This is a genomic window from Anaerostipes sp. 992a, from assembly GCF_001940245.1.
In the GTDB taxonomy this organism is placed as follows: domain Bacteria; phylum Bacillota; class Clostridia; order Lachnospirales; family Lachnospiraceae; genus Fimousia.
Window position 1 is genome coordinate 173,015 of record NZ_MJIG01000003.1, and the last position, 41,986, is coordinate 215,000.

The following is a 41,986-nucleotide window of genomic DNA, read 5'->3' on the forward strand; positions in this document are numbered from 1 at the left end:
ATCAGGATTTAGGATACTTGATTCAGCCGAAAGACAGAGGTTTTTCTCCAAATCCACATGAGGCAGGAAACGATCGGACGTATTCATTAGATGTATTACCTCAGGAATTTTCCAGCGATGGGTGTGGTGATTATAGAAAATCAAGTATTGAGATCAAAAATGGAGATGGAAGTACTTCTTTTTTGGGCAAAGTAGTGGGACATCGGATTTATTCAGGGAAATATGAATTGAATGGTCTGCCAGGAGTATTCCAGACAGAAAAGGATACTGTCGATACTTTAGAAATCTGTCTGCAGGACCAGGCCTCTAAAGTAATGGTGATTCTCTGTTACAGTGTTTTTGAAGAAAAGGACATGATCACAAGAACTGTAAGAGTAAAAAACAATGGCAGTAAGCCGATTTATATAAATAGAATCATGTCAATGATGATGGACTTTATGGATGCAGAGTTTGATTTTATTCATTTCAATGGAAGACATACCATGGAAAGAAATATGACCAGAACTCCAATTTCCTCTGGAGTACAGAGTATTGAAAGCAGCAGGGGAGCATCCAGCCATCAGCATAATCCATTTGTGATCATGTGCAGACCAACTGCAGATGAAGATCAGGGGGATTGTTATGGATTCTCTTTTGTATACAGTGGTAATTTCTTATGTGAGATTGAAAAGGATCAGTTTGATCAGACAAGGGTAGTATTTGGTATCAATCCTAGAGGATTTTCATACTATTTACAACCGGGAGAAAGCTTCGATGCACCTGAGGTTGTCTTATCTTATTCTGACCAGGGATTTTCTAAATTGTCTCACCAATATCATGATTTATATCGTGAGAACTTGTGCAGAAGTTCATATACCCATAAAGAAAGGCCGATTGTTATCAATAGTTGGGAAGCAACATATTTTGATTTTGATGACAAAAAGTTGTTAAATATTGCAAAAGAAGCAGTGGATATGGGTGTGGAATTGTTTGTTCTGGATGATGGATGGTTTGGAAAAAGGGATAGCGATGATTCAGGCTTAGGAGACTGGAGCGTGAATACTGATAAACTGAAAAATGGATTAGATGATTTTGTTCAAAAAATTAATAATCTTGGATTAAAGTTTGGACTTTGGATGGAACCGGAAATGGTATCCGAAGATAGTGATCTATATCGGAGTCATCCGGAATGGTGTCTGAAAATCAAAGATCGCAAGCCGACGAGAGGAAGATATCAGCTTGTATTGGATTTGTCCAGAAAAGATGTATGTGACTACTTGATCAACAGTATCAATAGCATTTTGGATGGCGCCAATATTGAGTATGTGAAGTGGGACATGAACCGAAATATGACAGACGTCTGGTCTTCCTATCATGGATATGAGCACCAGGGAGAGATCTTCCATAGATACATTTTGGGATTATACTATATTTTGGATCAGGTAATTCTCACACATCCAGATATCCTATTCTGTGGATGTGCCGGTGGTGGAGGAAGATTTGATCCGGGGATGCTTTACTATCATCCGGAAATCTGGTGTAGCGATAATACAGATGCCATAAATCGATTGAACATTCAATATGGAACTTCCTTTGGATATCCGATCAATACAATAGAATCACATGTATCTGTATGTCCAAATCATCAGACAGCCAGAACAACACCATTGAATACACGAGGAGTTGTGGCCATGGATGGGATTCTTGGATATGAACTTGATTCAACAAAATTATCCAAAGAACAAAAACAACAGTGTAGAGAACAGATTGATATTTATAAAAAGTATTATCACATTATTGCTTATGGTGATTATTACCGACTGACAAAACCTTATGATGCCTGCGGATATATGGCCTGGCAGCATGTATCCAAAGATCGGAAAGAGGCAGTGGCCAGTCTGGTGAAAACAGAGGTAGAATCTAATGAACCTCAAAAATATCTGAAATTAAAGGGATTAGAAGCAGATTGTTTTTATAAGATTCTGGGAAACGATGGAGTATATTCTGGAAAGGTGCTTATGAAAGCAGGAATCCCAGTTCCTGTCATGGAACAATATGAAGCTTGGCAATGTCATATCGTTGCTTTGGAGGTGTAATTTTGGGAGATGTCGTTTTAGAATGGACGGTACCGCATGTTTTGTCCAAACAACAACAGTTGATAAAAGCGATTGTGCTTTCAGCGGCCATCGTATTATTGTTTGATGCAATCTTTTTCATTGCATTGGCATTGATCTTTGTGGCAGCATTGGTGCTTGTTTATATTTTTGTAATTCGAAACTGGAAGTATGAGTATGAATTCGAATATGTAAATGGAGATATGGAGGTAGCCAAAATTATTCGCAAGGCAAAGCGTAAGACAGTTGATCGATTTCAACGAAAAGAAATTGATTATGTAAAAAAAGGAAGAATCCATGAGCAGGGGATTAATATTTTAGACTATACTTCTGGTCTTCCAAACAGAGATGTTTATAGTATGAAAGTGAAAAATCAGATGGTTTATTTTGAACCAATCGAGGAGTTTTTATTGGAAATGAAAAATTATCATAAGCTAAGATAATTTTTCAATCACAAGAATGGAGGGAAAAAGATGGCAAGGTTATCTTTAAAAAATATTTGTAAAGAATATCCCAATGGATATCAGGCAGTGAAAAATTTTAATTTAGAAATTGCGGATCAGGAATTTATTATTTTTGTAGGACCATCTGGTTGTGGAAAATCTACAACATTACGTATGATCGCAGGTTTAGAGGATATTTCATCAGGAGAGTTTAAAATTGATGATGTGTTGGTGAATGATATTGAATCAAAGGATCGTGATATTGCCATGGTATTCCAGAACTATGCATTATATCCACATATGACGGTATATGATAATATGGCATTTGGGTTAAAGCTTCGAAAAACCCCAAAGGCTGAAATCGATAAAATGGTTCGCGAAGCAGCAAGAATTTTAGATTTGGAACGTTTATTAGATCGTAAACCAGCAGCTTTATCCGGTGGACAGAGACAGAGGGTTGCTATGGGACGTGCGATTGTTCGTAATCCAAAGGTATTCTTAATGGATGAACCATTATCAAACCTGGATGCGAAGCTTCGTGTTCAGATGAGAACAGAAATCTCAAAGCTGCACAAACGTCTTGGTGCAACAATTATTTATGTAACCCATGACCAAACTGAAGCGATGACTCTAGGTACAAGAATTGTTGTTATGAAGGACGGAGTAATTCAGCAGGTCGATAGTCCACAGAATTTATATAATAAACCATGCAATGTATTCGTTGCTGGTTTTATCGGATCTCCTCAGATGAATTTTTTAGAGGCAGAATGTGTAGTGTCTGGAAAAAAAGCAGAATTAAAGATTGGTGATGTGATGATTACACTTCCGGAAGAAAAGGCAGAAAAACTGATCAGGGGCAAATACGATGGTAAGAAAGTCATTGCAGGAATTAGACCAGAGGATGTTACACTTGCAGCAAATAATGCGAAAGATAATGTGTTGCAGTGTACGGTAAATGTATATGAATTATTAGGTTCAGAAGCATATCTCTATACAGAATCTGGAACAAATCAGCTTACAGCAAGAGTAAGTTCAGCAACTGATATTAAAGCAGGAGATACCGTTACCTTTGAACTGGATACTACGAAGATACACGTATTTGATAAGGAAACGGAAGAAACAATTACAAATTAAACTTAGTATACCATGATATTCTCTCTGAAAGGGCCAGGTCATTTGAAATGGCCTAGCCCTTTTCATGCATTATAAATAGTTGGAGGAATATGTAGAATGAAAGAAATGGAATTATTTAGACAAAGATTTGAAAAAAGAAAAGAAGAGTTGGAATGGCTGTATATGGAGCTTTATGGAACGAAAGGATTGTTTCAGGAGTTATGTCAGCAGCTGGAAGATTTTTATAAGGACAGAAAAAAGGAATTAAAGACCATAGACAAATATCGGGAAGAACATCTAGATTGGTACAAAAGCAATGACATGCTTGGCATGATGTTTTACATAGATAATTTTGCAGGTGATATGAATGGCGTAAAAAAGAAGTTGGATTACATTGAAGAAAGCAACGTTAATTATATTCATCTTATGCCATTTTTAGATACGGTAGAGGGGCGTTCCGATGGAGGATATGCGGTAGCAGATTTTCGAAAGGTCAAGCCTGAGCTGGGCACCATGGAAGACCTTGAGAAATTGACAGAAGCCTGTCATAAAAAGCAGATCAATGTGTGTATGGATTTTGTTATGAACCACACTTCAGAGGATCATATATGGGCCCAAAAAGCAAGACAGGGTGAAAAAGAATACATGGATCGGTATTTTTTCTATCCAGATGATACAATTCCCCGACAGTTTGAACAAACAGTTCCACAGGTCTTTCCAACAACAGCTCCCGGTAATTTTACATGGCTTCCAGATGCTAAACAGTTTGTAATGACAACGTTTTATCCATATCAATGGGATTTAAATTATGGAAATCCAGTCGTTTTCAATGAAATGATGTATAACTTCCTGTTTCTGGCTAATAAGGGAATGGATATTATACGAATCGATGCAGTGCCCTATATCTGGAAAGAGTTAAATACAACCTGCCGCAATCTAAAGCAGGTGCATACTATTGTCCGTATGATGAGAATTATCAGTGAGATTGTCTGCCCAGGTGTTCTTTTGTTAGGAGAGGTTGTAATGGAACCGGAGAAGGTAGCACCTTATTTTGGAACGGTGGAAAAACCAGAATGCCACATGTTATATAATGTGACTACTATGGCAACAACGTGGCATACGGTAGCAACGAGAAATGTACGCTTATTAAAAAAACAATTAGACATTGTCAATGCTCTTCCAAAAGACTATGTATTCCTGAATTATCTTCGTTGTCATGATGATATTGGATGGGGATTAGATTATGCAACGCTTGGCGAAGAGGGAATTGGGGAGGTTTCTCATAAGTATTATTTAAATGATTATTTTCAGGGGTATCGTGGCGCAAGCAACAGTCGTGGTGAATTATATAATTTTGATCCGATCAGCGGAGATGGACGTTTCTGCGGAACGACTGCATCCATGTGCGGTATTGAAAAAGCAGGATTTGAAAAAGATCCGGAAGCTATGAAAAAAGCAATTCAATTGGATCTGACTTTACATGCCTATATGTTTATGCAGTCTGGAATTCCTATCATTTATAGTGGAGATGAAATTGGACAGGTAAATGACTGGACGTATAAAGAGGACCCTCATAAAGCAGAAGATTCCCGTTATATCCACCGAGGAAAGATGAATTGGGAAAAAGCAGAGTTAAAAGAGGAGATTACTACTGTTGAAGGACAGATTTTCCAAGGCTTAAAACAATTAGAAGAAATCAGGAAAACAGAAAAGGCTTTTGTATCGAATGCAGATGCATGGACCATAGAAACATGGGAACCTGCAGTATTATGTATCGGAAGATATTATGAAGGAGAGAAAATAATCGGAATTTTCAATTTCAGTGAATATGATAAGACTGCATGGATTAATGAAACAGATGGGGATTATATCGATCTGATGACAGGAAAGGTGAGAAAAGCATCCGGCGTAGATATTCCAGCATATAGTTTTTATTATCTTAAAAAAAAGAAAGCTTAGGGGAATTGTGACTACAAGGAAAGATGCACTCCGTATTATGCCAATGAAATAAGAGGTAGAAAGATGGTTGTAAAGGAATATGAGAAGGCCAGAAAGCTGGGATTAAAGGAAGTACGAAAGCATACAAATTGTGGGAAATATCCATATTTGCCTGTGCTGGATGATTTGTTGGAGCATGTAGATATTATAAAAGAACAGAATCTGGGATTAGTAGAGATTCCATTGAATCAGATTATGGGTACCAAAAGTCGTGGAAGGACTAATGCATTTTCCAGTAATTTTATGCCTGTTTTAGAAAACGATACAGAGTTTGCTATTAAATGGATGAATCTCTACCAGTCTCATCTAAATGAAGGAATTCGTGATCCAATACAGGCTTACGAATTTATGAACTGCTTTTATATTCGGGAAGGTAACAAACGAGTGAGTGTCATGAAATACTTTCATGCAGACAGCATACTTGGGAACGTGATCCGTCTGGTGCCGAAGAAGGATGGAACAAAGCAGTCAGAAATTTATTACGAATTTCTGGAGTTTTATCGGCTGACGAATATTAATTATGTTAATTTCTCAGAACTGGGCTGTTATCAGGTGCTGTTAAAGCATGTGGATTCCAGCATGGATATATGGACTCTGGAAAAGCGAAAAGATTTTAAAGCTTGCTTTGATCGTTTTTCCATTATTTTCGAGGAACAGAAGCTAAACCGCTATTCTCTTACAAATGCAGATGCTTTTTTGATTTACCTAGATTATTACGGATATGAGAATATATTGACAAAGACGCAAAAGGAGCTTAAGAATGAGATTTTAAAGCTTCAGGAAGATTTCGATTGTTTTCCAGATCATCGGAAGGTGAATCTGAAAATGAATGCAGATAGTTTTAAATCGGGTGGTGTTATACGAAATAATCTGAAATTATCTATAGCGAAGCTTAAAATTGCATTTCTTTATGAAAAAACACCACAGACATCCAAGTGGACATATAGCCATGATTTGGGAAGACAGGCGATTTCACAGGAATATGGAAGCAGGGTGGAAACCTATCCATATTACAATATACAGACATCGTTCGATGGCATTAATGCAATGGAAGAGGCAATTCATAAGGGGTGTACGTTGATTTTTACGACGACGCCACGAATGTTGAATGCATGCATGTCTATTTCTGTAAAATATCCCAATATAAAGATACTAAATTGTTCGCTGAATACTTGTTACGGACATATTAAGACTTATTATGGAAGGCTCTATGAGGCAAAATTTCTTCTGGGTATCATAGCAGGAATTATTGATCATTCTGGAAGAATTGGTTATTTGGCTGATTACCCTATTTATGGTTCGATTGCTAACATTAATGCATTTGCTTTAGGAGTTCAGATGGTAAATCCAGAAGCGAAGGTTTACCTTCACTGGTTTACAGAAAAAGAGAAGAATGCGGAAATGGAATTAAAGGCAGATCAGATTTCAGTGGTTTCAGGATATGACAGCATGATTCCCAACAGCGACCATATAAGATTTGGACTTTATGATTTCCATCATCAGGAAGAGAGTCCAGTTGCGCTGACCTTATGGAATTGGCAGATTTTCTACTCTAAAGTAATCCAGTCGATTCTGAATAATACATGGAAAAAAGAAAAATTGAAACCAGGTGAAGCAATTAATTATTGGTGGGGGATGAATGCAGGTGTTATTGATATTTTGTTATCCAGTAGATTACCATATGGAATCCGTCATTTGGTAGAAAGTCTGAAAGGATCAATACAAAATCGAATCTTGTATCCTTTTTCTGGAGAAATTTATGCACAGGATCATATTTTGAAAAACAGGGATGGAAATAAAATGACCGCTCAGGACATTATGACAATGGATTGGCTGGCAGACAATGTTGTAGGAAACATCCCATTGAAAAAGGAATTAACAGGGGAAGCAAAGATTCTTCTAGAGGTGCAGGGGATTCGAAAGGAAGACAGGAGTCGATTATGAAGATATTAGTAGTTGCAGATGTGGAATCGAAAGCTTTGTGGGAATTTTATGAGCAAAATCGACATACTTCTCCTGATCTGATCTTATCTTGTGGAGATTTGGACGCGGATTACCTATCGTTTCTGACGACCATGTATCATTGTGATGTGTTGTATGTTCATGGAAATCATGACAATGATTACGAAAAAAATCCACCAGAAGGATGCATCTGTATAGATGATGATCTGATCAATTATAATGGAATTCGGATTCTTGGACTGGGAGGATCTATGAAATATAATTTAGGTCGTTATCAATATTCAGAAAAACAAATGAGGAGAAGGTATTGGCGTCTTTGGACAAAGATTCAGAGATATCGTGGATTTGATATTCTCTTGACTCATGCACCAGCTAAGGGATTGCACGATGGAAAAGATATGCCTCATCGAGGATTTCAATGCTTTTTAGATATGATTGAGCGATATAAACCAAGATATTTTGTTCATGGTCATGTACATATGAATTATGGGTATGGCATGGTGAGAAAAGATCATTATCGGCAGACAATCGTAGTAAATGCATATGAGAAATATAGTATTGAATATGAGAAATCGCTAGATAAATCTTGAAAAAAGAAGTTTAATGGTATTGTTATAAAAACCAAAGGAAACAGTTGTTATGAAAACAGCAGCTGTTTCTTTTTGGTTGTTAGGCTTTAAGCCTGTTCCTCAAAGTTTCGTTTCTCAGGCAGAGAAACGAAACTTTGAGGAACAAAGAAACCATCGGCTCAGCCCAACATCATAAACTTAAGAGAAGAATTAGTGAGAATGAAAACGAATTTTCTCGTAAAAGGATTGATTTTTTCTTTAAAAGAATATATTATAATGTTATAACAATGAAAGAGATAAAAACGAGGTGAAAGATGAAAAAATTAGATGATTCTAAGGGTGCACCTCCATTGTATTTACAAATTAGTAATATTTTAAGAGAAAAGATTATTAAACAAGAATATGAATATGGGGATCATATTCCAAGCGAAAAGGAAATACAAGAGTTATATGGCGTTAGTCGTATTACTGCAAGGCAGGCTATTCAGGAACTTGAACAAGATGATATGGTGAAACGCGCCAGGGGGAAAGGAACGATTGTCACTTTTCAGCCATGCATTGACGAATATTTGAATACAATTCGAAGTTTTACAGATGAGATGAAAGAACGAAATCTGGAACCAGGATCAAAAGATGTAAAGATTTCTTTAAAAAAAGCAAATGCTTTTTTGGCAAAAATATTTTCGGTGGAAGAAGGAAGTTTCTTATATTTTCTTGAAAGAGTTCGAACAGGAGATGGTAAAGAAATCGTGTATTTTCAATCCTATTTCACATTAGACACAAATCTCCCGTTGAATGGAGAAGAAAAAATTGAAAGTGCATATGCAATTTTAAGAGAAAGAGGAATTGTTCCAGTTCATGTTGATGAACAATTTGATTGTTTAATGCCGTCATTAAATGTGCAAAAAAAATTAGGAATGACAAAAGGAATTCCTGTTTTAAGAAGACGGCGTGTATCATATAATGATATGGGAAAGGCGATAGAATATACAACAGGTTATTATCGAGGAGATCGTTATACGTACCATGTAGTGATGGAATTAAAAAAATAATAGCAAAGAGGAAAAGATTGTTGAAACAATCTTTTTCAATAATACTAAATGATATAACATTATAATGATAGGAGGTATGACACTATGGCAAAGTATGATAGATATCCTGAGACTAAAATTGAAAATTACCAAGGTGCATGGGCAGGATATGAGGCAATTGTCACAGAATTAAGAAAACATATTGGAAAAGGAAAGAAAACAGTTGTTATTGAAAGCTATATAGGAATTGATAATAATGAAATTTGCAAAAATCTGATTGAGTCGTTACAGCCAGAGAAGATTATTTTTGCAGATGATCTTGCATTTGATACAGAAAAAATCAATCAAATGGTAGAACGTGATCTGATTCCGGAAGATAGAGTTTTTGGACTTCTGACACATTATGAAATAAGAGATTTTTTTGATTCAAATGTACTGAAAAAGACAAAAGAGGAAATAGATCAGATTGAAGGATTAACAGTTATTTATGGTACAGGTGCATCTCTAATTACAAAAGGCGACATATTGATTTATGCAGATCTTGCAAGATGGGAAGCACAGATTCGCTACCGTACTGGTGGAACTAACTGGAAGATTGAAAATTCAGAAGAAGATATTCTGAAAAAATATAAAAGAGGATATTTCTTTGAATGGAGAATCAGTGATAAGTTAAAGCAACAATTACACTCATCCATTAATTATCTGCTAGATACTAATCGTAAAAATGATCCTGCAATGGTATCTGGAGAAGATTATCGCCATGGACTGGAGGTAGTTGTCTCCCAGCCATTTCGTGGGGTTCCATATTTTGATGCAAGTGTATGGGGCGGAACCTGGATGGAAGAAAAATTTGATTTAGAACATATCGATAAGAATTATGGATGGGCTTTTGATGGTGTGCCAGAAGAAAACAGTTTATATTTAAAATATGGAGATGTGAGGATTGAGGTACCTTCGATCAATGTGGTACATCAGTATCCAGATGAGTTATTAGGACCAAAAGTGCATAGTCGATTTGGAAAAGAATTTCCGATTCGATTTGATTATCTGGATACAATGAATGGAGGAAATTTAAGTCTTCAGGTACATCCTTTGACAGAATATATTCAGGAAAAATTCGGGATGCATTATACACAAGATGAAAGTTATTATATTTTAGATGCAGATGAGGGAGCAACTGTTTACCTTGGAGTGAAAGAAAATATCAAGTTAGATGATATGGTAAATGATTTAAAAAAGGCACAAGATGGAGAATATATTTTTCCAGATGAAAAATATATCAATTGCTTTCCAGCAAGAAAACATGATCATTTTCTGATTCCAGCAGGAACAGTACATTGTGGAGGGACTGGTGTCGTTGTATTAGAGATCAGCGCAACTCCATACATCTTTACATTTAAACTTTGGGATTGGGGAAGAATAGGATTAGATGGAAAACCAAGACCGGTACATATTGAACATGGAAAAGAAAATATTCAGACAAATAGAGATACTAAGTGGGTACAGGAAAATTTAATTAACAATGTACAAATAGTAGATGAGCAGGAAGGACATAAAGAAGAAAGAACTGGTCTTCATAAACTGGAATTTATTGAAACTAGGAGACATTGGTTTAATGAGCCCATTGTTTTATCTACTAAGGAAAGCGTGAACATGTTAAATTTGATTGATGGGGAAGAAGCTGTAGTAGAAAGTATAGATGGAAGTTTTACTCCATACGAAGTACACTATGGAGAAACCTTTATCATACCAGCACATATTGGTAGATATCGAATTGTACCAAAATCTCCTCAAGACAAGAAACTTGCAATTATGCAGGCTTATGTAAGAGCATAAAAATGAAAAGAAGGCAGTTGTTATGAAAATAGCAGCTGTCTTCTTTTTTCTGACGGAGTTTCGAAACGGCATTTTTACGCCAAAACAGGGAGAGTATATGCCAAAGAATATTTCTTGCTTCCAATTGAAGAATCTTATACAATATCAGTAAAAAGTAAAGATGATTAGAAATACGCCAGATTCAACATTCAATCCATGAAGATGACGGATCGTGGCTATCATGGAGGGCTTTTATGAAGAAATTGTATTATGGAGGGACTATTCTTACCATGGTCCATAAGGGTGACTGTCCAGAGGCACTCATAGAAGAAGAGGGAAAAATCTGTTACGTGGGAAGCTACGAAAAAGCAAAGAAGATATGTGGGGAGCAGGGTCAGGAGATTGATCTGAAAGGCAAAACATTAATGCCAGCATTTATTGATCCTCATAGTCATTTTTCCCAGGTGGCGCAAAGTGTCCAGATGTGTGATTTATCGGAAACAGAGAGTTTTTCTCAGATTGCAGAGAGTTTAACTGAGTATATAGAAAAAAATCATATGGATGCTACAGGAGTCGTATTTGCGAGTGGATATGATCATAATTTTTTAGAAGAGGAGGTGCATCCGGATAAAAAGCTGTTGGATGAGGTTTCTGACCAGATTCCAATCTATATTTCTCATGCATCTGGTCACATGGGTGTGGCCAATTCTGCAATGCTTCAGTTATCAGGGGTTACTGATGATACAGAAGATCCAAAGGGTGGCAGATTCGGACGATATGAGGATGGAAGTCTGAATGGATATGTGGAAGAGACACCAGCACTTATGAAAATTCTCATGCCGGCAATGGCGAGAATGAAGGGTGATCTGATGGTACAGATGGAAGCAGCCGAGAAGCTTTATCTTAAGAATGGAATTACCACAGTGCAGGAAGGTGCGGCTATGGGGCAGGCTATGCAGATGTTGGCTTCCTATGGAGCCACAGGGCGGCTAAAGCTGGATGTTGTAGTATATATTTTGGCAGATGACTATGAAAAGACCGTAGCACAGTTCAGTGAGTATAATGGAATTTATAAGAACAGGGTGAAAATTGGAGGTGCTAAGGTCATCTTAGATGGTTCCCCGCAGGGAAAATCGGCATGGCTTTCTATGCCATATGAAGGGGAAGAAAGTTATTGTGGATACCCAACTCATGAAGATAGTTATGTGGAAGAAGTCGTATCCAATGCAGTAAAGGGTGGATATCAGATCCTGGCTCATTGTAATGGAGATGCGGCGTCAGAACAGTTTATCCGAAGTATTGAAAAGGCCTATGAGAAGCAGGAAGGGGCAATCGATGCAGATCTGCGGCCAGTGATGATTCATTGCCAGACAGCAAGAAAGGATCAGATGGAGCGTATGGCAAATTTACACATCATACCATCTATTTTTGTTGGGCATACGTATTATTGGGGAGATATTCATCTAAAAAATTTAGGTCCGATCAGAGGGGCTGCGATCAGTCCGGTACGGACAGCGCTGGATCTTCATATGCCGTATAATTTCCATCAGGATGCACCAGTTACAAAACCTAATATGCTTCATTCTGTATGGTGTGCAGTCAATCGAAGGACACGAAGAGGACAGTCTATTGGACAGGAACAGTGCATTGATGTGTACGATGCGTTGAAGGCGATTACCATCCATGGCGCTTATGAATACCACGAAGAGAAGCAGAAAGGAACATTGGAAGCAGGAAAGCTGGCTGATATGGTAATTTTAGATAGAAATCCTATGGAAGTTCCCAAACAGCAGATGAAAGATATCACAGTTTTAACGACTATAAAGGAAGGAAAAGTTGTATATCAGGTATAGCTTAGTGGGGCGCCAGACCTTCGCGGAGTGTCAATTTGAATAAGATAAAATTTTAACAAGAAAAATGGCAGAAGAATGATAATGCTTCTGCCATTTTTCTTGTTTTTATCTTGTATTTTGGAGAAAAATCCTCTGTATTTTCATTCCAGGGAATATTTGGGAGTTTTAATTGTTACAAAAATAACAAAATAAAATTTCGCAAAAAAAATATTGACAAAATAAAATTTCACGGTATAATAGAATTATGAAATAAATAGTGTTTCAACGGTGGTGAATTTGTTAGAAATATACAAAAAAATGAAACTGGTTAAGTTGACAAAATAGAAAAAATAAGCGACAATATTCTATAAGAGTAAGTTACCAGAGAGAAGTGGAGTGTATATTATGGCAAAGGAAATGACAGTAAGAGATTACATTTTCACCACATACGATCAATTGTTTGATGCAGAGAAAAAAGTGGCTGATTATCTATTGGATCATCCGGATGCAGCAGTGGAGATGTCTGTGGCAGCTTTGGCAGGAGAATGTTCGACCAGCCAGGCTACGATTATTCGATTTTGCAAAAAGGTCGGGTTCAGCGGATTTCATCAGTTGAAGATTGAGATGGCCAAGGATATGAAGACGAGAAAAGATTATATTACAACGAATGCCATTGATATTAATCACATTGGGCAGTCATTGCACAATATTCTTGTCAGTAAGGTAGAGGAGTTGGAAGCGACGATCAACAATCTGAATGAAGAGTCGATCAGGAAGGTGATTGATGCTGTTGTAAAAGCAGATGTGGTAGAAGTGGCGGCAGTCGGAAATTCTATACCAATTGCCATGGATGCCAGCTATAAGTTCAATCAGGTTGGAATTCGTTCTGTAGCATCCAATGTGTGGGAGGCACAGCAGGCATTTTCTTTTACATTAAATAAAGGGGATGTATTAATCGGAATATCAGCTTCCGGAGCATCCAGAAGATTGGTAGGAATGGCACGAATTGCGCAAAAAAGAGGAGCCCTCGTTGTGACCATTACCAATCAGCCAGAGTCACCATTGGCAGAAAACAGCGATATTGTATTGACAACTGCATCGCGGGAAAGAGTATTTTATGACCAGGTCAGTTTTACAAGATCAGCGGCAATGGCTGTTGTCGATAGTATTTTTTTACTGCTTTATTCCATGAGAAAGGATTCTTTCCAGCAGTTGTTGGAGCACGAACAAATTATTTCAGAGGACAAAATTTAATGACTATCTTAAATTTTGTTTGTAGATCATGCAGATTATGGTATTCTATATACCAAATTTGATATACTAATTATTTATTTTTTAAGGAGGAAAATAGAATGAGTACATGGCTAGGTTTAGAAGGAAAAGTAGTAGTGATTACCGGAGCTGCATCTGGAATTGGAAAAGCAGTTGCACAGGAATTCCTGAATGTAGGAGCAAAAGTAGTAGTTGCTGATATGGCACCAGAAGCACCAGCATACGATGGCGCATCTGATGATAACTTCTTATATGTCCAGACAAATGTTACAAGTAAGGAATCTGTGGATGGAATGGTAGCTCAGGCAGTAGAAAAATTTGGTACCTTAGATGTATTAGTAAACAATGCAGGTATCAATATTCCTAGACTGTTGGTAGATCCAAAAGATCCAAATGGCAAATACGAATTAGATGAAGCTGTATGGGATAAAGTAACAGCAGTTAACTTCAAAGGTGTATTCTTATGTGCACAGGCTGTTGGACGTGTGTTGGCAGCAAAAGGAGCTGGAGTGATCATCAACATGTCTTCTGAATCAGGATTAGAAGGATCTGAAGGTCAGAGCGTATATGCAGCAACAAAGAATGCAGTAAATTCTTTAACTCGTTCATGGGCAAAAGAACTTGGTAAATTAGGTGTTCGTGTTGTAGGTGTAGCTCCTGGTATCATGGAAGCAACAGGACTTAGAACTCTTGCTTATGAAGAAGCTCTTGCTTATACAAGAGGAATTACTGTAGATGATTTAAGAGCTGGATACAGTAAGACATCTACAACTCCACTGGGACGTTCTGGTAAATTATCAGAAGTAGCAACAACATGTGCATTCCTTGCAAGTGAAAAAGCAGGATATATCCATGGTGTTACCCTGAACGTTGCAGGTGGTAAGACAAGAGGATAATTCTCAAAATTAAGATAAATAATTTGTTCGGATTTATCTGCTTTGTATGCGTAGGGTTTTTAACGTATATGGATCAGAATTTATATTAGCGTGGTAGTAGAAAGGATTTGTTTGTCTAGGGTCGTGATAGATGAACGAAAGGAAGGTGCTCATCCTATGAGAAATCATAGGATGGGCATTTTTCATTATAGATTGTCGTGTTAAATTAAATTTTTATTAGGGTGGCAGACTTTGTAAAAGAATACTTGTCCGCTTTGTTCTTGCAAATTCCTATTCTGCTTATTATAATGAAGGTCAGACAGGAGGAAATCATATGGAAAAAAAGCAGAAAAATATAATCATAGCCGCAGGAGCCATTGGCATTGTTCTTATCATTTTTTTACTGTTTCAGATTATCACCCAGAAGCTTTTGGTTCGGGATGGTACAAAATATCTGGAACAGAAGGAATACGAGAAAGCTTATGAATCTTTTTATAAAGCGGAGAAGAAGCATACGATTCTGACATCCAAGAAAAATATCCTATATTATGAAGGAGAATGTCTGATTCTTTTGGGCAGATATGAAGATGCAGTCCAGGTTTACGGAAAAATCACGGATAGGCATAAAGAGGCCAGAGCATTTGTTATGAAAGGATTTTCTTATCAGGCGGATGGACAGAAGAAAAAGGCACAGAAAAGCTATGAGAAAGCCATCGATGTGGATAAGAAGGATGGAATTGGTTACTATTATTTATATGGATATTATATTGAAGAAGAACAGTATCAACAGGCATTGGATACTATTGAGCAGGCATTGAAGGGTCCGGTAAATTCATGGGAACAGGAGCTTGCGTTCGGAAAAATTGTGGTTTATGAAAAAATGCTGGAGTATGATAAGGCACTGGAGGCTGCCACGGCCTATGTGAAGGCATATCCTGATGATGAAACGGGCAAACGTGAGCAGGAATTTTTGGAAACGAGATAATATATGGATAATAAAATGATTTATGAAGAAAATAAAAAAGAAGAGAAAGTCATTTTGGCAGCGGTCTGTCTGGAGGAAGAAGCAGATACGAAAGAATCTTTAGATGAGCTTTCTGAACTTGCCAAAACGGCAGGTGCCAAGGTGGTTGGACGCTGTATTCAAAAGCGAGAGGCCCTTCATAATGCTACCTACCTTGGAAGTGGAAAGATTAAGGAACTTAAGGATCTCATATGGGAGACGGATGCAGATGGAATTATCTGTGACGATGAATTATCTCCAGCTCAGCTTCGCAATCTGGAGATGGAACTGGAATGCAAGATTATGGATCGAACGTTGGTGATTTTAGATATTTTTGCTTCACGGGCCCGAACAAAAGAAGGGAAAATCCAGGTGGAACTGGCACAGCTTCGCTATCGTGCTACCAGACTGACCGGTCTTGGAACTTCCTTATCCCGTTTGGGAGGTGGAATTGGGACCAGAGGGCCCGGGGAAAAGAAATTGGAGATGGATCGAAGGCTGATTCGAGACAGGATCGGACATTTATCCAGAGAATTAAAACAGGTCGTAAGGCACAGGGAAGTACAGCGTCAGAAGAGAAGTAAAAATCACCTTCCGGTTGTTTGTATTGCTGGGTATACAAACGCAGGGAAATCCACCCTTTTAAATCTTTATACGAATGCAGGAGTATTGGAGGAGAATCAGCTGTTCGCAACTTTAGATCCTACTACAAGACAGGTGAGATTAGAAAGTGGTCAGGAAATTCTTCTCACGGATACGGTTGGGTTCATAAGAAAGCTTCCACATCATCTGGTCGATGCGTTTCGGAGTACACTGGAAGAGGCAAAATACAGTGATCTGATTCTTCATGTAGTGGATGCTTCTAATCCGCAAAGAGAGAAGCAGATGGAGGCAGTGTATGAGACATTAAAACAGCTTGGGATTCAAGATAAGAAGATGATCACGGTATTTAATAAGATCGACCAGTTGGAAGAGGAGACCTTTTTGAATGATCCCCATGCAGATGAAGTAATTCAGATTTCTGCCAAAAAGGGGATTCATACGGATGAGCTTTTAAAATTGATAGAAGAAGTGCTGCAGCAGGGACAGATCTATCTTGAAAAAGTATATGCTTATGCTGAGGCGGGAAAAATATCAATGATTCGTAAGTACGGAACCATTTTAAAAGAAGAATACAGAGAAGAAGGGATTTATATTGAGGCCTATGTCCCAGCGGAAGTGATACATTCTGTATAATTTTGTTTAAAATGATAAAAAGTAAAGGGATAAATCTATAAAAAATGCACTACTACTATTGACTTTCCGGGGGGCTTCATGGTAAAATTTTAACATGAAATGAGAGAGTTGGATTGTTACTGGTAATGCATGAAGACCTGGAGAATAATATATTTGCCAGTATGTTTCCGATAGGTCTTTATTTGCCAAGCATTGAAACGAAGGTCCATTGGGCGTTCGTTTTGTTATGTAGTGCATTAAGGGGTTCCAACAAAACGAAATTTTATTAAGAAAAAGGAGAATAATATTATGGTATCAAAAAAATTCACAGTACAAAATGAACAAGGTTTACACATGAGACCAGCAGGAGTTTTAGCAAAAGCTGTTACTAAATTTGAATCTGATGTAACAATCGTTTACAACGACAAAAAAATCAATGCAAAAAGTTTATTAAATATCATCGGTGCATGCATCAAATACGGCGCTGAAATCGAAGTTGTATGTGAAGGTCCAGACGAAGAAGCTGCATTAGCACATGCTGCAGAATTAATCGAATCAGGTTTAGGCGAATAATCCGGTTTTATAATAAACGAGGTGGCTCATGTATAAAGGTATTGGTGCATCAGCAGGTATCGGTATTGGTAAGATTGTTGTGATCAAGGAGCAGGAATTAAACTACTCTAAGACAACCATTACTGATAAAGAAGCTGAAAAGAAAAGATTAGCAGATGCGATTGATGTTTTTATTGAAAAGACAACTGCATTAGCTGAAAGTATGAAAATTACAGCAGGTGAAGCTGAATCAGAAATTTTACAAGGTCATATTATGATGATTCAGGACCCTGCGATCAAAGAACAGATTGAAACAAAGATTGATGAAGAATCTATCAATGCTGAATCAGCAGTAGAAGAAGCATGTGATTTCTTTGCAATGATCTTCTCTATGGCTGAGGATGAATTAACACAGCAGAGAGCATCTGATTTAGGTGATATCAAAACTCGTCTGATCAAGATTTTATTAGGTGTTGAAGAAGTTGATATCGGAGCAGTTCCAGCAGAAACTATTTTGGTTGCAGAAGATTTAACACCATCTATGACAGCAAGTTTTGTACCTGAGAACATCGAAGGTGTATTAACTGAAATTGGTGGTAAGACTTCTCATTCTGCTATCATTTGCCGTTCTATGGAAATTCCAGCTGTATTGTCCATTCCTGATATTACAAAGATCGTAAAAGATGGTGATGTTGTAGTATTAGATGGTACGACAGGTGAGATGTACTTAAATCCAGAAGAAGATGTTTTAGCAGAATTTAAAGCAAAAAGAGATGCTTATTTAGAAGCAAAAGCTGCTTTAGCAAAATTCGTTGGAAAGCCTTCTCAGACAGCAGATGGACATGTAGTAGAGTTAGTTGCTAATATTGGTGGACCAGATGAAGCTCCAGGTGTGTTAGAAAGAGATGGAGAAGGAGTTGGTCTTTTCCGTTCTGAATTCCTATTCATGGAAAGCGACAGCATTCCATCTGAAGAATCTCAGTTTGAAGCATATAAATCTGTTGCAGAAACATTAGAAGGAAAACCTGTTATTATCCGTACATTGGATATCGGTGGAGATAAAGCACTTCCATACTTAGGACTTCCTACAGAAGAGAACCCATTCTTAGGTTTCCGTGCTGTTCGTTTCTGCTTAAAGAGACAGGATGATATCTATAAACCACAGTTAAGAGCTTTATTAAGAGCCAGTGCATATGGTAAAGTACGTATCATGGTACCATTAGTAACCTGTGTAGATGAACTTCGTGCCGTAAAAGCAATCATTGAAGAACTGAAAGCAGAATTAGATGCAGAAGGTATCGCATATGATAAAAACATCGAAGTAGGTGTTATGATGGAAACTGCTGCAGCAAGCTTAATTGCAGATATTTTAGCAAAAGAAGCAGATTTCTTCAGTATTGGTACTAACGATTTGACTGGATACACTATGGCAGCAGACAGAGGTAACCCAGATGTTGCTTATCTGTATTCTGCATACAATCCTGCAGTACTTCGTTCTATCCGCAATATTATCGCTGCGGCTAATAAAGAAGGCATTATGGCTGGTATGTGTGGAGAAGCTGCAAGCGATCCATTGATGATTCCATTATTACTTGCATTTGGATTAAATGAATTCTCTGTAAGTGCTACTGCAATTTTACAGGCAAGAAAGACTATGTCTTTATGGACAATGGATGAATGTAAAGCATTAGCGGATGAAGTTATGCAGTTAACAACAGAAGCTGAGGTAAAAGCTTTATTAGAAGAAAGAGCTAGATCATAATTGATCTACGATAAATAAAACAGGCACAGCAATTGCTGTGTCTGTTTTTATATAGGAAATTATATCTGATAAGTAGAAGTGTGAGCGATAGAGAAAACACGTTCAATTTCTTCTTTTGTCATAGAAGTTTCTTCTTCTAACAATTTTTTCAAAATTTTTTTATTATCCATACTTTTTTCCATAAGATCAGTAGCCTTTTGATAGCCGATGTAAGGAAGCAATGCTGTACCGTAGATTACCATTGAATCCAAATGTTTCTTGCATCCTGCTTCACATGGCAGTAATGGCTCAATGCATTTCGTGCGAAAAAGAAATACAGTATTTGACAGCATTTCCAAACTGGTCAGAAGATTGTAGGAAATCAATGGCAAAAATGCGTTCAATTCCAGATTTCCACTGGCAGCAGCGAAAGAGATGGCAGAATCATATGCCATAACTTCCATGGCGGTCTGGATGGTCATTTCTGGAATTACAGGATTGACTTTGCCGGGCATGATCGTAGAGCCTTTTTGCAGAGGTTTTAATTTTATTTCCTGAAATGGTAAAGAATTCATCAGTCTCAGGTCATTGGCGATCTTCATGAGATTTACGGATAAGGCCTTCAAAAGGCCGGATACCTCTACAAATACATCCAGATTTTGTGTCAGATCCATAGGATATTCTGCACGGGATAGTCCGATACCAGTATCCTCTCTTAGAAATTCTACAACACGGAATCCATATGCCCGACTGGCCGTGCTTCCTGTTCCTACTGCAGTACCTCCTAAATTAATCTGGCGAAGCCGTTCTTCTACTTTATAAATACGCCAACGGTCCCGGGCAATTGCCTGAGCATAGGCACCGAATTCCTGACCGAGAGAGATGATCTGAGCATCCATAAGCTCGGTGCGTCCCATTTTTTTTATCGTATCCCATTCCAGTTCTTTTTTCTGAAGGTCTTCCTGAAGCTTTGCAGCCTCTTCGCTTAAACGGCGAATCCACTGAATACAAGAGATGCGAAGGGCAGTAGGATATACATCATTGGTGGACTGATATTTGTTCACGTGGTCTAGAGGGTCCACTGGCCGATCGGTATAGTTTTGTGCATAGGAAGCAATGACTTCGTTCACATTCATATGTGTGGAGGTACCAGCACCTCCTTGAAAGGCGTTCAGCGGAAAAAGATCAGAGGGAAAGTTGGTCAATAGCTCCTCACAGGCCAAAATGATAGCATCGGCAATGGGAGGTTCCAATTCTTTTGTATACTTTAATGCTTTGGATGCATTTTTTTTGACTAAGATCATAGCTTTTATCAGAGATTCGGGAACTGTTTGATGGTTTACCGAAAAATTTTCCAGAGCATGGGCGGTTTCAGATCCATAATTCATAAATATCACTCCTCGTTTGTTTAAGTTGTTATTAAGTATAGTAAAAAAGAAGAAAAAAGTCTAATAGATTTTGTTTCAATATATGGATAAAAAAATATGCAAAAGATTTTCGAAGGTATGCTATAATAATAACACCCATATTTTAGAAAAAAATATATAGAATCGAATTTGATAGAAAGAAGGGAAGTTATATGAGTATGAATCAGACTCCAAGAGGAGAACGCGTCCATATTGCATTATTTGGAAAGCGGAATGCGGGAAAATCAAGTGTGATCAATGCCATGACCAACCAAGAGCTTGCCATCGTATCTGAGGTGAAGGGGACTACAACAGATCCTGTTTATAAGGCGATGGAATTGCTGCCACTGGGACCAGTGGTTGTTATTGATACTCCAGGTCTGGATGACGTAGGAGAGCTCGGGCAAAAACGTATCGAAAAGACGATGGAAGTGTTGGCAAAGACGGATATCGCCATGGTTATCATTGATAGCACTATTGGCATCAGTAGCTTTGAGGAGGAGCTGCTGCTTCAAATCAAAGACAGAAAACTTCCATACTTAATTATTTATAATAAAGTGGATTTGTGCAAAGAAAACAGACCGGAAATATCCGAGGGAATGTTTGTCAGTGCAGCAACGAAAGAAGGAATTGAGGAGTTAAAAGAGCAATTAGGAAAGTTGGTACCAGAGGAAGAGGATAAATTCAGAATTGTGGGAGATCTTTTAGAGCCTTCTGATCTGGTAGTACTGGTGGTTCCTATTGATAAGGCAGCTCCGAAAGGCAGACTTATTCTGCCTCAGCAGCAGACAATTCGGGATATTCTGGAATCTGACGCAGCGGCGATCGTTGTAAAGGAGCATGAGCTTCGGGAGACGTTAACGTATTTAAACAAAAAACCGAAGATGGTCATTACGGATTCTCAGGTGTTTTCCAAGGTCGCAGCCGATACGCCAAAGGATATCTGGCTGACTTCTTTTTCCATTCTCTTTGCCAGATTTAAAGGAGATTTAGAAGAGGAGATCAAGGGAGTAAGAGCAATCGATAAACTGGAAGATGGAGCTCGAATTCTGATTGCAGAAGGATGTACACATCATCGACAGTGTGATGATATTGGAACGGTGAAAATTCCTAGATGGCTGACTCAATATACAGGAAAGCAATTCCGATTTGAAACCAGCAGTGGTAATTCCTTTCCAAAGGATCTGGCAGAGTTTGATCTGGTGATTCATTGCGGAGGATGCACTTTGAATCGCCGTGAGATGAAGAGCAGAATCGCAAGAGTAAAAGCGGCTGGGGTACCAATCGTGAATTATGGAATTTTAATTGCCGCAATCCAGGGAATTCTAAGAAGAAGTATTGAGCCTTTTCCACTTGCTTCCATGATCTTAGATGAGGATGATCTGTAATGAATGAGAAAAATCAGGCACAGATGGAGGCAATCACACATGATCAGGGACCGATGATGGTGCTTGCAGGACCTGGGAGTGGAAAGACAACAGTTATTACAGAGCGTACCAAGTACTTGATTGAACATTATGGGGTTTCTCCTGCCAGAATTCTGGTAATTACCTTTACAAAGGCAGCTGCCAACGAGATGAAAGAGCGGTTTTGCCAGTTGATGGGAAGAAGTCTACCGGTTTCTTTTGGAACCTTCCATGCGGTATTTTTTACTATTTTAAGACACGCCTATGGATATCGATATGAGCATATTATTTCAGAGGAGCAAAAGAGACAGATCATACAGGAGGTTCTTGCTGAAGAACAGGTGGATATGGCAGAAGAAGCAGATTTTATCTCTGCAATGATCAATGAAATCAGTCTGGTAAAAGGAGAAATGATTCCTCTGGAAAACTATTATAGTGGACAGTGCAGCAATGAAGTGTTTCAGGATATATTTCGTGGCTATGAACGAAAACTGCGCGCCAATCGAAAGATTGATTTTGATGATATGCTGGTATTTACCTATGAGCTCTTGAAGGAACGGGAAGATATTCTGGCTGTCTGGCAAAAAAAGTTTCAATATATTTTGATTGATGAGTTTCAGGATATTAATCTGGTTCAGTATAAGATCATTCAGATGTTGGCAAAACCAGAGAATAATCTTTTTATTGTAGGAGACGATGATCAGTCCATATATCGTTTTCGAGGAGCGAAACCGGATATTATGCTGGGGTTTCCGAAAGATTATAAGGAAGCTAAAAAAGTACTGCTGGATATTAACTATCGATGCTCCGAAGAAATTCTTACAGAGGCACAGAAGGTCATTGGTCAGAATGAAAAGAGGTTTTCAAAGAAATTAACGGCTTTTTGCGGGAAACAGTCTCCGGTGCATTATATAGAATGTAAAAATCAGTTTGAAGAGAATCAGAAAATCATAGAGGTGCTTCAGAAATATCAACGAGAAGGAAAGCCTCTGGAACAATGTGCAGTGCTATTTCGTACGAATATACAGCCAAGATTGTTGATTGGAAAGCTGATGGAATATAACCTGCCTTTTGTGATGAAGGACGGATTTCCTAATTTATTTGAACATTGGATTGCCAGAGATCTGATTACTTATATGGAAATAGCCAGAGGAAACCGGGAACGGAGAAAGATTTTATCGGTGATCAATCGCCCTAACCGCTATATTGGAAGGGATTATCTGACGGACCCAGAGATATCATTTTCTGAATTAAAGCTTTTGTATTCGGATATGAGCTGGATGGAGGAGAGAGTGGAACAATTGGAGAAGGATCTTAAGATGTTATCGACGATGAATCCATATGCTTCTATCCTATATATTCGAAAGGCAATTGGATATGATGATTTTTTATTAGAATATGCGAATTTCCGAAAGCTCAATGTGGAGGAATTATATGATGTGGCAGAGGAAATCCAGGAGAGTGCTAAAGGGTATGAAGATTTTACCAGTTGGATGCGATATATTGATGGATTTTCCAAAGAACTAGAAGAGCGAAGGCATACGAGAGGAAAAGAGGAGAAAAGCGGCATAATGCTTTCTACCATGCATGCGGCCAAGGGACTGGAATATGATACGGTTTTTATTCTGGATGTTGTGGAGGATATGATTCCTTATAAGAAGGCGGTAAAATCTGCAGATATAGCAGAAGAATGCCGAATGCTCTATGTGGCTATGACACGAGCTAAAAAGCATCTTTATATGATGCTGCCAAAGGAACATAATAATAAAAAATGTCAGATTTCCAGATTTTTAAATGAGGTTTATCAGAGGTGAGGGAGAATAGAATGAAACAATTGAGGAATAAAGATGGGATAATGCTGCAGGTCCTTACAGAGGCTATGTATGGAAGGTCGAGAATGGTTGTGTATCAGGAGCTTAAAGAACCATTCCAGGTCTATGTGATCGAAAAAGAGAAATTTGATCATTGGATCCAGAACGAGGAACAAACCAATGTAAAAAGTCCAGAAAAAAGAAGGCCGGTGCAAGAGGAAAAAGAAACAAGATGTGAGAAAAAAGCATCACAATCTGTGATCGAGCGTTTTTTAGATGCCAATACCTATAGCGGTAAAATAGAAGTACTTGAAAGTACGGAGGAATTTATCGATGGAAATATATTAGATATGATGGCGGCTTCTATGGATGTTCTCGTAGAGGGAGATAGCATTGATGAGAAATATTTTTCCCTTATGCAGATTCTGCGAACACAGGCAAAGTTTGAGACAAATCGATAAATGGAAGACAAGATAAGCCATGCAGGGATACTTCCCATGCATGGCTTTGTTCCATTTTTACAAAAAATAAAGTTTATTCTTCTTCGGTATCTTCTTCCGTCATATCGTTGATGATATTATAGAAAGCTTCTGCCACAATATCATATTCTTCGTCAGTTTCGATATTGTCCAGATTCAGTTCGCCTTCTTCGTCTTCGGAATAGCGGTAGAGCAGGACATCGCTTTCCTCGTCATCAATTTCTTCATTAACAGGAAGAAGTGCGATGTATTCATGATTAGTGCCTTCTGCCTGGAAAACAGCGATTACGACGCATTGCATCGTGCTATCGTCATCTAAAACCAGGTTAATGATAGCATCCTGCCCATTGATGTCATATTCAAAAACTTCATCAGATGAAAATTCACTCATTCTGGTACCTCATTTCTCAATTAAATTGCAAGTTACTTTTCTTAAATTTTACTATACTAGAATTGACATAAAAATTCAAGTGTGATACGATAACGAAGTTTAGAAAAAGGAATATTGTTATAACAAAAAAGAATAGCATATTACCATGTGCTGGCAATATGTGTACGGGAGGAAAAGAATGCAGGAGTATAAGTTTTTATTGGACATTGCATTGATTCTGACTCTTACAAAAGCGCTAGGACTGTTTTCAAAAAGAATCAGTCTGCCTCCGGTTGTAGGAGCGTTGATTGCGGGTATTATTTTAGGACCGATCGGATTTGATATGGTTGAACCCACTGGAACCATTACGGCGTTGGCAGAAATTGGAGTCATTGTGCTTATGTTTCAGGCTGGTTTGGAGACGGATATTGATGAACTGAAGGAAAGTGGTGTTGCTGCTTTTATCATTGCATTAATCGGAGTAATCGTGCCATTACTGGGAGGCTTTTTGGTAGCAAGATCGATTAATCCTAATATCATGGAGGATATCTTTATTGGAGTCATTTTGACAGCTACTTCCGTAAGTATTACAGTTCAGACTCTTCAGGAGATGGGAAAGTTGAAGGGAAGAGTTGGAACTTCTATTTTAGGAGCAGCAATCATTGATGATGTTTTGGGAGTTGTATTACTTTCTGTTATTACGAGTATTGGATCTTCTACTGGATCTGGTTTTGGGCCTGTTATCGTCACCATTGCAAGACTGATTGCCTTTATTCTGATCGCTGGAATCGGCGGAGTTGGTGTTTATCGTTTTTTCCATTGGCTGGAAGGGCGTGGAATGAGAAGAAGAAGAATACCAGTATTTGCATTTGCTTTCTGTTTGTTCTTGTCATTTTTTGCAGAATTGTTTGGTATTGCAGATATTACCGGAGCATATATGGCAGGCGTTATCTTATGCAGGACCAATGCACATGATTACATCAATCGAAAGATAGAATGCGTTTCCTATATGTTGATTACACCTATTTTCTTTGCTAATATCGGATTGAAGACGACAATCAGCGGGATGAGTAATACCATTGTTCTGTTTACTGTAATTTTATGTCTGGTTGCGATCGTGTCTAAGATGATCGGATGCGGATTTGGTGCAAAGTTATGTGGGTATGACGGCCGAGAGGCACTTCAGATTGGTGTGGGTATGATTTCCCGTGGTGAGGTGGCACTGATCGTAGCGGAAAAAGGGCTGAAAGTTGGCATCATGCCAGAAGAATTGTTCTCTCCAATTGTCATTGTAGTGGTGATTACAACACTATTGACACCGATCTTATTAAGAATCGTGTTTGCAGATAAGGAAGAACAGACAGCATAGATACGAGTGGAGTTGTTGTAGTATGAAAAGGAATTTGTGGATTTCCTTTCGGGCAACAACTCTTTTTTGCTGTCTGATTTTATTGAATTTTACAGAGATGTTAGATATAATGAGAAGATAAAGAGTGGAGTGAGTAGAATGATAGAAACAATTGTATCAGTACAATTACCGATAAAAGAAGAATTAAAGATAAAAAAGAACAGGCTGACGCCAGATGAAATGACAGGAAGAGAAAGACGTATTTGCATCGTTTCCGGTCTGTATGGAGATGAGCTTGGTGGTCAGTATATATGTGGAGAAGTGATTCGCCGCATCAAAGCAAATTATGATATGCTAAAGGGAATTGTGGATGTATATCCGACTATCAATTCTCTGGGACTGGATTCCAGGAGCAGAGAGATTCCGATGTTTGATCTGGATTACAATACGATTTTTCCTGGATCAGCAGATGGAGATCTTGCCGAGTATACAGCGGCTAAATTAATTGAAGATATCAATGGTGCGGATTTCTGTATTGATGTCCATTCCAGTAATGTGTTTTTAAAGGAATTGCCGCAGATCAGAGTAAATGATGATGTTTCCGAAGAAACATTGGAGCTGTGCAAAAGTCTGAACATGGATCTGATCTGGATTCATCCGTCTACAATGGTGAATGAAGGAAGTCTGGCCTATGCATTGAATGAGATTGGAGTACCGACGATCGTTACAGAATCAGGAACGGCCTTTCGCATTAAATATAATTATTGTGAACAGGTAATCGATGGCATCTTTTGTCTGATGAAGAAGCTGGGCATCTGGGAAGGTGAGACGGTAACACCGAGAGAAGCGGTGGTAGTCAACGATGAAGAAATCACTTATTTAAATTGTGAAACAAGTGGCCTGTTTGTGACGCATAAGCATTTATATCAGCGAGTAGAACAGGGGGATTTGATCGGGGTAATTACAAAACCGATTTTCGGATCGGTGGAGGAAGAAATCAAAGCACCAATAAGTGGGATTTTGATTACACTGCGTGAACATCCGGGGGTCAGTGAAGGAACCCTGGTTGCGAGAATTTTGGGAAGTCAGGAGGAAGAATAGTGAAAAAAGAAATCATTTATTCCATGGATTCCGGCTTTCGGGAAGAGTTTAAGATTACGGGATATCGTTTTGGTGGAAAATCCGATGAAGAAAAAGAAAAGTCTGCCTGTATTGTAGGAGCCATGCGTGGGAATGAATATCAGCAACTTTACATATGTGCACTGTTGATCAATCGTCTGATCGAATTGGAACAAAGCGGTGCTATTGTCGGTAATAATGAGATATTGGTGATTCCATCGCTGAACAACATGTCTATGAATGTTGGAAAGCGGTTTTGGGCATCAGATAATACGGACATCAACCGTCAGTTTCCTGGGAATCCGGAAGGAGAGCCAACCAGTAGAATTGCGGCAGCAGTGATGAAAGCGGTAAAGGGATTTCGATATGGCATTCAGTTTCCATCCTTTTATATGGACGGCGAATTCATTTCCCATGTCAGAATGCCGGAGACAGGAAAAGAAAGTACCAGTCTTGCCAATCTGTTTGGTCTGCCATATGTCATGGTCGGTAAGCCGAGACCATTTGATGCGAAAACACTGAATTATAATTGGCAATTATCTGGCACAGAAGCATTTTCTATTTATACAGGGAATACGGATGAGGTGGATGATGGAGCGGCAAGACAGGCTGTTTCTGCAGTGCTCCGATTTTTAACGAGAATGGGAATTTTACGTTATAATTGCCATAATGGATATATTGCCAGCATTTTAGAGGAGACAGAGCTGGTGACAGTAAAGTCCAGCAGTGCAGGATTTTTCCGCAGAATTGCCCAAATCAATCAAGAAGTGAAGAGGGGCGATGTTTTAGCTGAAATTTTGGATCCTTATCTGGGCAATATTATTTCAGAGGTCCATGCTACGGTAGATGGAATTGTATTTTATTCCAGCAATAAGCCAATTATATTACAGAATTCAATTGCATTCCAAATTATTAAGAAATTGCATGAATAGATAAACTATGTTAATATGTTACTGAAAAAGACAAGAGATGGAGGTAGCCATGAGTAACGTTAAGAGAATTTATGTAGAGAAAAAGCCAGCCTATGCAGTAAAGGCAAAGGAACTTTTAGAAGAGGTAAAGAATTATCTTCAGTTTGATATTACTGGCGTCCGTGTTTTGATTCGCTATGATATCGAAAATATTTCTGAGGATACCTATCAGAATTCTTTAAGAACCATTTTCTCTGAAGCACCAGTGGACACTTTATATGAAGAAACGTTTCCTATCTCAGAAGAAGAAAAAACTTTTTCTGTAGAATATCTGCCAGGACAGTTTGATCAGAGAGCTGATTCTGCAGAACAGTGTGTAAAATTATTAAATGAAGAGGAAGAACCAATTATTCGTTCTGCAACTACCTATGTAATCGCAGGAGATATTACGGATGAACAGTTGGATCAGATCAAGGCATTTTGTATCAACCCTGTAGATTCCAGAGAGACCGATGAGCAGAAGCCAGAGACTTTGGTAACAGAGTTTGAAGAACCTGCAGATGTAAAGATTTTTGATGGATTTTCCGATATGGAAGAAAGTAAGTTAAAGGAATTATACGACTCTCTTGGACTTGCTATGACCTTTAAAGATTTTCTTCACATCCAGAAGTATTTTAAAGAGGAAGAAAAAAGAGATCCTTCCATGACAGAAATTCGTGTATTGGATACGTATTGGTCTGATCATTGCCGACATACTACATTCTTAACGGAATTAACAGATGTTACATTCGATGAAGGACATTATCGTATTCCAATCGAAGCAACATACGAAAGATATTTAAAAGATAGAGAAGAACTTTATGCAGGACGCGATGATAAGTTTGTATGTCTGATGGATCTTGCCCTTATGGGAATGAAGCGTCTGAAAAAGGACGGAATGTTAGATGATATGGAAGAATCTGATGAGATCAATGCATGTAGCATTGTTGTACCAGTGGAAATCGATGGCGAGACAGAAGAATGGCTGATCAGCTTTAAGAATGAGACACATAACCATCCAACTGAAATTGAACCATTTGGTGGAGCTGCAACCTGTCTGGGTGGAGCAATCCGTGATCCGCTTTCCGGACGTTCTTATGTATATCAGGCTATGCGTGTGACCGGTGCATCCGATCCTACCGTTTCTTTACAGGATACATTAACAGGAAAACTACCTCAGAGAAAGATTGTAACTGGAGCTGCACATGGATATAGCTCCTATGGAAATCAGATCGGTCTTGCAACAGGTCTGGTAGATGAAATCTACCATCCAAATTACGTGGCAAAGCGTATGGAGATAGGTGCTGTTATGGGTGCTGCTCCTAGAAAAAATGTTATTCGTGAAACTTCTGATCCTGGTGATATTATCATCTTATTAGGTGGAAGAACTGGACGTGATGGATGTGGTGGAGCAACTGGATCTTCAAAAGCTCATACAGTAGAGTCTATCGATACTTGTGGAGCAGAGGTGCAGAAGGGTAATCCTCCAACAGAACGTAAAATTCAGCGCTTATTCAGAAGAGAAGAAGTAAGCCGTTTGATCAAGAAATGTAACGACTTTGGTGCCGGTGGAGTATCCGTTGCAATCGGAGAACTGGCAGATGGTCTTCGCGTAGATTTAGATAAAGTACCAAAGAAATATGCAGGTTTGGATGGAACGGAGCTTGCAATCTCTGAATCACAGGAACGTATGGCAGTAGTTGTAGATCCAAAAGATGTAAATACTTTCCTGACATATGCAGAAGAAGAAAACTTAGAAGCAGTTGCAGTTGCAGTTGTAACAGAAGATCCAAGACTGGTATTGCAGTGGCGTGGTAAGGAAATCGTAAACTTATCCAGAGCATTCTTAGATACCAATGGAGCACATCAGGAAACAACTGCCAATGTTCAGCTTCCAGATCGCAGAAAAGAATATTTTGGCGATTTACAGGTAAAGAACACCTTCAGAGAAACCATGCTTTCTATTTTAGGTGACCTGAATGTATGTTCCAAGAAAGGTTTGGTAGAGATGTTTGACAGCTCTATCGGAGCAGGAACTGTTACAATGCCTTATGGTGGTAAATATCAGATGACACCAATCCAGACTATGATTGCAAAACTCCCTGTATTAAAAGGAAAAACAGATACAGTAACGATGATGAGTTATGGATTTGATCCATATTTATCTTCCTGGAGCCCATATCATGGAGCAATTTATGCAATCGTTCAGTCTGTAGCTAAGATTGTGGCAGCAGGTGGGGATTATAAGAGCATCCGATTCACATTCCAGGAATACTTCAAACGTCTTGGTGAAGATGAAAATCGCTGGGGTCAGCCAGTAGCGGCATTATTAGGAGCTTATGCTGCACAGCTTGGATTTGGCCTTCCATCCATCGGTGGAAAAGACAGTATGTCTGGAACCTTTAATGATATTGATGTACCACCAACTTTGGTTTCCTTCGCTGTGAATGTAGCTAAGAGTCAGGATGTGATTACTCCTGAATTTAAAAAGCCAGGTAACAAGATTGTACGCATCTGTATTCCAAAGGATGAATATGGTCTTCCAGATTATGAGGGAGCAAAGAAGGTTTATAAAAGAATCAGCAAACTGATGAAACAGGGCAAGATTGTATCTGCATATGCAGTCGGCTATGGCGGAACAATAGAAGCAGTAGCTAAGATGGCATTTGGTAATCGATACGGAGTAAAATTTGACAATGAAGTATGCATGCAGGATCTGGTTGAAAAATCTTATGGTGCGATCATTGTGGAATTAGGATCTCATGTCATTAAAGAAATTGGTGTTCCTGCATTGTTAATTGGTACGGTATATTCAGAACCGGCCTTTGTATTTGCAGGAGAAGTAGTATCCATGACAGAAGCAGTGGATGCATGGACAGGAAGATTAGAAGGAGTATTCCCTACAAAGACTGGAATTGAGGAAACTCCATTGAATACACCTATGTATCGTGAAGGACGTATTTACCTTGCTAAGAATAAAGTTGCAAAACCAAAGGTATTCATTCCAGTATTCCCAGGAACAAACTGTGAATATGATTCCTTAAAAGCATTTGAACGCGCAGGGGCAGAAGTAGAGACAAGAATCTTCAAGAATCTGGATGCACAGGGAATTCGTGATTCTGTTGATGAGTTTGAAAAAGTAATCAATCAGTCTCAGATCATTATGTTCCCAGGTGGATTCAGTGCCGGAGATGAACCAGAAGGTTCTGCCAAGTTCTTTGCAACTGCATTTAGAAATGAAAAATTAAAAGAAGCGGTTATGAATCTTTTAAATCAGAGAGATGGACTTGCATTAGGTATTTGTAATGGTTTCCAGGCTCTGATTAAATTAGGACTGGTTCCATATGGAGAAATCTTAGAACAGACAGAAGCTGCACCAACATTGACGATGAACCGCATCGGACGTCATATTTCTCAGATGGTTTACACAAAGATAGTAACGAATAAATCCCCATGGTTGTCAGAAACAAAAGTTGGAGATGTTCATTCTATCGCTGTTTCTCATGGCGAGGGACGTTTCGTTGCAAGTGAAGAGGTTGCCCAGAAATTATTTGAAAATGGACAGGTTGCAACTCAGTACGTGGACATTCATGGAAATCCTACAATGAGCGAACCATTCAATCCAAATGGTTCTTATTATGCGATTGAAGGAATTATCAGTCCAGATGGAAGAGTGCTTGGTAAGATGGGACACTCCGAACGTATTGGCGATTCTGTTGCAATAAATATTCAGGGAAATAAAGATCAGAAATTATTTGAATCAGGAGTAAATTATTTTAAATAAGCTTCTGATATTAGGAGAAGATATTGAAGGCAAGATTAAAACCATATCTGCATTGGATTATTTTGCTGGCCTTGATTCTTTTGGTAATAATCTGTGGTCTGTTGTTCGCAAAAACAATTCTTTCGCCGTCTGATTATGATTATGAGCAGGCGGCGGAGGAAAAAAGTGAGCAGGAAGATGAAAAAGAGGGAACCTACTATGTTTATGGAGGAACTCATGGGCTTCCGTTACACAAAGAGGCATCTAAGCATTCTAAGATTATTACGGTCATTGGAAATGGGGCTCCGGTAGAGATCATTACAAAGTCTTATCGTGGCTATTATAAGATTCGGTACAAAAAGCAGGAAGGCTATGTGCAGGGCAGATATTTATTAAAATATAATCAGGAGGCAGGTAGTAAACTTAAGGAACGACTGACGAGTGATTATCCACTTTATTATGTAGTAAACTGTGAGGGACATGCAAATATGTATCGTAGAAGAAATTCATCTTCAAAGGTAATTGCAACGGTGGAGTTCGGATATCGGGTACGTCTTCTGGAAAAAGGAAGAAATAATTATTATAAAGTGGCTTATCGAAATAAAATCGGATATATTGAATCCAAATATTTATCAAAATATAAGCATGAGAAATAGATAGTTGATAATCGCAAAAAACCGGTTGGGAATCCAGCCGGTTTTTGTTATATGGAAAATTTATGATTGTTCTTTTAAAGTAATTAGTACCTTTTCAATGCGTCGTTTATCAGCAGATAATACTTTAAAGGTGACTTCCTCTGTCTCAGCTGTTTCGCCAGGCTCAGGAAGATGATCTAAAAGCTCAATAATCTTGCCTCCGATAGAGTCATAGTCTTCAGAATCGATAGTCAGATCCAATAGGTCATTCAGATCATCTAATTTCATAGAGGCATCTGCTACATATTGCTGTTCACTAAGTACTTTAAAATGCTCTGCTTCTTCTGCGTCATATTCATCACGGATTTCACCGATAATTTCTTCGATCAAATCTTCCAGAGTAATCAGCCCTGCAGTGGCACCATATTCATCCAGTACAATAGCGAAGCTAATGGATTCTTCGCGCATTTTGGACATCAGAGTAGAAATCTTTTGGGTTTCATAAGTAAAGAATGGTGTCCTCATAATATTTCGCAGGTTGAATTCTTCCTCTGGGTGTTCAATGCGGTAGAAATACAGGTCTTTTAGATTTACAATTCCAATTACTTTTTCTTTTGTATCATCATATACGGGAAGACGTGAAAACTGTTCTTCCATAAAAATCTGTATCAAGTCGTTATAAGAAATATCGACGGGAGCAAAAGTGATATCGATTCGAGGAATCATGACTTCCTTTGCCAGGAGATCTCCGAAGTCGAACACATTATTGATCATCTCTTTCTCATCTTCTTCAATGACACCTTCTTCATGACTGACATCGACAATGGTACGCAGCTCCTTTTCTGTCATTACTTTATTAGACTGCTTTGGATCAATGTGCAGCAGGAACAAAAGTCCTGAGGAAAGAGTATTTACGATGGCGATGACAGGTGTCAGTATAATTGTCAGCATATAAATGATTCTTGCATAAAGCAGAGAAATACTTTCGCTTTTTAAAGTTGCAAATGTTTTTGGTGTAATCTCACCAAAAATTAGAATTAAAAATGTAAGTATCCCTGTCGCAATTCCTGCTCCAACACTGCCCCATAACGTAATCGCTAACGAGGTGGCCAGAGAAGAAGCGGAAAGGTTTACAATATTATTCCCAATTAAAATAGTACTTAATAGCTTTCCAGGATTTTCAATTAATTTTAATACCAGTGTTGCCCTGCTGTCACCCTCTTCTGCAAGAGAACGCATCTTATGTCGGTTTGTTGTGGTAAGTGCTGTTTCTGCGGAAGAAAAGAATGCAGATAGCATTAATAAAATTATTAAAAATACCAATTGTATCGAGGTACTCGGGTCCAAATTATCATCTCCTAATCTGTTATTTGTTTTGGAATTATTTTCAATTTTACTAGAGGGAAATTCTTCTGTCAAGCATCTGGGTTGAAAGGAAAATGAATAATACGTTAAAATTCTTAGATTTTTGTTAAGAAAACATGGAAGGGGTTGTATTTGGCAAACAGTTTTTATACAATGGATTTAGAAACAGATGACTACTTAAGCTTTTAGAGGATTGATTATTAAATGAGAAAAAAATCACATATTTCAATGGCGGATCAGATTATTGAATCCCTGCAGATAGAGCCGTTAACCAGCCACAGAATGGCTTTTCGCATCGGGAATATACTTCCAGACTGCCAGCCATCTTTTTTGACGACAAGACATTCTTACGATGAAACCATAGAAGTTACGAAAGAGAAGATGAGACAGTTTCTTGATGAATATAATAGCATGGAGGAGATTGGATCCCGGGTTTGTATCAAGCTGGGAGAAATCATCCATTACATTGCTGATTATTTTACATTTCCGCATAATAAACATTACGCAGGAAACATGAAGGATCATTGCCTATATGAAAGTGACTTAAAGCACCAGCTTCGTGAATTCGTTCATTCAGAAGCTGCTGACCATGTTCGTACAAGAGTCAAGAGGTTTGATTCTCTGGAAGAATTATTTTCCTTTATTCAAAAGATTCATGCATGGTATATGAGAAAACCGCGAAATATTTATGATGACTGCAAATTTGCTGTTTACGTATGCACTTCCGTGGTTGCTACTATCTTTCATATCCTTGCAAAACGATACGAGACTCAGCGTACATGGAATTATACCTATGCAACTGTTTCTTAATTAAAAATCAGGAATGACGTCTGGCTGAAACATCGGATGGCAGGAGAAGAAGAGAAACTGATTTGCATGATATTTAGGAAAAAATTGACCTTGTTAAGTAAAAATACTTGACAAGGTCTTTTTTTTTGTGTATACTAGCTTTCGGTAAAGGGAAAATGCTTTACAAAAGGAGCGAAAGATGGAACCAATTGTAGAACAAGCATTGTTATATGATTTTTATGGGGAGCTGTTAACAGAGCATCAGAAAGAGATTTATGGTGATTATGTGCAGTACGATTTATCGCCGAGTGAAATTGCCCTGGACCATGGGATTACCCGTCAGGCAGCGTATGATATGATCAAGCGTTGTAATAAGATTTTAGCGGGATATGAAGATAAGCTTCATTTACTTCAGAAGTTTTTGAAAACAAAGGAAATGGTAGCACGGATCAATATTTTTGCGAAAGAGATTCTGGAACAAGAGCAGCGGGCTGAAATTATTGATAAATTAGAGAAAATCGAGAACATGTCCAATGCAATATTGGAAGAGTACTAGATTTGAGGAGAAGAGTACATGGCATTTGAGAATTTATCTGATAGACTACAAAATGTATTTAAAAAGCTAAGCGGAAAGGGACGTTTGAGTGAAGCTGATGTAAAAGAAGCAATGAAAGAGGTAAAACGTGCTCTTTTAGAGGCGGATGTTAACTTCCGCGTAGTAAAGCAGTTTGTAAAGACTGTAACAGACCGTGCGATTGGACAGGATGTTTTAAGCGGATTAAATCCTGCACATATGGTTGTCAAAATCGTAAAAGAAGAGATGGAGTCATTGATGGGCTCCGAGATGACAGAGATTAAGATGAAGCCAGGTGCCGATATGACGGTAATTCTTCTGGCAGGTCTTCAGGGAGCAGGTAAGACAACGACCTGTGCTAAGATTGCAGGCCAGTTTAAGCGAAAAGGAAAACGTCCGTTATTAGTAGCATGTGACGTTTATCGTCCAGCAGCGATCAAACAGTTGCAAGTTAATGGTGAGAAGCAGGGAGTTCCTGTATTTACTATTGAAGGAAATCAAAATCCGGTAGAGATTGCCCAAAAGGCAATTGAATATGCAAGAGAACAGCACAACAATTTGGTACTTTTGGATACAGCCGGTCGTCTTCATATCGATGAGAGTATGATGACGGAGCTTAAAGAAATCAAAGATCATGTGGATGTGACGCAGACTATTTTAGTCGTAGACGCTATGACAGGGCAGGATGCGGTCAATGTTGCCAAAGATTTTGATGATAAAGTTGGAGTTGATGGAGTCATTCTGACAAAGATGGATGGAGATACTCGAGGTGGTGCGGCTCTGTCTATCAAGGCGGTAACCGGAAAGCCAATCCTGTATATTGGTATGGGAGAGAAGCTAGAGGATTTACAACAGTTTTATCCGGACCGTATGGCCAGCCGAATTCTTGGCATGGGTGATATCCTGACATTGATTGAAAAAGCAGAATCTGCTGTGGATGATGAAAAAGCGTTAGAGATGACGAAAAAGCTCCGAAAAGCAGAATTTAACTTTGACGACTATCTGGAACAGATGGAACAGGTGAAAAAGATGGGTGGAATCAATGATATTTTATCCATGATTCCAGGAATGAGCAAACAGCTGCGCAATGTGGAAGTTGATGAAAAAGAACTGGACCGTACCGCTTGTATCATTTATTCTATGACCAAAGAGGAACGGGCAAATCCTAAGATTATCAATCCTTCCAGAAAGAGAAGAATTGCAAAAGGTGCAGGAGTTCCGATTGCAGAAGTCAATAAGTTATGCAAAAACTTTGAACAGTCCAGAAAGATGATGAAACAGATGTCTGGTATGTTTGGAGGTAAAAAAGGTAGAAGAGGAAGATTTAATTTTCCCTTTTAAATAAATAGAAACTATTAACAAATTTTAACGGAGGTGAAACTAATGGCAGTAAAAATGAGATTAAAAAGAATGGGACAGAAAAAGGCTCCTTTCTATAGAGTAGTAGTAGCAGACGCAAGAGCTCCTAGAGATGGTAGATTTATTGAAGAAATCGGTACTTACGATCCAAATCAGGACCCAAGCGTAATTAAATTTGATGAAGAAGCTGCAAAAAAATGGTTAGCAACAGGTGCTCAGCCAACAAATACTGTAGCTAAATTATTAAAAGCTGCTGGGATTGAAAAGTAATAACTAGAGGAGGTGTAAGTCTTGAAAGGCTTAGTTGAAGTGATTGCAAAATCTCTAGTTGATCATCCTGAAGATGTAGTAGTAACTGAGAAAGAATCCAATGGTGTTGTTGTAGTAGAACTACGTGTTGCACCAGATGATATGGGAAAAGTAATCGGTAAGCAGGGTAGGATTGCAAAAGCGATTCGTACTGTGGTAAAGGCTGCATCTTCAACAGGAAAAAAGAAAATTGTCGTAGACATCTTACAGTAGTCAAAGGCAGAGGAGAACAGAATGTAATCTGTTCTCTTTTTTCTTATTAAAAATATTGGATTAGGCCAGTGAAATGTAGTATAATAAAAACATTAAAAAATAATAAGAAGAAAAGAGGGAATGTATGAATTTTGTATTTATATCACCACATTTTCCAACGAATTATTGGAAGTTTTGTGCAGAGTTGAAGAATAATGGCGTAAATGTACTGGGAATTGGAGATGCTCCATATGATTCTTTGACAGATGAACTAAAGGGTTCACTGACAGAATATTATAAAGTGAGCGATATGGAAAACTACGATGAGATGATGCGAGCAGTTGGTTTTTTCACATTCAAATACGGAAAGATCGACTGGATTGAAAGCAATAATGAATACTGGCTGGAACAGGATGCAAGATTGCGTACAGATTTCAACGTTACAACAGGGCCTCAGAGTAAGGATATGGATGTTGTAAAGTTTAAATCAAAGATGAAGGCAAATTATAAGAAGGCGGGTGTTCCTGCTGCGAAATACCATCTGGTATCTACATACGAAGAAGGAAAGGCTTTTATTGCTGAGGTTGGATATCCTGTCATTGTAAAACCAGATAATGGTGTTGGTGCTAGCAATACATATAAATTGAAAAATGATGCAGATTTTGATGCATTTTATGCAGATCTTCCACCGGTTCAGTACATTATGGAAGAATTTGTCAATGGTGAAATCTGCTCTTATGATGCACTGGTCAACAGTAAAGGAGAGGTTTTATTTGAAACAGGAAATATTACATTGATTTCTATCGTTGATGCGGTAAATGAGAAAGAAGATGTGTATTTCTATATCGTAGACCATGTTGCAGAGGATCTGGCTGACGCAGGAAGAAGAACGCTTCAGGCATTTGACGTTAAAAGTCGTCTGGTGCATTTCGAATTCTTCCGTCTGTTGGAAGACAGGGAAGGTCTTGGCAAAAAAGGAGATATCGTTGGTCTGGAAGTAAATATGCGTCCTTGTGGAGGATTTACACCGGACATGGTGAATTTTGCCAATAGTTTTGATATTTACAAGTTATGGGCAGATATGATTTGCTATGATCAGATTCGATTACCAGAATACAGGGAGATTTCTAACTGCCTGTTTGTTGGAAGAAGAAAAGGAAAAGATTATAAGCATAGCCATGAAGAAATTATGCAGAAATATGGCTATAAAATCTGGATGACAGAAGAACTTCCGGAAGTAATTGCAGCTGGTATGGGTGATTTTATGTATTTGGTAAAATGCTATACAAAAGATGAATTAATGGAATGTATTCACTATATGGTGGAAAAGAAATAGGAGATCATTATGCATACACAATATTATAAAATTTGGAGCAACTGTCTTCAAAGAGATATGGAATTTAAAGTTTATGGACATGGAGGGAAACCATGTCTGGTTTTGCCATCACAGGATGGAAAATTTTATGATTTTGAAAATTTTGGCATGATTGAGCCGTTTGCATCTCGAATTGAGGCTGGAGAACTGCAGCTTTTCTGCATCGATAGTATCGATGGAGAGACCTGGGTCAGCGATAGCTGGGATATGGGATGGAGAATGCAGCGCCATGAGCAATGGATGCATTATATTACAGATGAATTTTATGAAATTATGAAGGGTATTAATGGAACTGCGTATCGTGCTATGGCTACAGGATGTAGTATGGGTGCGTTCCATGCAGTCAATGTATTTTTGCGTCGTCCAGACTTATTTGATTATGTTATTGCATTGAGTGGAGTTTATAATACCAAGTATTTGATCGGTGATTATATGGATTCTAACGTGTATAATAATTCACCATATCATTACATTCAGAATATGCCGGAAAATCATTTCTATATGGATTTATATCGTAATTCCCGTGTGATTATCTGTGTAGGACAGGGTAATTGGGAAGAGGAATGCTTGGCGAGTACAAGAGAACTGGATGCACTTTTGTCTGCAAAGGGCATCAATGTATGGTTTGACTATTGGGGATATGATTGTTATCATGACTGGCCTTGGTGGAAAGAGCAGATGTATTACTTCCTGGATAAGATTTTTGATTAATTTGGAGGAAGTATATGACAAAATTAGTTTCCTGGAATGTAAATGGGCTAAGAGCCTGTGTAAAAAAAGGATTTCTTGATGTGATGAATGAGTTGGATGCAGATGTATTCTGTGTTCAGGAAACAAAGCTGCAGGAGGGGCAGATCGATTTGGATCTGCCGGAATATTATCAGTACTGGAATTATGCCCAGAAGAAAGGATATTCAGGAACAGCAGTATTTACAAAGGAGAAACCGATTTCAGTTAGCAATGGAATTGGAATGGAAGAACATGATCAGGAGGGAAGGGTGATTACTCTGGAATACGAGGAGTATTATCTGGTGACTTGTTATACGCCAAATTCCCAAAGTGAGTTAAAAAGGCTTCCTTACCGCATGAAATGGGAAGATGATTTCCGAGCATATTTAAAAAGCTTAGAAAAGGATAAGCCAGTTATTTTGTGTGGGGACTTGAACGTGGCTCATAATGAAATCGATTTGAAGAATCCAAAGACCAATCGAAAGAATGCAGGATTCTCAGATCAGGAACGAGAAAAATTTACAGAGCTTTTGGAGGCTGGATTTATTGATACCTTTCGGTATTTTTATCCAGATGTAGAGGGTGCATACAGTTGGTGGTCCTATCGTTTTAAAGCCAGAGAGAAGAATGCAGGATGGCGTATTGATTATTTTTGTGTATCCGAAGAACTGGCTGACCGACTGGCAGAAGCGATGATTCATACGGATATTATGGGATCAGATCATTGCCCGGTTTCTCTTATTTTAGAATAAATATCCATTTTAGGAGAATTATATGAATATTTTAACAGTACAGCAGGCAACAAAAGGATACGGAGACCGTATCCTTTTTGAAAATATTACACTTGGATTGAATAAGGGAGATAAAGTCGGAATCATTGGGATTAATGGGACTGGAAAGTCTACACTACTGAAAATCATTGCAGGAATCGAAGAGGCAGATTCTGGTAATGTTGTGATGGCAAAGAATACCACGATATCATATCTGCCACAGAATCCAATATTTCCAAAGGGAGAGACCATCCTGCGATATGTGATGGATGGTAATTTTGAAAAAGAAGGAGAAGCAAAATCAATCTTGATGAAGCTGGGACTGCCAGATTATGAAGGTAAGACGGATTATTTATCCGGAGGGCAGAAAAAAAGGGCGGCTTTAGCAAGGATTTTAGTAAATTCTGCGGATGTTCTTGTTCTGGATGAGCCGACGAACCATATCGACAATGAGATGGCTAAATGGCTGGAGGATTATTTGAATCAATTCAAAGGAATTCTCGTAATGGTAACCCACGACCGATATTTTCTGGATCGTGTTACGAATAAGATTGTAGAAATCGATGATAAGACGCTATATACGTATGAAACTAATTATTCTGGATTTCTGGAATTAAAGGAACAGCGTGAGAATATGGAAATTGCCAGTGAGCAAAAGCGTAGAAGTATTTTGCGAACAGAGCTTGAGTGGGCAAAGAGAGGGGTGCGCGGTAGAGGGACAAAGCAACAGGCAAGGTTGGATCGATTAGAAGAATTGAAAAATCAATCCGGACCAGAGGAAGAAACAAAAGTTGTTATGTCTTCCATTACATCCCGAATGGGGAAAAAGACCATAGAGCTTAAGAACATTTCTCAAAGCTACGAAGGAAGGACTTTCATAAAAGATTTTTCTTATTTGGTTTTGAAAAATGAGAGAATTGGAATTATAGGTCCCAATGGCTGTGGGAAAACCACATTACTTCAGATTCTGAATGGAAGAATCCAGCCAGAGGAAGGAAGTGTGGAAATCGGTGATACGATCAACATTGGATATTTTACTCAGGAAAGTGAGGGGATGAATCCAAATCAAAGGGTTATCGATTATGTAAAGGAGACGGCCGAATATATTGCAGTTCCCGAAGGAAGGATTTCTGCATCCAAGATGTTAGAAAGATTTTTATTTACTCCAGATATGCAGTATGCACCGATTGGAAAGTTATCTGGTGGAGAGCAAAGAAGATTATATCTTCTAAAGATTCTTATGGAATCGCCTAATGTGTTGATACTGGATGAGCCAACGAATGATCTGGATATTGCTACGTTGACAATTTTAGAAGATTATTTGGATCGGTTTGAAGGTATCGTCATTACCGTATCGCATGACCGATATTTTCTAGATAGGGTTGTAGATCGAATTTTTGCTTTTGAAGAGGATGGAAATATCCGCCAATATGAAGGTGGATATTCGGATTATTTAAGCAAAAGGATGATTGTGGAAGAAGAAATTCCAAAGGAAAAGAAGAAGAAAAACTATCAGAAGCCAAGAGAAAAGAAACTAAAGTTCACTTTTAAGGAACAAAAGGAATTTGAAACTATCGATGATGATATTGAGCAGTTGGAGCTTCGATTGGAAGAATTGGACTCCCAAATAGAGCGTACAGCTACTGATTTTATCAAATTAAACGAATTGATGGAAGAAAAGAAGGCTGTTGAAGAAAAATTAGAAAAGAAAATGGAACGTTGG

General features: G+C 38.4%; 36 protein-coding genes (2 of these 36 cut by a window edge). 33 read left to right on the forward strand and 3 right to left on the reverse strand.

Features of this window, described 5'->3' with window-relative positions; translation table 11 throughout:
- The 16 genes from BHF69_RS02475 to ptsP form a co-directional block, all read left to right on the forward strand.
- Positions 1-2,075, forward strand: the 3' portion of a protein-coding gene (locus BHF69_RS02475) for an alpha-galactosidase (RefSeq protein WP_075669499.1). The gene continues 124 nt to the left of window position 1, outside the view; the window shows 2,075 of its 2,199 coding nt (coding positions 125-2,199); its start codon lies off the left edge, out of view; it ends in the stop codon at positions 2,073-2,075.
- A 2-nt stretch (positions 2,076-2,077) separates the two neighbouring features.
- Positions 2,078-2,536, forward strand: a complete 459-nt coding sequence (locus BHF69_RS02480; RefSeq protein ID WP_075669500.1) for a DUF6106 family protein — start codon at positions 2,078-2,080, stop codon at positions 2,534-2,536.
- Between the two features lie 30 nt (positions 2,537-2,566).
- Positions 2,567-3,670 (forward strand): ABC transporter ATP-binding protein, encoded by a 1,104-nt coding sequence (locus BHF69_RS02485; RefSeq protein ID WP_075669501.1) that lies wholly within the window; start codon positions 2,567-2,569, stop codon positions 3,668-3,670.
- A 96-nt stretch (positions 3,671-3,766) separates the two neighbouring features.
- Positions 3,767-5,608, forward strand: a complete 1,842-nt coding sequence (locus BHF69_RS02490) for an alpha-amylase family protein (protein ID WP_075669502.1) — start codon at positions 3,767-3,769, stop codon at positions 5,606-5,608.
- 63 nt (positions 5,609-5,671) lie between these two features.
- On the forward strand, positions 5,672-7,591 hold the full coding sequence (locus BHF69_RS02495) for a BMP family ABC transporter substrate-binding protein (protein WP_075669503.1): 1,920 nt from the start codon (positions 5,672-5,674) through the stop codon (positions 7,589-7,591).
- Positions 7,588-8,199 (forward strand): metallophosphoesterase family protein, encoded by a 612-nt coding sequence (locus BHF69_RS02500; protein WP_075669504.1) that lies wholly within the window; start codon positions 7,588-7,590, stop codon positions 8,197-8,199. Before BHF69_RS02495 ends, BHF69_RS02500 begins: the two co-directional genes overlap by 4 nt.
- Positions 8,200-8,248: 49 nt before the next feature.
- Positions 8,249-8,374 carry a hypothetical protein gene (locus BHF69_RS14520; protein WP_278276959.1) on the forward strand — a complete coding sequence of 42 codons (126 nt, stop codon included), beginning with the start codon at positions 8,249-8,251 and terminating at the stop codon, positions 8,372-8,374.
- Positions 8,375-8,492: 118 nt separating this feature from the next.
- Positions 8,493-9,230, forward strand: coding sequence for a GntR family transcriptional regulator (locus BHF69_RS02505; protein WP_075669505.1), 738 nt, complete (start codon positions 8,493-8,495; stop codon positions 9,228-9,230).
- 84 nt (positions 9,231-9,314) lie between these two features.
- On the forward strand, positions 9,315-11,045 hold the full coding sequence (locus BHF69_RS02510) for a class I mannose-6-phosphate isomerase (protein ID WP_075669506.1): 1,731 nt from the start codon (positions 9,315-9,317) through the stop codon (positions 11,043-11,045).
- Positions 11,046-11,278: 233 nt separating this feature from the next.
- Positions 11,279-12,877, forward strand: coding sequence for an amidohydrolase (locus tag BHF69_RS02515; protein ID WP_075669507.1), 1,599 nt, complete (start codon positions 11,279-11,281; stop codon positions 12,875-12,877).
- 384 nt (positions 12,878-13,261) lie between these two features.
- Entirely contained in the window at positions 13,262-14,110 is an 849-nt protein-coding gene (locus BHF69_RS02520) for a MurR/RpiR family transcriptional regulator (RefSeq protein WP_075669508.1), read from the forward strand.
- 98 nt (positions 14,111-14,208) lie between these two features.
- Positions 14,209-15,024: an SDR family oxidoreductase gene (locus BHF69_RS02525; RefSeq protein WP_075669509.1), complete on the forward strand. Its 816-nt coding sequence runs from the start codon at positions 14,209-14,211 to the stop codon at positions 15,022-15,024.
- A gap of 313 nt (positions 15,025-15,337) precedes the next feature.
- A complete protein-coding gene (locus tag BHF69_RS02530) occupies positions 15,338-15,988 on the forward strand; it encodes a tetratricopeptide repeat protein (protein WP_075669510.1) in 651 nt (216 codons plus the stop codon).
- 3 nt (positions 15,989-15,991) lie between these two features.
- Positions 15,992-17,242 (forward strand): GTPase HflX, encoded by a 1,251-nt coding sequence (gene hflX / locus BHF69_RS02535; protein WP_075669511.1) that lies wholly within the window; start codon positions 15,992-15,994, stop codon positions 17,240-17,242.
- Positions 17,243-17,530: 288 nt separating this feature from the next.
- Positions 17,531-17,794: an HPr family phosphocarrier protein gene (locus BHF69_RS02540; RefSeq protein ID WP_075669512.1), complete on the forward strand. Its 264-nt coding sequence runs from the start codon at positions 17,531-17,533 to the stop codon at positions 17,792-17,794.
- Between the two features lie 28 nt (positions 17,795-17,822).
- Positions 17,823-19,535 (forward strand): phosphoenolpyruvate--protein phosphotransferase, encoded by a 1,713-nt coding sequence (gene ptsP / locus BHF69_RS02545; RefSeq protein ID WP_075669513.1) that lies wholly within the window; start codon positions 17,823-17,825, stop codon positions 19,533-19,535.
- Positions 19,536-19,594: 59 nt separating this feature from the next.
- Here the strand turns inward: ptsP and BHF69_RS02550 are convergent, their stop codons facing one another.
- Positions 19,595-20,902 carry a lyase family protein gene (locus tag BHF69_RS02550; protein WP_075669514.1) on the reverse strand — a complete coding sequence of 436 codons (1,308 nt, stop codon included), beginning with the start codon at positions 20,900-20,902 and terminating at the stop codon, positions 19,595-19,597.
- A gap of 191 nt (positions 20,903-21,093) precedes the next feature.
- Here BHF69_RS02550 and hydF point away from each other — a divergent pair, with 191 nt between their 5' ends.
- Genes hydF through BHF69_RS02565 form a run of 3 tightly spaced genes read left to right on the forward strand, consistent with a single transcriptional unit; the run spans position 21,094 to position 24,598 of the window.
- Positions 21,094-22,308, forward strand: coding sequence for a [FeFe] hydrogenase H-cluster maturation GTPase HydF (gene hydF, locus BHF69_RS02555; RefSeq protein WP_075669515.1), 1,215 nt, complete (start codon positions 21,094-21,096; stop codon positions 22,306-22,308).
- A complete protein-coding gene (locus BHF69_RS02560) occupies positions 22,308-24,140 on the forward strand; it encodes an ATP-dependent helicase (protein ID WP_075669516.1) in 1,833 nt (610 codons plus the stop codon). The genes hydF and BHF69_RS02560 overlap by 1 nt, the downstream gene beginning before the upstream one ends.
- Before the next feature lie 11 nt (positions 24,141-24,151).
- Positions 24,152-24,598, forward strand: a complete 447-nt coding sequence (locus BHF69_RS02565; protein ID WP_075669517.1) for a hypothetical protein — start codon at positions 24,152-24,154, stop codon at positions 24,596-24,598.
- Between the two features lie 73 nt (positions 24,599-24,671).
- On the opposite strand, the gene BHF69_RS02570 is transcribed toward BHF69_RS02565, so the two are convergent.
- Positions 24,672-25,007: a DUF1292 domain-containing protein gene (locus BHF69_RS02570; RefSeq protein ID WP_075669518.1), complete on the reverse strand. Its 336-nt coding sequence runs from the start codon at positions 25,005-25,007 to the stop codon at positions 24,672-24,674.
- Between the two features lie 178 nt (positions 25,008-25,185).
- On the opposite strand from BHF69_RS02570, the gene BHF69_RS02575 reads away from it, so the two are divergent.
- The 5 genes from BHF69_RS02575 (at position 25,186) to BHF69_RS02595 (ending at position 32,822) form a co-directional block, all read left to right on the forward strand.
- A complete protein-coding gene (locus tag BHF69_RS02575) occupies positions 25,186-26,355 on the forward strand; it encodes a cation:proton antiporter (RefSeq protein WP_075669519.1) in 1,170 nt (389 codons plus the stop codon).
- A 138-nt stretch (positions 26,356-26,493) separates the two neighbouring features.
- Entirely contained in the window at positions 26,494-27,435 is a 942-nt protein-coding gene (locus tag BHF69_RS02580) for a M14 family metallopeptidase (protein WP_075669520.1), read from the forward strand.
- Positions 27,435-28,385 carry a M14 family metallopeptidase gene (locus BHF69_RS02585; protein ID WP_075669521.1) on the forward strand — a complete coding sequence of 317 codons (951 nt, stop codon included), beginning with the start codon at positions 27,435-27,437 and terminating at the stop codon, positions 28,383-28,385. The genes BHF69_RS02580 and BHF69_RS02585 overlap by 1 nt, the downstream gene beginning before the upstream one ends.
- A gap of 49 nt (positions 28,386-28,434) precedes the next feature.
- Complete coding sequence (locus tag BHF69_RS02590) at positions 28,435-32,187, forward strand: phosphoribosylformylglycinamidine synthase (protein ID WP_075669522.1); 3,753 nt, start codon at positions 28,435-28,437, stop codon at positions 32,185-32,187.
- 23 nt (positions 32,188-32,210) lie between these two features.
- Positions 32,211-32,822 carry an SH3 domain-containing protein gene (locus tag BHF69_RS02595; RefSeq protein WP_075669523.1) on the forward strand — a complete coding sequence of 204 codons (612 nt, stop codon included), beginning with the start codon at positions 32,211-32,213 and terminating at the stop codon, positions 32,820-32,822.
- Positions 32,823-32,882: 60 nt separating this feature from the next.
- Here BHF69_RS02595 and BHF69_RS02600 read toward each other — a convergent pair whose 3' ends face one another.
- Positions 32,883-34,148, reverse strand: a complete 1,266-nt coding sequence (locus BHF69_RS02600) for an HlyC/CorC family transporter (protein WP_242946095.1) — start codon at positions 34,146-34,148, stop codon at positions 32,883-32,885.
- A 222-nt stretch (positions 34,149-34,370) separates the two neighbouring features.
- Between BHF69_RS02600 and BHF69_RS02605 the strand changes: the two genes are divergently transcribed.
- The 9 genes from BHF69_RS02605 to BHF69_RS02645 form a co-directional block, all read left to right on the forward strand.
- Positions 34,371-34,976 (forward strand): zinc dependent phospholipase C family protein, encoded by a 606-nt coding sequence (locus tag BHF69_RS02605; protein ID WP_075669524.1) that lies wholly within the window; start codon positions 34,371-34,373, stop codon positions 34,974-34,976.
- Positions 34,977-35,154: 178 nt separating this feature from the next.
- Positions 35,155-35,511 (forward strand): YlxM family DNA-binding protein, encoded by a 357-nt coding sequence (gene ylxM, locus BHF69_RS02610; RefSeq protein WP_075669525.1) that lies wholly within the window; start codon positions 35,155-35,157, stop codon positions 35,509-35,511.
- Positions 35,512-35,529: 18 nt separating this feature from the next.
- Positions 35,530-36,870 carry a signal recognition particle protein gene (gene ffh, locus BHF69_RS02615; RefSeq protein WP_075669526.1) on the forward strand — a complete coding sequence of 447 codons (1,341 nt, stop codon included), beginning with the start codon at positions 35,530-35,532 and terminating at the stop codon, positions 36,868-36,870.
- 42 nt (positions 36,871-36,912) lie between these two features.
- Positions 36,913-37,158 carry a 30S ribosomal protein S16 gene (gene rpsP / locus BHF69_RS02620; RefSeq protein ID WP_075669527.1) on the forward strand — a complete coding sequence of 82 codons (246 nt, stop codon included), beginning with the start codon at positions 36,913-36,915 and terminating at the stop codon, positions 37,156-37,158.
- 21 nt (positions 37,159-37,179) lie between these two features.
- Positions 37,180-37,410, forward strand: coding sequence for a KH domain-containing protein (locus tag BHF69_RS02625; protein WP_075669528.1), 231 nt, complete (start codon positions 37,180-37,182; stop codon positions 37,408-37,410).
- Positions 37,411-37,534: 124 nt separating this feature from the next.
- Positions 37,535-38,725, forward strand: coding sequence for an ATP-grasp domain-containing protein (locus tag BHF69_RS02630; protein ID WP_075669529.1), 1,191 nt, complete (start codon positions 37,535-37,537; stop codon positions 38,723-38,725).
- A gap of 9 nt (positions 38,726-38,734) precedes the next feature.
- Positions 38,735-39,475 (forward strand): esterase family protein, encoded by a 741-nt coding sequence (locus tag BHF69_RS02635; protein ID WP_075669530.1) that lies wholly within the window; start codon positions 38,735-38,737, stop codon positions 39,473-39,475.
- A gap of 14 nt (positions 39,476-39,489) precedes the next feature.
- Complete coding sequence (locus BHF69_RS02640) at positions 39,490-40,245, forward strand: exodeoxyribonuclease III (protein ID WP_075669531.1); 756 nt, start codon at positions 39,490-39,492, stop codon at positions 40,243-40,245.
- 22 nt (positions 40,246-40,267) lie between these two features.
- On the forward strand, positions 40,268-41,986 hold the 5' portion of the coding sequence (locus BHF69_RS02645; RefSeq protein WP_075669532.1) for an ABC-F family ATP-binding cassette domain-containing protein. 45 nt of this gene lie beyond the right edge of the window; 1,719 of the gene's 1,764 nt are visible here — the first part of the coding sequence; it begins with the start codon at positions 40,268-40,270; its stop codon lies beyond the right edge, outside the window.

Coding starts and splice junctions, on each gene's coding strand:
- BHF69_RS02485 (WP_075669501.1), top strand. CDS start 2,567: ATGGCAAGGTTATCTTTAAAAAATATTTGTAAAGAATATCCCAATGGA.
- BHF69_RS02490 (WP_075669502.1), top strand. CDS start 3,767: ATGAAAGAAATGGAATTATTTAGACAAAGATTTGAAAAAAGAAAAGAA.
- BHF69_RS02495 (WP_075669503.1), top strand. CDS start 5,672: ATGGTTGTAAAGGAATATGAGAAGGCCAGAAAGCTGGGATTAAAGGAA.
- BHF69_RS02500 (WP_075669504.1), top strand. CDS start 7,588: ATGAAGATATTAGTAGTTGCAGATGTGGAATCGAAAGCTTTGTGGGAA.
- BHF69_RS14520 (WP_278276959.1), top strand. CDS start 8,249: ATGAAAACAGCAGCTGTTTCTTTTTGGTTGTTAGGCTTTAAGCCTGTT.
- BHF69_RS02505 (WP_075669505.1), top strand. CDS start 8,493: ATGAAAAAATTAGATGATTCTAAGGGTGCACCTCCATTGTATTTACAA.
- BHF69_RS02510 (WP_075669506.1), top strand. CDS start 9,315: ATGGCAAAGTATGATAGATATCCTGAGACTAAAATTGAAAATTACCAA.
- BHF69_RS02515 (WP_075669507.1), top strand. CDS start 11,279: ATGAAGAAATTGTATTATGGAGGGACTATTCTTACCATGGTCCATAAG.
- BHF69_RS02520 (WP_075669508.1), top strand. CDS start 13,262: ATGGCAAAGGAAATGACAGTAAGAGATTACATTTTCACCACATACGAT.
- BHF69_RS02525 (WP_075669509.1), top strand. CDS start 14,209: ATGAGTACATGGCTAGGTTTAGAAGGAAAAGTAGTAGTGATTACCGGA.
- BHF69_RS02530 (WP_075669510.1), top strand. CDS start 15,338: ATGGAAAAAAAGCAGAAAAATATAATCATAGCCGCAGGAGCCATTGGC.
- hflX (WP_075669511.1), top strand. CDS start 15,992: ATGGATAATAAAATGATTTATGAAGAAAATAAAAAAGAAGAGAAAGTC.
- BHF69_RS02540 (WP_075669512.1), top strand. CDS start 17,531: ATGGTATCAAAAAAATTCACAGTACAAAATGAACAAGGTTTACACATG.
- ptsP (WP_075669513.1), top strand. CDS start 17,823: ATGTATAAAGGTATTGGTGCATCAGCAGGTATCGGTATTGGTAAGATT.
- BHF69_RS02550 (WP_075669514.1), bottom strand. CDS start 20,902: ATGAATTATGGATCTGAAACCGCCCATGCTCTGGAAAATTTTTCGGTA.
- hydF (WP_075669515.1), top strand. CDS start 21,094: ATGAGTATGAATCAGACTCCAAGAGGAGAACGCGTCCATATTGCATTA.
- BHF69_RS02560 (WP_075669516.1), top strand. CDS start 22,308: ATGAATGAGAAAAATCAGGCACAGATGGAGGCAATCACACATGATCAG.
- BHF69_RS02565 (WP_075669517.1), top strand. CDS start 24,152: ATGAAACAATTGAGGAATAAAGATGGGATAATGCTGCAGGTCCTTACA.
- BHF69_RS02570 (WP_075669518.1), bottom strand. CDS start 25,007: ATGAGTGAATTTTCATCTGATGAAGTTTTTGAATATGACATCAATGGG.
- BHF69_RS02575 (WP_075669519.1), top strand. CDS start 25,186: ATGCAGGAGTATAAGTTTTTATTGGACATTGCATTGATTCTGACTCTT.
- BHF69_RS02580 (WP_075669520.1), top strand. CDS start 26,494: ATGATAGAAACAATTGTATCAGTACAATTACCGATAAAAGAAGAATTA.
- BHF69_RS02590 (WP_075669522.1), top strand. CDS start 28,435: ATGAGTAACGTTAAGAGAATTTATGTAGAGAAAAAGCCAGCCTATGCA.
- BHF69_RS02605 (WP_075669524.1), top strand. CDS start 34,371: ATGAGAAAAAAATCACATATTTCAATGGCGGATCAGATTATTGAATCC.
- ylxM (WP_075669525.1), top strand. CDS start 35,155: ATGGAACCAATTGTAGAACAAGCATTGTTATATGATTTTTATGGGGAG.
- ffh (WP_075669526.1), top strand. CDS start 35,530: ATGGCATTTGAGAATTTATCTGATAGACTACAAAATGTATTTAAAAAG.
- rpsP (WP_075669527.1), top strand. CDS start 36,913: ATGGCAGTAAAAATGAGATTAAAAAGAATGGGACAGAAAAAGGCTCCT.
- BHF69_RS02630 (WP_075669529.1), top strand. CDS start 37,535: ATGAATTTTGTATTTATATCACCACATTTTCCAACGAATTATTGGAAG.
- BHF69_RS02635 (WP_075669530.1), top strand. CDS start 38,735: ATGCATACACAATATTATAAAATTTGGAGCAACTGTCTTCAAAGAGAT.
- BHF69_RS02640 (WP_075669531.1), top strand. CDS start 39,490: ATGACAAAATTAGTTTCCTGGAATGTAAATGGGCTAAGAGCCTGTGTA.